Origin of the sequence: Spirosoma oryzae, assembly GCF_003002825.1 — a bacterium.
In the GTDB taxonomy this organism is placed as follows: domain Bacteria; phylum Bacteroidota; class Bacteroidia; order Cytophagales; family Spirosomataceae; genus Spirosoma; species Spirosoma oryzae.
On the sequence record NZ_PVTE01000033.1, the window covers coordinates 1 to 53,942 of the forward strand.

Below are 53,942 nucleotides of genomic sequence, written 5' to 3' on the forward strand. Positions count from 1 at the left end.
CGCTGGGAGAAGAAGGTCGCCAATTATAAAGCCTTGCTATTTCTGGCCTGTGCCCACATCGTTTGGAAACGCTCAATCATTTTCGGATAGGCTCTTATTGGCCCAATCGATAAGCTGATGGGCTGTCTGCGCCGGATCATCGACGGCAATGTCTATCTGACTGACCGTGACCGGATCGCGCTGTGACAGCCCGTGCAGATACGCTTTGTCATAGTAGCTAAGTGTCAGATCGGCAACGGTTGCATAGTCGTGCTGGGCAAGGGCATGGAGGGCTTCCTGCGTGGCTTTGCCGCCCAGCCGACGTCGGATGCGTTCGGTTGCTTCAACGAGTAGAGTATGGTCTATCCCCGTGTATTCCTGCACAAGCCGCTGAATTCGTACGGACTTCGGTACATCGACAAAGGCGACCGGTGCTGCCCGCATCTGTTGCCACAAGGACATTGGTATAAAGCAGGAGCCGACATTACGACTTTCGTCTTCCAGCCAGATACGCCGGTTTGGGTCTAGTTGTCGCCAATCCTGATAAAGCAGGTTTTCAAACTGCTCGTTCTTAGGCTGCGCTTTCTGGCCAATAGCGCCATACGAGGAGCCTTTGTGGTGGGCCAGTCCTTCCAGGTCGATAATCTGTTCCCCCTGCCGGGCTAGTTCGTGCAGGACGTCCGTCTTTCCGCTGCCCGTTTTTCCACCCAGAATGATAAGCTGCCGGGGTTGCGCGAAAGCTTCCAGGACCGCGTTGCGATACGCCTTGTAGCCACCCACCAGAGTCGACACGGTCAGGCCGGCCGTGTCGAGTAGCCAGGCGAAGGAGCCACTACGCATCCCGCCCCGCCAGCAATGCACGAGTACTTCTTTCTGCTGGGGATTCAGTCGGCGCGACTGCTTGACAAAGTCGGCCAGCTTGGGACCAACAAACCCCAGTCCTAACAGCACCGCCGAGTCTTTTCCTGCCTGCTTGTACTTCGTGCCGACCAATGCGCGTTCGTCGTTATCGAACAACGGAATGCTGACCGCCCCCGGAATGTGCGCATGCTCGTACTCGCCCGGCGACCGTACGTCGATGACGGGTAAGGTCCGGGCTTTTGCCAGGAAATCGTCGATGCTGAGTTTTTTGACCATCAGGCGAGTTCGCGGAGGTACATCTGAATGGTGTTTTCGAGACCGTAATACAAGGCGTCGCTGATGAGCGCGTGCCCAATCGATACTTCGTCAAGGTTCGGAACGCGTTCGTTGAAGAAGCGCAGGTTGTCGAGGCTCAGGTCGTGCCCGGCGTTCAGGCCAAGGCCCAACTCGTGTGCCCGCTGAGCCGCCCGAACGAAGGGTGCTACGGCTGCTTCTCGATCTGTAGCGAAAGCGGCAGCATACGGCTCGGTATACAACTCGATTCGATCGGTACCCACAGCTTTCGCGCCGTCGACCATCTTCTCATCGGCATCGACAAAGATCGACACGCGAATGCCATCTGCTTTGAACGTGTCGACCAGCCTGCGCAGGTGATCGGCATGGCGAACAGTATCCCAGCCGGCGTTGGAGGTAATGGCGTCGGGTGCGTCGGGGACAAGCGTCACCTGAGCTGGTTTCACCCGTTTGACGAGTTCGATAAACCGGTCGTCGGGATTACCTTCAATGTTAAACTCCGTCGTCACGACCGGGCTGAGGTCAAGCACGTCCTGGTAGCGAATGTGCCGCTCATCGGGGCGGGGGTGAACCGTGATTCCCTGCGCTCCGAAGCGTTCGCAGTCCAGTGCTACGCGCACAAGATCCGGGTTATTACCACCGCGAGCGTTCCGAATCGTGGCTATCTTATTGATATTAACGGATAAACGAGTCATCGACCAGTAAAGAGCGAAAGAGTGAATGAGCGAAAGAGCGTTCGTAAGACCGAAAGGCCCTACCAGTTTCGTAACTTTGCGGAAATAATGAAGGTTCAGATTGAAGACGGGCATTTGTACCGAATCGGTAATCGCTCATTCATTCAATCACTCATTCGCTCATTAAATTTATGTCTCTTAAGCAACAAATCGACGCCGATATCAAGCAGGCTATGCTGGCCAAGAATCAGGAAAAACTGCGGGCACTACGGGCCGTAAAATCCATGATTCTGCTCGAAGAAACCAAAGAGGGTCAAACCGGCGACCTCAAACCCGAGGACGAAACCCGCATTCTGACCAAAGCCGTAAAGCAGCGGAAAGACTCGGCCGATATTTACCGGCAGCAGAACCGCCCGGACCTGCTGAGCGTGGAAGAAGCGGAGATCGCTGTTATTGAGCAATACCTGCCCAACCAGCTGTCGGAAGAAGAATTGAACGCCAAACTACAGGCGATCATCACCCGCGTCGGTGCGTCGGCTCCGTCGGACATGGGTAAGGTGATGGGCGCTGCTACAAAAGAACTGGCAGGACAGGCCGATGGCAAGGCGATTTCAGCCGCCGTTAAAGCCCTCTTACAGTAATTGAATGGTTGAATGATGGAGTGATTGAATGGTTGAGCTGACACAACCCAACCATTCAATCACTCCATCATTCAACCACTCTATCATTCAATCATTTGACAACGCTCGATCTCTTAATGGCAATTCCCCTGGCTTGGGGGGTATTCAACGGCTACCGGAAAGGGTTGCTGGTTGAGGTCGTAGCGGTTGTTGCGTTTATCGTGGCCATGATTGTCGGGTTCAAATTCCTGGCATTTGGTATCGAACTGCTCAGCCCGTACATCAGTCGTGAACTGGCCCGGCGACTGCTGCCGTGGCTGGGCTTCTCCGTTATCTTTTTCCCAACCGTTTACATGGTCAATCAGATGGGCTTTGCGCTGCGTCGGTCGATCAAGTTTTCGATACTGGGTACGTTCGACAGCGTGGCCGGTGCCGCCGTGGGATTATTTACGTGGCTGTTTGGAATTAGTGTGATTCTGTGGCTGTTAAGCTACATGAACGTCAAATTGCCCGCGCGTCAGTCCGACGGTGCGCTACTCTACCCGTACGTCCGGCCGATTGCTCCGCTTGTCATGGACCGGGCCGCCGTATGGGTGCCGAAGGGCCTCGAAACCGGCAAAAAATGGCGTGAAGACACGAAATTTTAACTGGATGAATGACCGAGTGATAGCATGGCTGGGCAGGCTAACATTCGCTCAATCACTCATTCACAATTCACCCATTGACCAATGAAGCAGGATATTCGCAAACTGACCGTACCACAACTGACCGACTGGCTGAAACAGCAGGGTGAACAGGGGTTCCGAGCAAAACAGATTCATGAGTGGCTCTGGAAAAAATCGGCACAGTCGTTCGAGCAGATGACGAACCTGTCGGTGTCGACGCGTAACCTGCTGAATGAACAGTTCGAAATTCGGCCCTTGGCGGTGCATCAGGAGCAGCGCAGCAATGACGGTACGATCAAGTCGTCGTTCCGGCTCTATGATGGCAATCTGGTTGAGGGGGTGCTTATCCCGGCGCTGCGGCATGACGACCAGGATCGCATGACAGCCTGCGTATCGAGTCAGGTGGGCTGCTCACTGACTTGCAAGTTCTGCGCTACGGGGTATATGGACCGTAAGCGCAACCTCGATGCCGCTGAAATCTACGATCAGGTAGTCGCTATCGACCGGCAGGCTAAACAGCATTATGATGTGCCCCTGTCGAACATCGTATATATGGGCATGGGCGAACCGCTGCTGAACTATAAAAATGTACTGGAGTCGGTCGACCGAATTACCTCGCCGACGGGCCTGGGTATGTCGCCGAAGCGTATCACGGTGTCGACGGCGGGTATTGCCAAGATGATTCGGCAACTGGGCGACGATCAGGTGAAATTCAATCTGGCGCTGTCGCTGCACGCAGCCAACGATCAGAAGCGTGATACGATCATGCCCATTAACGAAAGCAACACGCTGGAAGCATTAGGTGATGCGCTGACTTATTTCTACCAGAAAACGGGTACCCGCATTACGTTTGAATACATCCTGTTTTACAACTTCAACGATACGTTGCAGGATGCACAGGAGTTGTGGCGGTTTACGAAGCGCGTGCCGGCAAAGGTGAATATCATCGAGTACAACCCCATCGCTGAAGCGAATTTCAAAAACACCGACCCACAAACGCTCGACAAGTTTGCCGGTTTTCTGGATAGCAAGGGTGTTATCGTGAACGTACGCCGGAGCCGTGGCAAAGATATCGATGCCGCCTGTGGGCAATTGGCCGGGAAAGAGAAAGACAAACAGAAACTGGTAATCTGAACAGTTTAGTAAACTGTAAGTACAAGAGCCGTAACACATTGCGTCAGTACTTAACATTACCGTAATATCGCTCTGCTTCGTTTGCCGTACTTTTGCGGCATCTAGGGCCGACTGCTTTTTCGTCGGCCTGATTCACGAAGCTCACCCACCCAATGTTTGGATTAGAAACGGACGTTTTTATCCTCCTCTCCATCAGTCTTTTTGCCGCCTGCGCGTTTGAGTTTGTCAACGGTTTTCACGACACGGCCAACGCGGTAGCTACTGTCATCTACACAAACTCGCTAAAACCAACCGTAGCCGTCGTCTGGTCGGGGATCTGCAACTTCGCTGGTGTATTGCTTGGCGGTATTGGCGTTGCCATGGGTATCGTCAATCTGTTGCCCGTCGAACTACTGGTCGACCAGAATATCTACCACAGTGTGGCGATGGTCATGGCTTTGCTGTTAAGCTCGATTATCTGGAATGTCGGCACCTGGTATTTTGGCCTGCCCAGCTCCAGCTCGCACACGCTGATCGGTTCGATTCTGGGCGTAGGACTGGCCTTCTCGACCATGCCCGAGAACAAGGAGGGCGTATCGGCCGTCAACTGGGACAAAGCCATCGAAACGGGGCAGGCTCTGCTACTATCGCCCCTGCTGGGTTTCAGCCTGGTTATCGTGCTGATGTTTATGATCCGTAAGGTCGTCCCCGACGAGACAAAAGATCAACTCTTCAAAGAGCCAAAGAAGAACACCGCCCCACCGTCCTGGATACGGGGTATCCTGATTGCGACCTGTTCGCTGGTTAGCTTCTTCCACGGCAGCAACGACGGTCAGAAAGGCGTAGGACTGATTATGTTGATCCTGATCGGTATCGTTCCGCTACAGTTCGCCGTCAACCCCAATATCGACCCGAAACTGCTACAGTCGAATATTGCGGGTATCGAGCAGACGATTGCTACACTGGACCCCAGTCAATTATCCGTTGTCAATCAGGAGCGGCTGGTGCAGACGAAAAAGGAGCTTGTTGATTTGAAGGCTATCGCTGCCGCCGGTATGACCCCCAACGCGCAGGTGCCAAAAACGAACCGGCTGAACGTTCGGCGCGATCTGCTGCTGATCAACAACAATATGAACAAGATTGCGGAGGACGAAGGGGCCAACCTGAGTGCCAACCAAATCAAGGTTCTGAAAGATAATCTCGGCGAACAGAAAGGAATTCGTCGCTTCACGGACTATGCTCCGCTGTGGGTAATTTTCATGGTGGCGCTGTCGCTGGGACTGGGTACCATGATCGGCTGGCGCCGGATCGTGGTAACCGTCGGTGAAAAGATCGGCAAGCAGCACCTGACCTATGCGCAGGGTGCATCGGCTGAGCTGGTTGCCGCGCTGATGATTGCCATCTCGTCGTGGCGGCATCTGCCGGTGAGTACTACCCACATTCTGTCGTCGGGTATTGCCGGTAGTATGGTAGCTAATAAAGGGGTTAAAAACCTACAGTTCGGCACTGTCCGCAACATCGCCCTCGCCTGGGTACTGACGCTTCCCGTCTCCATCCTGCTTTCGTTCACGCTCTACACCGTGTTCCGCTGGCTCATTTAAGTTTACAGTTTTCGATAGTCGGTTTACGGTTCTTGCAAGTCTCGGATTTCACACCGTAAACCGACCACCGAAAATAGTGAACCGTTCACTTTACCCACTCCGGCGCGTCCTGCTCGATGGCGTGGCGAACCTTGGCGACAATATCGTCGACCGTGTCGTCAGGACTGATCTGCAAGGGGGCTTTGAATCGGACTGTCAGCAGCGTATTGCGCTTTTTGAAACGTAGCCCTTTCTTATCGAAGGCACGGCGGAAGCCGTTTATCACTACAGGAATCACAATAGGGTCGAGGTTCTTGACCAGATGGCCGGTCCCTTTCCGGACCGGTGCGTACGATTTGGTGGTACCCTGCGGAAAACTGACCACCCAGCCGTGGGCGAGCGCCTGAGCAATCTTGTCGGTTGCCGACGTGTCGACTTCCCGTTTTACATCCCGCCCATCAGCCCGCCACGATCGTTCGATGGTCAGCGCACCCGCCTGCGACAGAATACGCGGTAATAACCCCTTGTTCATCGTTTCGGCCGCAGCTACATAGTACTGCCGGGCACGCGGCCCCAGTAGGTACATGGGCGGCAGCAGCGTATTCTTGAACCCCCACTTTACGGCGCAGAAAATCTGGAAGAACGCAATGACGTCAGCAAAGTACGTCTGATGGTTCGACAGAAAGAGTACGTTGTTAACTGGCAGATTTTCCAGATGCTCGGTTCCCTCGATTTGAATCCGGTTAACGATGGTGTAGCGACTGTAGGTAAGCCAGCCGACGATACCGATAATCATCCGGCGCAGCAACAGCGAGTTGCCAAACGGATCGCATTCAAACAAACCAAGTACGTCCAGCGGCATCAGGAAGCTGGGTAGGTAACTGAATTTCGTCGGTTTGATGTAGTTCATAGACCGGTTTGCGTCGAAGTCTAGTAGTAAAGATAAAAAGTTGGGTAATGTTTTCGGGAAAGCAACAAGAGCCCAACCCGCAAATAAACAGATTGCCACAGCAGTATGCAACCGATCGTTGCCGGCCGTGCGACAAATGAATCTGTGGTGAAATACTCGGAAAAATATTTTCGAGGCTCCATTAATCTTTCCGGAAATACCGCTGTCAAACCGGCAGATTCAACAAAATGGCAACGCCTATTACGACACTCTACACATTCAGTTTCCATTCACTACACTCTTTAGTAAACATCATGAAACGAATTGTGCTTGCGGGTATCGCTGCGTTGGGTATGTTGTTCGGATCGTCGTCGGCACAGGCGCAGGTGCAGGTCGGTATCCGGGGCGGGGCCAACTGGGGCTTCACCTCGAATCCCGGTTACATGGGCGCGCTGATGTCGTCGTTCCACCCATCGCCCGGCCCGACGGGCGCTGTCTTCCTCGACATTCCCCTTGGCGACGTTGTTTCGTTTCGCCCGGAAATCGCCTACGTTCAGAAAGGCTTTCTCGTTAAGCAGGGGACCGAGCTAAACATTGGTGGTTTTGCCCTGCCAATCGGTGCCCGCATCGCCTACCAGTCGCAGTACCTGGAAGTGCCGCTGTTGCTGAAAGTAAACCTGACGCAGGGAGCCGTTCAGCCTTATTTTATCGCCGGTCCGTCAGTAGGTTACGCTATGGATGGTCGCGTTCGGACGCGAGCTACGGCCCTGATTACAACCCGGCCGTTTGACGTTGACGTCGACTACGGCGGAGCGTTGAACCGCTGGGATATTGGCGCGACGGGCGGACTAGGTGTGGCTATGGATGCCGGCCCCGGTAAGTTCTTTATCGAAGGACGATACACCTATGGCTTCAGCCGGCAGATTCAGGTGCCCGTCGTCAACGTAAACATTCGGAATCAGGGCGTGGCCTTATCCCTAGGCTATTCATTCCCGATTGGTTACTGATTTGCTTGCCCGTTACCTATACCATTCATACACGCACGTTTTTTGTTGAATCAACCTGATCGGATAAGGCGGTACTGGCTCAGTACCGCCTTTCTTTTTTCGGGGCAACAAACAGGTTAAAATTGGCCAAAAGTCAGTCATATGTGAACGTAGGCCGTGTGCTTTTTGTATTTTTACCATTCTTTACTATTGAACTTGTCCTGAATTTCCGGACTACAACATGGCACAGTTTACTGATTTTGTTCACGTGACGGCTTCTGAGCCCCATCGTATTCGTACCCGTCAGATTCTCAAAGCCCATCCCGAAATCAAGCAGATGATTGGCCAGAAGAACCCCCGTACGTTCTGGGTCATTCTGGGCTGTGTCGCGCTGATGACCGGTATCGCCTGGCTGGTTCGCGATCAGTCGTGGTGGGTTGTTATCGCAGCCGCCTGGTTTATCGGGGCGTTCCCGGCGCATACCCTGTTCGTCTGTATTCACGAAGCGGCTCACAACCTGATTTTTCGTAGGCCAACGGCCAACGCCTGGGCGGCCATTTTCGCCAACCTGCCGACGGTACTACCGACGGCGCTGTCATTCAAAAATTTTCATATCAAGCACCACGCGTTTCAGGGTGTCCACGAACTGGACGCCGATCTGCCCGATTGGTACGAAGCGAAACTGATCAATAACTACGCGATCGGTAAGGCGCTATGGATGCTGTTTTTTCCCGTTTTTCAGGCTGTCCGTACGATTCGTTGCCGCGAACTGGCCGTGATCGATAAGTGGGTTGCTACGAACATCGTCGTGCAAGTAGCGTTCGACGTGCTGATCGTTGTCCTGTTCGGCTGGAAGGCACTGGCCTTTATGCTGCTTTGCCTGTTTTTCTCGGTAGGCCTGCATCCGCTGGGGGCTCGCTGGATTCAGGAGCATTACCTGACATTGGACCCTCATCAGGAAACATACAGCTATTACGGCGTGCTGAATACACCGAACCTGAACGTTGGTTTTCACAACGAGCACCACGATTTTCCGTCGATCCCCTGGAACCGCCTGCCTGCTATTCGCCAGTCGGCCCCGGAGTATTACGACACGCTGAAATACCACACGTCATACGTGAAACTGTTCTTCCGATTCCTGTTCGATCAGGAGATCTCGCTCTATTCGCGCATCGTTCGCAAGGAACGCGGCAAGGTAACGCTGGCCGATCAGTCGAAGCCGGATATGGAGATGGCCCAGGCACAGTAACACGTATCTTTCAGTATAGAAAAGGGAGTCACGCAAATGGCTCCCTTTTTGTATTCTGTTGAAAAGTGAGCACGGAAAATCTTCGGCGTACAACCATTTTCTGGCGTACCTTTGCCTAAATAACTGGCTGCCTGTCAGTCATGCTGATAAGCCGTCAGTCTGTTCATGAATTGAATAAACCAAGCGAATGACAACCGCAACGACAACCACCCGCGACACCCAGATTTTTGACCTCATCGCGCAGGAAAAGCACCGGCAGGAGTCGGGCATCGAACTGATTGCTTCCGAAAACTTTGTATCACCCCAGGTGATGGAAGCGGCCGGCAGTGTGCTGACCAACAAATATGCTGAAGGACTGCCGGGCAAGCGCTATTACGGCGGCTGCGAAGTGGTCGATCAGGTTGAGCAGATTGCCATCAACCGGGCGAAGGAGCTGTTTGGAGCGGGTTGGGTAAACGTACAGCCGCACTCGGGCGCACAGGCGAACACAGCTGTGTTTCTGGCCTGCCTGCAACCCGGCGACACGATTTTAGGCTTCGATCTGTCGCACGGTGGTCACCTGACGCACGGTTCGCCGGTAAACATTTCGGGTAAGTATTTCCGGCCTACTTTTTACGGCGTTGAGCGCGAAACGGGTGTTATCAACTACGACGTGGTTGAAGAAACGGCGAAGCGGGAGCGGCCCAAAATGCTGATTTGTGGTGCATCGGCCTACAGCCGCGACTGGGACTATGCCCGGCTACGCGCTATTGCCGATGAGGTTGGGGCTATCCTGCTGGCCGACGTGTCGCACCCGGCTGGTCTGATCGCTAAAGGGCTGTTGAACGATCCGCTGGCGCACGCCCATATCGTGACGACGACAACGCACAAAACGCTGCGTGGTACACGGGGCGGTATGATCATGATGCGTCAGGATTTCGAAAATCCGTTCGGTATCAAAACGCCGAAGGGCGAAACCCGCCTGATGTCGTCGCTGCTCGATTCGGGTGTATTCCCCGGCACGCAGGGCGGTCCGCTGGAGCACATCATCGCGGCAAAAGCAGTTGCCTTCGGAGAAGCGCTGAGCGACGATTTCCGCGACTATGCTGTTCGGGTACAGGCCAACGCGCAGGCCATGGCGAATGCCTTCCTGAGCCGTGGCTATCAGATCATTTCGGGGGGTACCGATAACCACCTGATGCTGATCGACCTGCGTTCGAAAGGACTGACGGGTAAACTGGCCGAAAACACGCTTATTAAGGCAGACATCACCATCAACAAAAACATGGTACCGTTCGACGATAAGTCGCCGATGGTTACGTCGGGGATGCGGGTTGGTACGGCGGCTATGACAACGCGCGGTCTGAACGAATCGGACATGGAGCAAATTGTCGTATATATCGACCGTGTGCTCATGAATCACGACGATGCAGCCACGTTGTCCACCGTTAAAGAAGAAATCAACGAGTGGATGAAAGCATTTCCGCTCTTTAAAAGTTAACTGTGAATGATTGATTGATCGAGTGACTGAATTAGCTGACGTGCAGATTACACTGCTTACCGAGCTTTAATCATTCGATCAACCAATCATTCACTCATTCCTCAAATCGATGCCACTTGACCAATTGACAGATTCAGAAGTCGAATCGGAAGGTAAGGAAATGTCATTCCTTGACCATCTGGAAGAACTTCGCTGGCACATCATCCGGGCGGCCGGAGCCATTCTGGTATTCACGATTATCGCGTTTATCTTCATTCAGGAGATCTTTGAAAACATATTGCTTGGACCTGCAAAACCTAGTTTCTGGACATATCAACAGATGTGTAAACTAGCTGATTACACTGGGTACAGCGATCTATGTGTCAAGAATCTTGATTTTAAGTTACAGGCACTTGGTTTAGCCGACAATTTCACGATGTCGATGACGTCGTCGTTTTTTATCGGCTTATGCTTTGCCTTTCCGTATGCGTTTTGGGAAATCTGGCGCTTTATAAAGCCAGGGCTAAAGCAGTCGGAAAAGCGGGCGGCTCGTGGGGGTGTTTTCTATGTGTCAATGTTGTTTGCTATCGGTTTGTTGTTCGGTTATTTTATTGTAACACCACTGGCTGTCAACTTTTTAGCTAATTATAAGTTGTCGCCCCAGATTCAGAACAACATTGACATCACGTCGTATATCTCTACGATCGTAACGCTAGCGCTGGGTTGTGCGCTGATTTTCCAGATGCCGATCATCGCGTTTGTGCTGTCGAAGGTGGGTGTCGTGACGCCCAAGTTTATGCGCGAATACCGGAAGCATGCCTGGATCGTTATTCTGATCGTGGCAGGGGTTATTACGCCATCGCCCGATTTGTACAGTCAGATTCTGGTAGCATTACCACTAGCGCTGCTGTATGAAGTCAGTATTTTGGTGTCGGGTCGGGTAGAAAAAGCCCGTTTGCAGGAACTGCGCGATCTGGCTCAGTAAGTCGAATTAATTAAAACGCCGGCTGCCACTTGAAACGGGTAGCCGGCGTTCTCTTGTTTACACATGATGACCTACGATTTCAAACGATACCACGTCCGCTCGATCAACGCGGCTACCGATGCCGAACGGGCGACTATCAATCAGGAGTTGAAAGACCTCTACCAAAGCCTGCCTGACGACGAAAAAGAGTCGTTTAACAAGCAACTACAGACATTCCTGGCCAGAGAAATGGGCCGACTCAAAGACAACTATGATTCGGTAAAACCGGCGCTGGGAGAAAATTGATTGTAGAAGAAGAAAGAGGATAGACGAAAGAAAAAAGATTGTTCGCTGAAACGTCTTTCTTCTTTCATCTATCCTCTTTTTGCGGATGTCTTTATTCTTTTCTCTTTCTTCTTGTGTCTTACACAAGCTACAACCGCTTCATCATGATGTAATCTTCCATGAGGAAGCCATTACCAATGTCGATATCTTCTTCGCCGACGACCTCAAAGCCCATTTTTTCGTAGAACGACACCGCCTTGTTCTGGCGGTTAACGTTTAATTGCAGGGCAATATTCTCCGCTTTTTCGGCCTGTTTCGCCACGTAGTCGATCATCATCCGACCGACACCCTGCCCCTGGGAAGCAGGTAGCAGGTAGATTTTGTGAATCTTGGTGACGGGCTTATCATTGACATTCAGCTCGTACGAGACGTAGCCCAGCGGCTCGCCTGTGTCGCTTTGCGCCAATAAAAACACATGCCCTTTCTGCTCGATTTGTTCAGCTAGCGCGTCAGGACTGTACATCCAGTTGAGCATGTAGGCAATCTGCTCCGTCGACAGAATGCTGCCAAACGTCGTCGGCCAGGTTTGCTGCGCGATCTGTTCGACCTGTACATAATGGGTGGGCGTAACCGGAATAAGGTGGGGCATATAGAATGGATGATTAACTGACAAACGGTGGCAACTACTATCTCAGATAGCCCCGCGCGCTTTCAGTTCGAGATATCGGTTGATCGTGTTGGCCGTCAGATTTTGCGGAGCCGTCAAAATCGTCTGAATACCGTATTGCTGTAATTCGCGGACAATCTGTTTCTTCTCAAAAGCAAATTTCTCCGCAATGGTTTTCTGATAGACCTGCTCCGTGTCCTGCGCGGGTTGATCGATGAGCGTGCGCAGCGCCGTATTCTCGAAGAAAATAACCAGTAACAAATGATCTTTCGCCAGTCGACGCAGGTAGGGTAGCTGCCGCCGTAGCCCGTTGACCGTCTCGAAATTGGTGAACAATAGCAGTAAGCTGCGCTGCCGGATATGCGTCTTTATGCTGGCGTACAGCGTTTCATAATCTGATTCCTGAAAGCGGGTTTTCTGCCGGTACAGTACGTCGAGAATACGGCCAATCTGCCCCGCTCGGCGGTCGGCGGGTACAAACTGACCGATCTGACTGGAAAAGGTTAGTACCCCGGCGCGGTCCTGTTTGTACAGGGCCACATTACTCAGCACCAGACTGGCATTGATGGCGTAGTCGAGCAGGGTAAGTCCATCGAATGGTGATTGCATGGGGCGACCCTTATCGATCAGACAATAGACCGGCTGTGAACGTTCGTCCTGAAACGCATTAACGACCAGGGCAGTGCCTTGCTCGTCAGTGCGTCGGGCGGTGGCTCGCCAGTTGATGGTGCGCACGTCGTCGCCGGTTGCGTAGGGGCGGAGTTGCTCAAACTCCATGCTGTGCCCCACCCGTCGGATGCGTTTGATACCAGCCTCACTCAGTCGGTTAGTCGCTGCCAGTAGTTCGTACTGCCGCATTTGTAGAAACGACGGATAAACGGCGACCAGCTTACCCACTTCAAACTGATACCGACGCTTGAGGAACCCAAGTGGTGTCATGACGAACACATTGACAGCACCGAAGCTGTATTCGCCCCGGCGTGTCGGCCGTAACTCATACCGAATCGCCTTGGTTTCGTGAGCGCTCAGCCGATCGCGGAAGAGCACGTCGCGTCGCTGAAACTGAAACGGAATTTCGTCGATCACTTCTACGTCCGTGCGGAACGGGTATTGGTTTTCCAGATAGATCGTTAGTGGGTTCTCGTCGCCGTTGCTAAGCCGGTCGGGTACATCGCGCCGGGCGAAAAAGGCCGTTTGTTTACCCGGTGTCGGGCGAAACAGCAGCCAGCCATCGATACCGACGAGCAGCAGAAACACGCCAAACGTGATCTGTACCAGCGGCAGCAGCAGCGGAAATACCCAGGCCACGACGAATGCCATAACGAAAGCAATCAGCAGGAACCACAACCGTAAAGCAACGAATAGCGGACGAATCATCGGGGCACCTCGATTTTCTGAACCAGTTGCGTAATCACATCGTCGGCAGTGCTACCCTCCATCTCTCGTTCGGGGGTAAGCAGCACACGATGGCGAAGCACCGGCACCGCCAGTTCCTGAATGTCTTCGGGCGTGATGAAGTCGCGGCCGCGAATGGTTGCGAGGGCTTTGGCACTGTTGAGCAGCGCGACCGATGCGCGTGGGGATGCTCCCAGATACAGAGCCTTGCTGTTGCGTGTTGCCTGTACGATGCCTGCTATGTAGCCAAACAGGTTTTCTTCCACGTGTACCTGATGCACCTGTGCCCGCAACGTCGCGAGTTGTTCCGCCGTCAGGACAGCCTGTATGGCGTCAAGCGTGTCGGTCAGGTTTCTGCGCTGATGATGGCCCTGCAGGATAGCCACTTCGTCGGCCGCATCGGGATAACCGACAACAATTTTGAACAGAAAACGATCGAGCTGGGCTTCCGGCAGGCGATACGTACCTTCCTGCTCGATCGGGTTTTGTGTGGCCAGTACCATAAACGGCTCGTCGAGTTTATAGGTCGTACCGTCGCTGGTGATCTGCCGTTCTTCCATTACCTCGAACAGAGCGGCCTGCGTCTTGGCGGGTGCTCGGTTGATTTCGTCGATCAGGACTAGGTTCGCGAAGATAGGCCCTTGCCGGAAGGCGAAATCACCAGTCTTGGGGACGAATATATTTGTGCCCAGTACATCGGCGGGCATCAGATCGGGTGTAAACTGAATACGACTAAACTGTACCGATAGCGTTTTCGCCAGTAGTTTCGCCATCAGCGTTTTTGCTACCCCCGGCACCCCTTCGATCAGCACGTGGCCGTCGGCAAGTAAGGCTGTCAGCAAGAGGTCGATGGTTGGCTGCTGACCGACAATGACGCGGCCGATCTCGGTACGAATCGACTCGATGGCTGTATGAATAGGGGTAAGGTCAGTGCGGGACTCGAAAGATTCCATCAGGACTGGATTATATAGATGCGTAAAACTGCTCCATGGCCCGATTCAGGCGAAGCAGATCAAATTCAGATAGCGAAATACTGCGTTGGGCGTCGCGCAGTAGGCGTGTGAGGTCGGCCACTTCGTCGGCAGGAAGGCCGCTTTTGTGGCTTAATCGGTCAGTAAAGTCCCGGTCGAGCGACGAGGTGTTCAGGCCGTATCGTTCGCGCAGATCAGCCAGAAAATACTGCACCCGCTGCCGGGCCAGGTTATCATGGTCACCCTGCTGGAAGTAAAGCTGACCGATCGTTTCGACAAACTCAAGCGACGTGTTGCGAGGTGGTTCAACCACGGGAATCACGCGCTGCGTGCGTTTGCCGGCAAATACCACGTAGAGCAGCAACCCGATAACGACGATATAATAGGCCCAGTTCAGCGCGGGCTGCGACCAGATATACCGGAAAATAGACTGTTGCTCTTTGCCAAAGCGGCCCTGCTTCTGGTACTCATCCCAGTACGTTGGCGCGGTCGGCAGATACGATAACGCCTTGAACGCGTTATCGGACGATTTCGGCGCGAGTACGTAATAATTTGTAAACGCCAGCGGGAGGTTATGAATCAGAAACTGTCCCCGGCCGTAACGCACCTGAATGTACGTTGGCTCCCGCCGAGCGTTGCGCATTAGCACTGTAATGGGAGCGGGGCGAATAATGCGTAGAAAATTACGGCCGTCGTCATGCCGGAATACATACCCACCGGGGCGTCGTAAACCCGGATTGACAAAATTCTGTACCAGCGTCGTGTCTGCTTTTTTGGGTGGCTGTTCGTCGGCGCTGAACCCCAAGAGCCGCCCCAGCGAATCAGGAAACCGGTAGGCTGACGCCAGCACGGTGTTCCCTCGCTCGACATAGCGCAGTAGCTCCCGCTGATCGTTTTTGTCGAGTGTAACATCGTGGGCAATCAGTACGTAATTGCTGCGGGCCGGCAGCTTCATTTCGGTCAGGAAGTTGTATACCGGCAACCGCACGGTTGGTACGGTGGGCTGTTGCAGGGTTCCGGGTAGTAGCTCATAGAGCGCCTGTGTGCCGAACGGAATCTTATCGTCGTTCTGGTAGGTCGGATTCCAGTCGATGGGTTTCGGCCGGTAGTAATCGAACAGTACGTAGCCCACGACCGTCAGCACCAGTAACAGGGTGTATTTGTTGGGTTTACGCACGAACTACGATTGAGGTTGATGGGCGTTGAGCGATTGGAAGGTACGAAACGCCGATTGAATCTGCCCGAACTGGTCGCCGTTAATCGGAGCATTGCCGTACCAGACATAATCGAACTGTTGGGTAAGCTGGTCAAAGCCCCGTTGATGGGGTGTTCCGGCCAGTTCGTAGACATACTGCCGGTTGGTTTTTTCACGCTGATAGCGAATCAGCTGGGCGTCGGCCAGTCGCTTCAGGGTTTGCAGATACAGCAGCCGCACGGCCAGTCGGTAATGCTGATTATCGATTGCCTGATTGATAGCGGCACCGAAGTCCAGACCGTGAATGTCTTCGGGGCTGCTTTCGTAGTCAAGCCGTTCCGACTGTGCTTTGGCGGGGAACAGAAAGTCGAGATAATTGGCCTTCCGTAACAGATAGACGACAAATCCGACCAGGGCTAGCATGACGACATACTGACCGTAGTCGTTATACGCCTTGCTGCTGAACAGCCGCAGCAGTTGCCGCCAGTAGTAGTCAATAAAACGGGCCAGCGAATTGTCGGGCGGTGGCGGTTCGTTGTCGTACTGGTAGTCCCGGCTGGTTTGCAGATCGCGGAGTTGGTCCGCCGATGGCCGACGTACGGTTACGGTACGTCGATCATCGGTCGCCGGACGCGACTGTCCGTAGGATATGGCTACGCCAACGAACAGCAGAAGCCCGAGTAAACTGGTAAGCAGCTGATTAAAACTCACCCTCATCCGTTGCGCGGGGTTTTGTCGGCGTGGTGCCGATGGTATTGATGGCTGAATACAGACTGACATTCTCGTTCTGCTCAACCAGATTGCCATACTGAAACGCAACGGCCAGATAGAGCACTGAATTGATGAGTGCCCGACCAATCAGGGCAATTGTATTGGCGATGATAAACCAGAGCGGTAGTCCGTTGCCCGGCAACAGTTTGGCCGCTGACAGAAAACCGAACAGGCCACTGGGCAGGGTAAAGACCAGCCCAATGATGACGACGATGAGCAGCATGACGAGCAGGTAGCCAAACGTCGACCACCAGTTGTCGCGCATCAGCGCAAAACAACGGCTCCAGGTAGTACCGAAGCTGCTTTTTTCAAAGTAGGTAACGGCGAAGCCCGTCGACAGAACAACGCCAATGTACAAACCCGGTATCAGGAGAACGATGAAGCCGATCGATGTGATGATCGACATCAGCAGCGTGAAACCAATCATGCGGCCAATCTGCGGCTGTAAATCTTCCCAAAGATCGGCTACGGCTACCGATTGCCCGTTTTCCGTTCGGTGTACGTGCGCGTAGGTCGTCAGAATAACAGCGACGTTGGTCAGGATGCTAAAAAAAAGCGTGAGCCAATAAGCTGGTGAAAACAGGCGACCCATCAGCATCAGGCCTGCATACGGATTGCCAGGGTCTGCCTGTGCGTCGGAGGTTGCCTGGAGTATGTTCGTCATGGTAACCGAAGATGCGATAGCTGTAGCGATCGCCACCGGCCCTACGATATACAGCAGCGCCATCAGCAGACTGCGGAAATGCAGGCCGATGTATTGAAAGACGGCGTTTATTTTCTCGCCAAAATCACGTTTTCTGTACAGGCTATTCATGGTTGCAAACGACGGTTGAGGATGATGGGATAAACGATGAAATACCAGCCAATAAAAGCGGCCGACAGCCCGATAATACCGATGCTGACGACCGGTGGCAATGTCAGCCGGGTAACGAAACTTTCCAGGAAGCCGGCGGTGACGAAAATGGGAATCAGGCCGACTGCAATTTTGATCCCTTGTTTCATTCCCCGTTTAAACGACACCAGTCGGCTATAGGTACCGGGGAACAGCAGGCTGTTTCCGACAGTGAGACCTGCGCTGCCCGCAATGACGATCGCCGATATTTCCAGGGTGCCGTGAATCCAAATTTTCAGAATCGATTCCAGCAGCAAGCCGCGCTCGTGGAAAAACTCCTGAAACGCTCCCAGCATAACGCCGTTATAGAACAGCATGGCAACCGTACCGAAGGACGCCAGCAGACCGAAAATAAACGTCCGGAAGGCAACGTAGATGTTGTTGAGCGTAATCTGGAAAAACATCTCTCCCTGGTCGCTTTCGCCGTACACGCCCAGTGGGTTGCCCTTCTTGATATTCTCCAGGGTCATGTTCACGTAGCCGTCGCCCAAGATGAGCCGGATGAATGTGTCGTCGTGTGCGGCCGATACCCAACCCAGCAGACCTGCCAGCAGAAAAATGCCAGCGGCTACGGCCAGCAGCGGGTGCGTTTGCCGGAAAAGCAGCGGTAGTTCATACTGCCAGAAATGCACGAACCGGTTTACATCGCTGCGTTTGCTTTGCATCAGGCCCCGATGCACCCGACCCGTCAGTTCGTTGAGGTACTGCGTGACGCGGGCGTTGGGGTAAAACGTGCGGGCATAGGCCAGATCGTCCGTCAGTTCGATGAACCGCTCCGTCAGTTGATCGGGGTCGGTCGTAGGCGTCTGCTCGATGGTCTGCCACTTGTCGGTATTCTGTTTGATAAACCGGGCTTCGCGCATGAGCGGCTGTTGTGCGTTAACGAATGATAGTGAGTCGGAAAAATTGCGCGTTTTTGTGCAGTTAAGCAAGTTGAGCCGCCTATTTTTGTTTTACCTCGTCGGTCCGGTCGCCACCGTACCGATGATGGTTTACTTATCCGTTGTCCATGTCTGTTCTCGTTCACACCTCGCAGCACGTCACGCTCGAATACCAGCCCGCCAGTGTCGGCGATCGTATGTTGGCCACGCTGGTCGATTACGGTGTATTCATCGGCTGGGCTATCATACTTGGTCTGCTAAGCAGGGGCCTTAACAGTTCGTCGTTCGTTTCTCCCCTTATTTTGGGGCTATTTTATCTGGGACCGATCGTCTTTTATGACCTGCTTTGCGAATATCTGCTCAATGGTCAAAGTATCGGTAAGATCGCGCTGAACATCCGGGTCGTCATGCTCGACGGCTCACAACCGGGGCTGGGTGCTTACCTGCTGCGGTGGGTGCTACGCATTGTTGAGTCAGGCACGTTCTTCTTCGGGATCATCCCCATCGTCACGGTGGCGGCCAACGGCAAAGGGCAGCGGCTCGGTGATATCGCTGCCGGAACGACAGTCGTTAAGGTAAAACCCAGTGTATCGCTCGATGATGTATTGACACAGCCGACGCAGGAGAACTATCAGGTTATGTTTCAGGAAGTCCGCCAGCTCACCGATCACGACATCAGTGTCGTACAGGACGTACTTCGCCGGGGCGACGACTGGGCCGTCAGTCAGGCGGCTGAGCGTGTCAAGGAAGTAACGGGCAGTATCACTACGCTGGGCGACCGGGCATTTCTATACCAGATCATCACCGATTATCAGTTTATTACCAGTAAATAAGACACCCCACGGCAGCGGCTGACCGTACCAACTCCTCCCCGTTAGGGAGGGACTCTGTATATCCATTTTCTAGCCCCTCCCTGGCGGGGAGGGGTTGGGGTTAACCCAAACCAGTATGCTTGATTCCATAAAATCACTGGCCCGGCAGTATGCGGGCGATATCATCAACACCCGCCGGCATTTACACGCCCATCCTGAACTGTCATTTCTGGAACATAATACGGCCCGTTACGTCGCCGATCAGTTGAAAGCCATTGGCATTACTCCGCAGGAAGGCGTTGCCAATACGGGTCTGGTTGCGCTGATCGAAGGCACGAAGAGTGGTAGCAATACCGGTTCCCGCGTAGTCGGTTTACGGGCTGACATGGACGCCTTGCCCATTCTGGAAGCCAACGACGTTCCCTACAAATCGACAGTCGACGGGGTAATGCATGCCTGCGGTCACGATGTACACACGGCCAGTCTGCTCGGCGTAGCGCGGATTCTGCACGTGTTACGCGATCAGTTCGACGGTACCGTAAAGCTGGTATTTCAGCCGGGCGAAGAGAAGGCACCCGGTGGGGCGTCGCTCATGATTAAAGAAGGGGTGCTGGAAAATCCGGCTCCGGTAAGTATGATCGGTCAACACGTGGCACCGAACGTTCCGGTGGGTAAAATCGGCTTCCGCGAGGGTATGTACATGGCGAGTACCGACGAATTGTACCTTACTGTGCGCGGCAAAGGCGGTCACGCAGCCATGCCCGATAACCTGGTCGATCCGGTGCTGATCGCGTCGCATATCATTGTGGCGTTGCAGCAGGTCATCAGCCGTAACCGCCCGCCGGCAAGTCCATCGGTACTGTCGTTCGGACGCTTCATTGCCGACGGCGTAACCAATGTCATCCCTAACGAAGTGACGATTCAGGGTACGTTCCGCTGCATGAACGAAGAGTGGCGGGCCGAGGGAAAACGACGCATGGTCAAGCTGGCCGAAGGAATTGCCGAAGCGATGGGCGGAAGCTGTGAGTTTACCATCATGGACGGCTACCCGTTTCTGAAAAATCACCCTGAACTGACCCGGCGCGTGCGGGCGCAGGCCACGGAATACATGGGGCCTGAAAACATTGTCGATCTTGACCTGTGGATGGCTGGCGAAGACTTTGCCTTTTACTCACAGGTTGTCGATTCGTGTTTCTACCGGCTCGGAACCCGCAACGAAGCGCGGGGGATCGTGTCGGGTGTGCACACGCCAACCTTCGACGTCGATGAGTCAGCCCTGGAAATCGGTGCGGGGCTGATGAGCTGGCTGGCCGTACAGGAACTGTCGGTGTAGCTGGTGACTGGAAACGAAAACGTAACGAAGCCTTTACACACAGGCGGGGTGGTGTAATATTGACGTAATAATGCCGACCGAGTTTTGCGGATTATTACGATCAAACTGTCTTTATGAAGTACCACTATCTGTCTGGTGTGCTGGCGATGACTCTGACCGCTGCCCTAACGATCACTGCCTGCTCTGACGTTGACAATCCAACCATAACCGCCGTAGTCAACTATCCGGCAGTAGCTGATGCCGTCAATCCCGGCACGGCTACACCGGCTGTGCTGACTACGGTCAATGGCGTTCCCATCAACAACGGCGGTTTTGGATCGTCAATCGTCGCAGATCCAGCTGATGCCAGTGTGTTTTACATGCTGACCGACCGGGGGCCAAACATCGATGGTACGACGGCAAACTCGAAAGTATTTGCTGTGCCTTCGTTTACGCCACAGATTGGTAAGTTCCGACTCCGTAACGGGCAACTGACGCTCGAACGGATTATCGAGTTGAAGAATAGCGACGGCGTCAAGATAACAGGTCTCCCGAACCCGGTCAATCAGGGGGGGACGGGCGAAACGGCGTACGACGTATCAGGTAAGGTACTGTCGACGAGTGTCGATGGGCTGGATTCGGAAGGACTGGCGATCGCGTCCGACGGAACGTTCTGGATTAGTGATGAATACGGTCCGCACATCGTTCACGTCGACGCCAACGGCCGGACGATCGAGCGAATCAATCCATTTGGCAGTGGTACGGGCGGGCGGAAAATTCCGCTGGTGTTCGCGACCCGTCGGCCCAACCGGGGAATGGAAGGACTAACGTTGACGCCGGATGGCAAAACGCTGGTCGGCATCATGCAGTTTCCGCTCTACAACCCGTCGTCGGCCGCTATCTCAGGTTCACTCGTGACGCGTATCCTGACGTTCGATATTGCTACTGGTGCTACCCAGCAGTTCGTTTACCTCATCGAACGGGCCAACCTACAGGCGATCAGTGAAATCACGGCGATCACAAACACGACTTTTCTGGTCATCGAGCGCGACGGTGAATACGGCACGGAAGCTACCAAAAGCACGGTCTTCAAACGGGTGTACAAAATCGACCTAAGCGGAGCCACCGACATTTCCGACCCGAACAACAGCGCGAACGGTAAGCTGTACGGCGGTAAAACCGTCGAGGAACTGAAAACAGCCGCTGCATTACAGACCAATGGAATTACACCCGTCACGAAAACGCTGGTGCTCGACCTGATGACGGACGTCTCACCCGTGTATCCGCACGACAAAGCCGAAGGTATTTACCTGATCAATCCGAGTCTGTTAGCCGTATCCAACGACGACGATTTTGGCGTAACGGGTACCGGTACGTACACGAGCAAAAAACTGCCCGACGGCAGCGTCGATAAAAACCGGGTATACTTCGTTCCGTTGAAAACACCCGTGCGGTAAGATAAGCTGGCACTCCGCTCTGAATGGTCTGTTTCCTCGCGAAGCAGGCCATCTTTTTTTGCTAGTCATCGACGTATTGCGTTAAGGGAAAGCAGGTTACAGGAGGCTATCGCTGTCAGCAAACGGCTTTCCATACGCTTAATCGGCTTTATTCGAGTCCGGCCATAAATCCTTCTGCGAATCAGTCAATTCAGTCATGGATTGTTATACATTTGTGGATTCGTACGACGTTATAAAATCAGTTTATTATTCATTATTCCTATGAACAGAAGAGACGCCCTTATGCGGGTAGCAGTGCTGGCCGGTGCCACGCTGACCATGCCCGCACTGGCCGATACCCTGGAAGCGTCGGCCGCCCGGCGTACCCTGACAGGCAAGCCGGTGTTTTTGACGGCCGACCAGGATGCTACGGTAGCTGAGCTGGCCGAAACGATCCTGCCGGCGACCAAGACGCCCGGTGCCAAAGCCGCTAAAGTCAACGAGATTATCGACGTGATACTGAAAGACTGCTACGTACCAGCCGATCAGCAACGCTTTATCGAAGGCTTGGCGCAAACCAACAAACTGAGTCAGGACGCGTACGGAAAAGCGTTTGTGCAACTCGACCCTGAGCAACGAATTGAGATCGTTAAAAAGCTGGAAGCCGACGCCAAGCGGCAACTGGAGGAAATGAAAGCAGGGCGGACGGCTACCACAGCCGGCGCGCAGGCCGATGCGCAGGCACCGAAAGCGGCTACCAAGCGGTACTCGCCATTCTTCACGATTCTGAAAGACCTGACCCTGACGGGTTATTTTACATCGGAAATCGGCGCAACGCAGGCGCTCGAATACGTGGCTGTGCCGGGTCGTTACGATGGCTGCGTACCGCTGAAGCCGGGTCAGAAAGCCTGGGCTATTTAAGAGTTGTAAAGCTATAGAGTTGGATAGTTGTAAAGTTGCGGTTCCCCGCTGGGACTGGCGCGTCAAGTTCTGGCAGTAGCCAACTTTATAACTATCCAACTATACGACTTTACAACTGTCGAATATCCAATAACTTTTCAACTTACAAAAAGATGAACCTCAATATAGACGCCCAGAAAGACATGACCTACGACGCTATCGTTGTAGGCTCGGGCATCTCGGGGGGCTGGGCCGCCAAAGAACTTACCCAGAAAGGATTGCGCGTACTGATGCTGGAGCGCGGCCGCGACGTAAAACACATTGAAGGCTACCCAACGGCTACCAACAACCCCTGGGATTTCCCTCACCGGGGTCGTATCACGACGCAGGCTGCCGAAGAATACTGGGCAAACATGCGGACGGGCTATACGGCCAACGAAGAGTGGCGGCACTTCTTCGAAAACGATTCGCAGAACCCGTACATCGAAAAACGTAAAGTCGACTGGATTCGCGGCTACCACGTTGGTGGTCGTTCGCTGATGTGGGGTCGTCAGAGCTACCGCTGGAATCCGGAAGATTTCATGGCTAACGCCAAAGAAGGTATCGCTGTCGACTGGCCGATTCGCTATGAAACGCTGGCACCCTGGTACAACTACGTTGAAGGGTTCGCTGGTATTTCGGGCGCTAAGGATGGACTCGACGTGCTGCCTGATGGTAACTACCTGCCCCCCATGCAGATGAACTGCGTGGAAAAGGAAGTGAAAGCCCGTATCGAGAAGAAATTCGGCAAACGGCACGTCATCATGGGCCGGACAGCTCACCTGACTGCCCCTAAGCAGCAGCACTACGATCTGGGCCGGGCAGCCTGCCAGTTCCGGAATCAGTGTATGCGTGGTTGCCCATACGGCGCGTATTTCAGCACGCAGTCGGCAACGTTGCCCGCAGCGATGAAGACGGGTAAGTTGACGCTTCGTCCGGATTCGATCGTGTCGGAAGTGATTTACGATGAGAAAAAAGGCAAAGCAACCGGCGTGCGGGTGGTCGATCAGAACACCAAGCAGGTGCGCGAGTACTTTGCCCGGATCATCTTCCTTAACGCATCGGCGTTCCCCAGCACATCGATCCTGATGAACTCGAAGTCGAGCCGCTTCCCCAACGGAATGGGTAACGACTCCGATCAGCTGGGCCGGAACATCATGGACCACCACCTTGCCGTCGGTGCGTCGGGTTCGTGGGAAGGTATGGAAGATCAGTACTACTACGGTCGTCGGGCCAACGGTATCTACATTCCCCGGTATCGCAACTGGGCTGGTGATAAGCGTGACTACGTGCGTGGCTTTGGCTACCAGGGTGGTGCCGGCCGTGAAGGCTGGAACCGGGGCAACGGTATGGAAGGCTTCGGCGCTGCTTTCAAAGACAGCCTGAGCCAGCCCGGCAGCTGGGGTATCAGCATCGGTGGCTTCGGCGAGATGCTGCCCGATCCGAACAACCGCATGACCCTGTCGCCCGACCAGAAAGACAAGTGGGGCCTACCGCTGATCGTATTCGACGCTGCCTATGGCGAGAACGAGAAAAAGATGCGGAAAGACATGATGAACGACGCCGTGGAAATGCTCGAAGCGGCTGGTGCCAAGAATGTCCATGGCTACAACGACGAGTCGAAAAACCCCGGTATCGGTATCCACGAGATGGGTACGGCCCGGATGGGTAAAGATCCCAAAACGTCGGTGCTGAACGCGAACAACCAGCTTCACGCAGTTAAAAACGTATTCAACACGGATGGTGCCTGTATGACATCGGCCTCGTGCGTGAACCCGTCACTGACGTATATGGCGCTGACTGCCCGTGCCGCTGACTTCGCCGTGAAAGAAATGAAAAAAGGTAATTTATAGTCCGGCCAGCAATGGTCGATATTCTGTTGAGTGTAAAGCAGCCGGTCCGTTGACCGGCTGCTTTTTTTAATGTCAAAAAAATAGTCAAATACAGCTCGTACGCGCCCATATGACGAAAAGGGCGAAAAAAATAGATTAAAATTTGCAAACATACACTATGACAGCCTGTTATAAATCCGATTGTTGATCTGAACAACAGACAACAAAAAACTCAACGAAAAAATGAAAAAGGTAATGATGATGGGATTCATGCTGGTAGCCGGCCTGACCCTGAGTGCGAAAGCACAAACGACGAACTCAACGGGAACCGGGATGACTACCGGAACCACGAACATGGGTACTACGACTGGTATGCAGTCGACACCATCGACCCAGACGGGTACGTATACGAACGGTCAGAACACGACGACAAACACAGGCACGTACCAAACCCAGCCGCCAACGACAACGGGCTCAGGCACGATGAACACCGGCACCATGAATACGAATACCGGTACGACCACAACGATGCCGCAAACAAACGGTACAATGAACAGTGGTAGCAGTACCATGAACAATGGTACGTATTCAACTGGTACCGGCACTATGCAGAGCGGCTCGACCATGAACGGCAGCGATTCGATGAACAACACGGACCGTAGTGGCAAAGGCACAACCGGAAACAAAAGCCGCCGGACCCGTTCACGCGACAACTCGATGATGAACAGCGGTACGTCGACATCAACCATGCCCCGTTCGACCACGAACCGGTAAGCATTAGCGATTAACTTCTGAGAACGGGAAAGTAACTTTGTTGCTTTCCCATTTTTTATGTCTGTACCCGAGCCGCTCTTTTCGCTGAACAACCTATCTGTAAAACGCGGTGCCGAACCCGTTCTGACTAATGTATCGCTCACGATCGACCGTGGTCAGTGCTGGGCGATCGTCGGGCCGATAGGCAGCGGTAAAACGACGCTCGTACAAGTACTGGCCGGGCAGCTGCCGGCCATGCGCGATCAACTACCGCAACGCACGCAGGCGACGCTGGTATCGTTTCGGGAAGAGTCGCATCAGTTTTCGTACACGCGCCATTTTTATCAGCAGCGTTATCAGGCTACGCTGGTCGATAATCAGGATGGAAAACCCGCCTTGACGGTACGGGGTTATCTGGCCGCCGTCTGGTCGGACGAAGCCCTTGCGCTTGTACAGCGAATGGGGATCGAGCCGCTGCTCGACGTGGAATTTCTCAAACTGTCAAACGGTCAGACGCGAAAAGCCCGCATTGCGAAAGTGTTGCTACAGCACCCCGCCATGCTGCTGCTCGACAATCCATTCGTAGGGCTCGACGCCCGCTTCCGCGCGGAACTGATTGAGTGGTTGGGGGAACTGGTACAGGCCGGTCAGCCGCTGATGCTCGTAGCCGACGAAACTGCCCTGCCTGCTTTCGTTACCCATGTCGTAAAACTTGATAAAGGGCAGGTCGCCTGGATTGGTCCTCGTACTGAGTTTGTACCAGCGGTCATCAACGGATCAGACTGGGTTGTTCCCGCTTTGCAGACACCGCCACAACCCGCCGATTTTACCGACGCATTTCGATTGACTGATGTAACGGTCCGATACGGGGACAAGAAGCTCCTCGACGCCGTCAACTGGACAGTGCGAGCGGGAGAACGCTGGGCGCTGCTGGGTCATAACGGAGCGGGGAAATCAATTCTGCTTAGCGTGTTATACGGCGATCATCCACAGGCCTACGCTAATCAGGTGTACGTGTTCGATCACAGACGCGGTAAGCCCGGTACAAGCATCTGGGACGTCAAACGGCGCATCGGCTTCGTGTCGCCTGAACTGCACCTGTACTTTCCCCGACACCTGACGGCCCGGCAGGTTGGCCTGACAGGACTGACGGATACGCTCGTCGTACCCGCGCGCGTATCGGCCGAGGCTCAGCATGACCTTGGTACGCTACTACGTTACTTCGGCGTTGACCACCTTGCCAACCGCGCTTTCGGGACGCTGTCGACGGGTGAACAGCGGCTGACGCTATTGATCCGGGCGCTGCTGAAAAACGCGGCTATGCTCATACTGGATGAGCCGTTTCAGGCCCTCGACGCCCGTCAGGTTGTACTGGCGCGCAATCTGCTCGACAGCCTGCCCCACAAAACGATTGTATTTGTTACGCACGATCCCGCCGAACTCCCTGCATCCATCAATCACCGCGTCGACATCTGCAACGGACAGTTATCGGAACCCAGCCATATCGTTACCTGACCGGGTCGTTACCTGACCGGGTCGTTCAGTCAATCGGTTTACAAATTATACCCATTGGCACAATTTATGGACCAATAGAGCCTCGAACGGTTACTAACCCGATGACCTGGTCAGCGCCTATCAGTGAGCGTAGTACTTAGCAAACGGTCAACCGACAAAACACCTATGCACTGCCTGATCGGCTGGCATGACTTTCGTCCTGTGGATGGATAGCTTATCTGTTGCCGTATAAAGAGCCTCCGGGGCGGTGAATAGATGGTATAAGTAATAGATAAGTATCTGTATATGAGAACGATGCATAAGCTGATTGGGCTAGGGACGATCTGGTGTATATAGGCTCAGATCATAGGTCATGCGCCGGCTTGATTATCGAGAAGCGAAACGGTAGTACAGGCCGACTGGTCATACCGTAGTGTTTCTGGCAAATGATGAGAATTGGCCTGGAAGGCTGCGGTCCTGATGAAGGTATGCATTATGATAAATAGGCTGTGACGGCTTTGATTAACCCCTGTCGAAACTGAAGTCTTCAGACGAGGCACACCTGACAGTCACTGTTCTTGCCTGCCTGACACCTAACAACAAGCTAATGAATGGAATGATACGTAACATGACAAAGCAACGATATGGACTAAGCCTGTGGTTACTGTTGATCGCGTTATCGGCCGTGGCGCAGACGGATTCGTTGTTGTTGCAGGCAGATCGTATGCTAGCCTGGAAAGCGTACGGACGGGCTATCGATACGTACACACAGCTATTGACCAATGGAGTCGCGTTGTCACCCGCGCAAAAGTTACAGGCTCAAACGCAACTCGCTCAGGCGTATCGACAGATCGGCGACGGTGCCAAAGCCGAACGATTGTACCGTCAGCTGCTGGACAGTGGTGTGAATACCGATAACCGGCAGGTGCTGTACTATGCGCAGACGCTGGCCAGTAACGGTAAGTTTCAGGAAGCCCAGCAGCAGTACGAACGTTACTTACAATTGAAGGACAAGGCACCGACTCGGAAGGCATTGCCCGTAGTAGGGATCGGCGCAGACGAACGGCGGGGCTCGATAGCGTACCAGATTGAGTACCTGGCGCTCGATACACCCGGAGAAGAATTTAGCCCGGCCTTTTTCCAGAACGGACTGGTGTATGTGTCGGGTACGAAAGGCGGCACAACGGTGAAAGGAAAAGGGGGCGGAGCGGGGTTTCTGGATCTGGTGTATGCACCTGACCGGAACAACTTGCGGGCGACCACGATCATCAGTAGCAACGGGGTCGAGACATCTGTACCGAAAGAGCGCGTGACACGCGAGCGGATGCTGGGGAGCGATGCGTATACCCGACCCACTGCCAACGACTCCCGGACGGTGCCCGGTTTCGACGGTGGTATCACCATTGCCAGTGGCTTGGGCTACGGTGGGAAACCCGTCAATGAAGTCCGCCGGTTCGATAATACGATCAACAGCCGTTACCAGGAGGGGCCGGCCACGTTTAGCGCCGATGGATCGCGGATTATTTTTACCCGTAATGTCGAGTCGGTTAGGGGGGGGCAAACGGATAGCACGGCCGTCGCCCGGCTGAAATTGTACACGGCTACGCAGCGAAACGGTGCCTGGGTCGATGTACAGGAAATGCCCTTCAACAGTGATCGCTATTCGGTGGGTCACCCGTCGCTGAGCTACGACGGACAACGGCTGTATTTTGTCTCGGATATGCCGGGCGGTTCCGGCGGGACGGACTTGTACGTAGCGCGTTACGTCAACGGTCGCTGGGGGCAGCCGGAAAACCTGGGCGAGACAATCAACAGCGTCGGCAATGAACTGTTTCCGTTTGTCGATCCAGCGGGGAATCTATACTTCGCATCGGATGGGATAAAAGGTCTGGGCGGGCTGGATATTTTCTTCGCTACGTTTACCAATGGGGTTCCCAATAAGGGTATCGAACACCTCGACGCGCCGATCAATTCGCCACAGGATGATTTCGGCCTGATTACGGATGCGACCCGGTCGGGCGGCTATTTCAGTTCGAACCGACGAGATGGTAATGACGATATTCTTCGGTTTGTCCGGCAAAGTTCACTGTACGAATGTCGCGACCTGACCGTACGCATCTACGACATCAATACCAATGCGTCGCTTGATAGTGCATCGGTCGTCATACGGTCGCGCAAGGAAGGCCGGGCCGATCAGACAATGCGCTCCGACAGCAATGGCGTTATCCGGTTGTGTCTTGAGCGTGATAGCGATTTTATGTTCGAAGTCGGACGAGACAGCTATACCAGTAGCACGGTTGGTTTCAGTACCCGCTATCTGACCGACGATCAGCCTTCCCGCCTGGAGATTGGTTTGGCTAGGCCAGCGCCGGTCGTCGACACGATCAGTGCCGACGCCGTAGTCATAACTAAGCCGGTCGTAGTACGCGTCAATCGAATATACGGTACCATACTGGGCGAGAAAGATCAAAAGCCTATTGCGGGCGTACGCGTGCAGTTGCGCAACGAATGTGACAAGCGTATACGAGAATCAATCACTAATGCTGATGGGCATTATTCGTTTGAATTGGCAGCCGGCTGTGATTATACGCTGACGGCCTCGAAGCGGACGTTCGGAACCAATACCAGCAAAATTAGGCGGTTGCCCAGGAAAGCAAAACCACGTGAACTGTCAGCTAACCTGCAAATGCTGAGTGTGGGTGATGTCATCACGATGGACAACATTTATTACGCCCCCGATCAGTTTACACTTAGCGATGACGCTAGTCGCGAAATTGACCGACTGGTGAAGATCATGCAGAAATACCCGTCGCTGATTATCGAGATCCGGTCTCATACGGATAGCCGGGGCGATGCGGGACGTAACAAGATCTTATCAACACAGCGGGCTAATTCGGTGGCCAACTACCTGAACTCGCGTGGCATTAGCCGGCGTCGGATACTGGCGCGTGGCATGGGCGAGTCGGCTCCGGTCAACAATTGCGTCGACGGAGTGATTTGTACGGAAGCTGAACACCAGCGAAATCGCCGGACAGAATTCCGGGTGGTTGAGATCAAGTAGTCAGGGCAATGGATTCCGGGAAACATAAACCACCGATGGGGAATCGTCAGGACAGCAGTAGATCCGGTTTGTTTCGACGATGTGCGTTCCCGAAACGGCCACGTATAGCCGGTTCTTCGAATCCAGGAGCAATGACGTAATGATATGTTTGTACGGAAAGGCCACCAATCGGGAATTTCCATTCTCTGCTTGGCGATTAATATCCGACGGGTTGACGTAGGCACTACCGATATTGTTGGGAATGGGCGTAGTATTCTCTTTTACCGTATAGACGGTTCCTCCCGGTGCTGTGACGCTGTTGATCTGCCGTTGTAACTCCACGGAATTTATGTCCTGTTTCCATGTTTTTCCGCCGTCGGCCGTATAGTAAGCAAACCGGCCACTGACAGTTTTGACGGTCGGTGTGCCACCTCGATTAGTCAATCGCCACAATGTGTCTCGTCGAAGGTATAAGCCCTGCGGGCCTACATGGTCAGACCGAATACGTTCCCACGATCTGCCGGCATCGCTGGTCTTGTAGATGTTGAATAGGGTAGCGACGAAAAGAACGCTGTCTACACTGCCGGCTACGTCCATGGCTTGTCCCCCCGCCGGTGCTTCAAGACGTATCCAATTGGGGTCCTCCGGCATAATCGCGGACCGGTCTGTTTTCGTGCAGGCTGCTACGAGTAGACCGACAATCACCATAAGGAAAAATGATTTCATGCTAGTTAGTGTGATTAATCAGCCACTCATATTGCTGAAGATAAGTAATAAGTACACCTGTATGTAAAACAACGGTATTCGGAAGGTTATAATTGTTCGTAACTAATTACCTATGAAACTTACTTTTGCGAACGGGCTACGGCGTCTGACTGCATATTGAGACTGTATGGTTACGTTTCCGAACGCAAAAATTAATCTGGGGCTGCTGATCACCGAGAAGCGTCCCGACGGCTTTCATAATCTACAATCGTGTTTCTATCCTGTCGGCTGGTCCGATGCGCTTGAGCTGATACCAGCTTCCGAGACGGCGTTCAGCAGTACGGGCTTACCCATTCCCGGCGAGCCCATGCAGAACCTGTGTGTGAAAGCGTATGACTTGCTCCGGCGTGATTTCGACATGCCGCCGGTACATATTCACCTGCAAAAAAACGTACCGATCGGGGCAGGTTTGGGTGGCGGATCGGCCGATGCTGCCTTTACACTCCGGCTGCTCAACGACCGTTTTGCATTGAGTCTATCCGTCGACCAGCTTGAAAACTACGCCCGTCAGCTAGGCAGCGATTGTGCCTTTTTCGTGCAGAATCGACCGGTGTACTGTATCGAGAAAGGCGATGTTTTTCGGGAGATCGACCTGTCGTTATCAGGTTATTATATCGTGCTGGTTTACCCCAATCTGGCTATTTCAACCGCCGAAGCGTATGCCCGTATAAGGCCGCAACAACCCGAACATCCGCTGGCTGATCTGTTGCTGCAACCCATTACGACCTGGCGCAACACGGTTCATAATAATTTTGAAGCGAGTCTGTTTCCCACCTATCCAGTTCTGGCGTCTGTCAAGGAGCAGCTGTACGAAGCCGGTGCAGTGTACGCCAGCATGAGCGGTTCCGGTTCGACTCTCTACGGGATTTTCGATGCGCCCCCAGCCGACCTAAACCAATTCGCCCAATACCGCGTTTGGCAGGGTAAGCTTTAACCCATTTTTGCCTGTCATTGCGCTGGTTCGGTCTGACCGCCGTCCGGCCGACAACTCAACCTTATATAATGAGTAACATGATCACGAAACGGCGTGAGCCGTTCCGCTTTATGGTCTGGTTAGGAATCGCCAGCAGCGTTATGCTGTTTACGATTCTGTTGAGTGCCTATGTCGTGCGACAGGCGGGTCCGGGCTGGGCGCAGATAAAGTTACCCACCGTTTTCCTCATTAGTACCGTCGTCATTATGCTGAGCAGCCTGACGATTCATAATGCCGGACAGGCCTTTCGCCACGAGCGATTTGGCAGTTATCGGACTAATCTCGGAACAACGCTGGTGCTGGGATTGCTGTTTATGATTCTACAGGCGTGGGGCTGGCGGCAGATGATTCGATCGGGGGTAACGCTTGATGCCAACCCGGCCGGGGGCTTCGTGTATATTCTATCGGGTATTCACCTGCTACATATTCTGGTCGGTCTGATTCTGCTGGGTATTGCCCTGACCGAAGCGCTGCGTCGACGGCTTTACGTCGACGCGTTTGTCTACAGCGTGAATCCGCCGAACCAGTTGAAAATCCGCCTGCTGACCCTATACTGGCATTTCGTCGATATTCTCTGGATCGGCCTATTCCTGTTTCTGCTCATTCACCACGGTATCGACCTGCCCCTGTCGCTGTAAGCGCCGTACCGGTTACTCGTCGTCGTTGGCCCGAGAAATCTATTCCGGCAGTAGTGTTGGCGCAGCGCCTTCTTCCGTTATTTGTTTGTGTATTTAGTTTTTAATTGATTCATGAAGAAAAACAAGCTTTGGCTGGGACTGTGTCTGCTAAGCCTGACGGCATCTGCACAAACGCCCCCGGCTTCGACTCCATCAACCAAGTACGATGCGTTAACGCTGTTCAATCCGCTGTTTAACATGCAGCCGGGTACTGAATTTCGGGCTGGTAGTGGCGCACCGGGACCTCGATACTGGCAGAACCGGGCCGATTACCAAATCGGCGTTACGCTCGACGAAGCGCAGAAAACGATCTCGGGTGAGGTAACGATTACCTACAAAAACAACTCGCCGGAATCGCTCAACTATCTCTGGCTGCAACTGGATCAAAATGCGTTTGCCGATACCTCACGAGCAACCAAAACGACACCGATAACGGGTGGTCGCTTCGGTAATCAGGGGTTTGCCGGCGGTGTGTCGCTGAAGAGTGTGCAGATCGAGCAGGGCAAGAATAAGTTTGCGGCCGTTCCCTACACGGTTACCGATACACGAATGCAGGTACGGCTGTCTGAGCCGGTCAAGCCCGGTGGCGATGTGATAAAGGTGAAAATTGCGTACTCGTTCGCTATTCCCGAATACGGCTCCGACCGAATGGGGCAGTTGACACGGAAAGACGGTATCATCTACGAAATCGCGCAGTGGTACCCACGGATGTGCGTGTACGATGACGTGCAGGGCTGGAACGTATTACCTTATCTGGGCGCTGGTGAGTTTTACCTCGACTACGGCGACTACGAATATGCCGTTACAGTGCCCTGGGATCATATCGTGACCGGCTCCGGCGAATTGCTCAATCCGAACGATGTACTGACGAGTGAGGAAGTAAAGCGGTTGGCACAAGCGTCTCGCAGCGACAAAACGGTCATCATTCGGGGTAAGAACGAAGTAACGAACGCCAACACACGGCCCAAGCAGTCGGGTACACTGACGTGGCGCTTTCGTTGCCAGAACACTCGTGACGTAGCCTGGGCTTCGTCGAAAGCGTTTGTCTGGGATGCGGCTCGTATCAACCTACCCAGCGGCAAAACGGCGCTTGCCCAGTCTGTATACCCTGCGGAAAGCGCAACCGATGATTCGTGGAATCGCTCGACAGAATATGTAAAAGGCTGCATTGAGTTTTATTCGAAGTACCTGTACGAGTACTCGTATCCTGTGGCAACCAACGTAGCGGGCGTCGTCGGTGGTATGGAGTATCCCGGTATCGTGTTCTGCGATCACAAAGACAAGAAAGGCTCGCTCTGGAACGTAACGGACCACGAATTTGGCCATAACTGGTTCCCAATGATCGTGGGTAGTAACGAACGGAAGTTTCCGTGGATGGACGAAGGTTTCAACACGTTCATCAACACCCTGTCGACGGCAAACTTCAACAACGGTGAGTACAACAACGAGCGTGGTACCATGCACGATGTGGCACCAGCCCTGTTTTACCCGTCGGAGCCCATCATGACGATTCCTGATGTGCAACAGCCTCGTGCCCTGGGTATTCTGGCGTATTACAAGCCTGGAATGGGACTGAAACTGCTACGCGAATCTATTCTCGGGCCAGAGCGGTTTGACTACGCATTCAGGAAATACGTGGATCGCTGGGCGTTCAAACACCCCATGCCGCAGGATTTCTTCCGTAGTATGGAAAATGCAGCGGGTGAAGATCTGGGCTGGTTCTGGAGAGGCTGGTTCTACGAAACCTGGAAACTGGATCAGGCCGTGAAAGAAGTGCGCTACGTCGATGGATCGGCCAGCAAAGGCGCACTGATTTCGATCGAGAACCTTGACCGACTGGCTATGCCGGTAACCGTTGAGGTTACCGAAGAAAACGGCAAGAAAGGTCGTGTTAACCTGCCGGTTGAAATCTGGCAGCGGGGAGCCACCTGGACGTTCCGCTATGACTCGACATCGCCTGTGAAGTCAGTCGTGCTTGACCCGGACGAAAAACTGCCCGACGTCAACGAGAAAAACAATACCTGGACCGGTAACGCACAATAGGCTGGTTCTACACAAAAAAGGGGTACCTGTCAACAGGTGCCCCTTTTTTGTGTAGGCTTGTTATTACGCTTCGATCAGCATGGCACCATAGGAGTAACCCCCGCCGAAGACCGTGATAACGATGTGTTCGCCTTTTTTGAAGGTGTCCCAATTTTCGGAAAGTGCAATGCCGCAGCCTGCACAACCCGTATTACCGTACCGCTGAATATTGGAGATCAGCTTTTCTTCCGGTAGACCAAGCGTGTTCATCACGTTCCGTGAAATACGTAGGTTTGCCTGGTGAGGCAGCACATAATCGACATCTGCCAGTGTCAGACCGCACCGGTCCAGCACTTGCAGGCTAGCCTTGGGCATGTATTGACAGGCGTTAATGAATACGTCGCGACCAGACGGCATCACGACACCGCCGTCGATTGGTTTCAACACAACCGCCGTTGTTGCTTTTGCCGTGTGGGCCGCGCCCCCCGTCAACAGGGCTTTGATCTCAAAATCACTGTCGCTCTGCCTTTCTTTGGTGATCAGCAGGGCGGCTGCACCGTCGCCCCACAGGTGGCCCGATACGGTATCCCGGTCGTTATTGTACGCTGTGTTGTGTTCGCTGACAATGACCAGGGCTCTTGTCGCTTTGTTCAGGGCAAAATAGCCTTCGACAACTTCGATTGCGTTGATGAGCGACGAACAGGCCGTCGAGATGGATACCACGGGGATATCAGCGATGCCGAGTTCATGCTGGGCTTCGTGGGCTAGCGAAACGATCGTGTCGTACGGGGTATACGTGGCTCCGACGATCAGATCAATGGTCGACAGATCGGTTTTTGCCTGCAACGCCCGAACAACGTCGAGCGTCATCGTATTGGTATTTTCTTCCGGAGCGGCTTTCCGACGTTCTTCGATACCGGTTCGCTCGATAATCCACTCGCTGGACAGTCCGTTGAGTTCGGTGAAGTGTTCGTTACTGATTACCTGCGTTGGCAGATAATGACTGACTGCGTGAATGTACATTCTAGCCAAAATAGGTAAAGCAAAAGCAACCTGATGGGTTTCCAGTCCGAAAGTTAAATCCTTCCGGGAAAGTATGGTATTGCCCATTAGAACAATACTATACTATGTTTGTTTTGTGCTTATTTAACGTTAAAAAGTTATAATTCGGACCTATCTCCTCGCTAAAATCAGCTTATAGAATTGCCGTAGTTTCTGCGCTTCGTGTTCCCAGTTATACCAAGTTTCAACGGCTCGCCGACCGCGTTCACCCATGGCTTTTGCTTCAGCGGGATGGTCGACCAGATACTGTAGCGTCTGCGCCAGTTGTGCAGGGTCGGTAGGGTCGATGCAGAAGCCGCAATCGTGCTTTTCCACAATCGCCTGATACAGGGGAAAGTTTGCGGTAATGACCGGCAGGCCAAGCGCCATATACTCAAATAGTTTGGTCGGGTACGATTCCGTATAATCACCGACCGGTTTAAGCAGCGCCAATCCTGCTGTAGCATGAGCTGCCAGCGGTAACGCGTCAGCCTGTGCGGTATAGCCGTACAGCCGTAGCTTATCCCGCACGCCATTGAAACCGGGTAGCGCATGCATGGTCTCATCATTGAACGTGCGCCTGCCAAACAGATGCATCGTGAATTTGGGAACAGATTTGCTAAACAGGGCCAGCGCATCAACTAAAACATCGAAGGCACGCTCGAAGCTAATCAGACCGATGTAAAAGAACTCCGGTGCGACTCGATCAGGCATGTATGGACGGCGGAACGTATCCAGAAAAGCCAGTGACGGATAGTTGTAACTGACGAGGGCGGGTAGCCGGAGGTGCCTGTACGTATCGAGATAGCCATGTTCGGTGAAAATAAGGTGGAAATGTTGCTGGGCCATCGCGTCGAACCGCATAAACTGACGCACCAGCCAACGTCCCTGCAACCGTATTTTCTGATCGAGCTTGCGGTACAGGTTTTCGTGCACTTCGTAAATGACCGGAATGTCCAATATTCGCTGAATGAGCCGGGCAACGGGTAGCAGCTCCGGGTCGTAGACATGCAGCAGCGACGGGCGTAGCCAAAGTGCGCAAACCAACACGAGCGGATGAACCAGCAGAAAGCGGATGGGTAGTCGCTGGTAGTAGGGGAGCCAGATCGTGCGGGCGTTTGCCGGACCCTGAACGTTCAGCATCACAGGAAGCAAAGCTATCAGTTCGTAATCAGCAGTCAGGCTTGGGATAACCCGGTTGACCAGCCGGGGATCGGTAGGTGGGTGAGCTGTGCTGACGTGAAGAACGCGAATTTTCTTCATGAAACAGGCCTACCGATTGAAACCGTAACTGCGTAGTTCGGCATCGATTTTCTGATTCCAGAATGCCTGTGCTGCCTGATTGATACCATGCTGTGTTTCACGGTCGTACTGCTTCTGTAATTCGTTCATATCCCGAAACGATTCGATAAACTGGTATTGAATCTCGCTGTTGTAATCGGTTAGTGTAAGCCTTTCGGGCGTCAGTTTGCGTTTGAAGCGTTCAGTAATCAGCCGGGCGATATCGAAATGCCGCTGCTCGTGATTGAGCGAGTAGTCGTTCAGCGCCAGGTCCCGCACCCAGGATGAGCTTTTCAGCATGTACGTTTTGATGAGCAGATTCGCCGTAATCGTGCCATTTTCAACAGAACTGCGGCCTTCGTACGAAAAGCTGGTAAAGACTTCTGCTGCATAATGACTCCCCGAGCGGGGGCGGGCTTGGAAATCTGACCAGCTAAGTGGCCGATCCGGGTTGTAGTGAACGGTATCGTCGGTCGTTACACGGGAATCATCGGTAAACACTAGACGCAGTTTGGTTGCCAGTCTTTCGTCACGGTCAATCTCCCGTTTCATGTACTCGTTCAAGCTTCGTAGCGACGCCGTTATGGTCTGGCGAATTGTTTGCTCGACTACCGTTGTTTGCTCCACCGGCCGCGTATACCGGGCACCCCCCTGATAGGTTGTCAGGCGGCTGCTGACCTCTGAATCATCGTCATTCTTCCCGATCAAATCAAACGCAATGGTGGCGGTGAATTGCCCGGAGACCTTATTTCCTATCGCCGATTCGGTTAGCTTGAACTGAACGAGCCGCATGGCGATCGGCCGCAGTTTCCGGTCGTTTCGGAGTGATCGAACCACAAACTCACGAATACCCCCCGTCAGGCCGCCCGCCAGTTCGACCGATTGCGCTGACTGATCGGGTGCCATAACCAGTCGTATCGCGGCATTGCGCTCCGTGCGTTGATCAGTAACCGTACTGATGTAGAAGCCCGCTGGATTGATTGGCAATGCGGTTGGCTGTAGTCGAATCGGATTAGGAGTCGCGCCGGAGAAGAACGTACTGAGCAGCCAGAGAACAGAAAGAAGCGGTCGTGTCATAGCCGGGCTACAAACAAAAAATGCCCACCGAATTTACCATCCGATGGGCATTTTTGCAAGGAGTCAACGACTAGTCGATCAGCATGGCTTTACCGCTAAGAACGTCGCTTTCAACCGTTTTGAATTTGACGTCGCGCTTCACCGAACCGTCGGCATACTGTACACTAACGCGGGCGTTGCGGTCGACTTTCATAACGCGGGTCGGCTCCTGACGGGGAGGCATCGGCGGAGCGCCAGCGCCCATCGCATCGTTCTCAGCCATGCGACGTGCGTACTCTTCCGGACCCGTTGCTAGGTGATCGTCGTCGAAATCCTCCTGATTCGTGTGCAATTCCGGTTGCGGAGCCGGACGTGGGTTCGCCGGTGCCTGACGAATCTCTTCCTGAATGTCGGCTTCCTGCTGGGCCGGAATGTCGGCTTTGGTGAGGAAACTGATCGTATCGAAGTTCACTTTATTCAGGAACCGTTTGAACAGTTCGACCGATTCGAACTTGTAGACCAGCAAGGGGTCTTTCTGCTCGAATACGGCGTTCTGCACCGATTGTTTCAGGTCGTCCATCTCGCGCAGGTGCTCTTTCCATTCCTGGTCGATCACCGACAGCGTTACGGCTTTTTCCATCTCCGTCACCAGATCGCGGCCACCGTTCTCGACGGCTTTGCGCAGGTCAGATACGATCTGTAGTTCGTGCATACCGTCGGTGAACGGAACGACGATATTACGGATCATGTGGCCCTGCTCGTTCAATACCTGTGTCAGTACGGGTAGCGCTTTATCGGCAATGGCCTGATTTTTCTCCTGATACTGAGCTTCTGCCTGGTCGTACAGACTCCGCGTTATGTCAGGCTTTTTCATGCGGTTGAAGTCGCTCTCGGTCAGGTTTATTTCCAGACCGAGCGTCGTCAGCAACTGCAACTTGATCGCTTCGTAGTTGTCTTCCCCGTTGTTGATGGTCTCTTCGATCACATCGTACATCGTGTTGGCGATGTCAAGGGGCAACCGGTCTCCGAAGAGCGCGTTGCGACGGCGCTTGTAAATCGCTTCACGCTGGTAGTTCATCACGTCGTCGTATTCCAGCAGCCGCTTCCGAATGCCGAAGTTGTTTTCCTCGACTTTCTTCTGCGCCCGCTCGATCGACTTGGTGATCATCGAGTGCTGAATGACTTCACCTTCTTCCAGACCCATGCGGTCCATAACCTTTGCAATCCGGTCGGAACCGAACAAGCGCATCAGGCTGTCTTCAAGCGATACAAAGAACTGCGACGTACCGGGGTCGCCCTGACGACCGGCCCGACCACGCAATTGCCGGTCGACCCGCCGTGATTCGTGCCGTTCGGTACCGATGATGGCCAGGCCACCCGCAGCTTTCGACTCCGGTGTCAGCTTGATATCCGTACCCCGGCCGGCCATATTCGTCGCGATCGTCACCGTCCCCGGCTGACCCGCCGACGAAACGATTTCGGCTTCGCGCTGGTGGTACTTCGCGTTCAGGACCTGGTGCTGAACCTTACGAAGGGTCAGCAGGCGGCTCAGCAATTCCGAGTTTTCTACCGACGTCGTACCAACCAGTACGGGCCGGCCTTTATCAACCAGCGACGTGATCTCATCGACTACGGCGTTGTATTTCTCACGTACCGAACGGTATACCTTGTCTTCCTCGTCTTTCCGGCTGATCGACCGATTGGTCGGGATAACCACGACGTCCATTTTGTAGATCTGCCAGAATTCCGATGCTTCCGTTTCCGCAGTACCGGTCATACCCGCCCGCTTATGGTACATCCGGAAATAGTTCTGTAGCGTAACCGTCGCGTAGGTCTGCGTGGCGTCTTCAACTTTAACGTTCTCCTTCGCTTCAACGGCCTGGTGCAAACCATCCGACCACCGACGACCTTCCATGATACGGCCCGTCTGCTCATCCACGATCTTCACCTTTCCGTCCATGATGACGTATTCGGTATCGCGCTCAAACAAACAGTAGGCTTTCAGTAACTGGTTGACCGTGTTGATCCGCTGCGTTTTTACCGCATAATCACGAACGACTGCTTCTTTGTGCAGAATTTTTTCCGGCTCACTGAGATCACCGCTCTTGTCGATGCTGTTCAGGTCGATCGACAAATCGGGTAGGATAAAGAAGTTCGGATCTTCCCCCGAGCCCGTGATGTAGTCGATGCCTTTCTCTGTCAGATCGATGCTATTGTTGCGCTCATCGATTGTGAAGTAGAGGGGCGAATCTGCTTCGGGCATCAGCTTCTGGTTTTCGGCCAGATAAACAGATTCTGTCTTTTGCAGCAGCGCCTTGTTACCCGTTTCGCTGAGGTATTTAATCAGTGGCTTGTGCTTGGGCAGACCCCGGTATGCGCGGAACAGTGAGAGCCCGCCTTCCTTTTCATCGCCCGCTGCAATCTTCTTCTTCGCGTCGTTGAGGTAGTCGTATACCAGTTTCCGTTGTGCTTCGACTACGCGTGCTACGCGAGGCTTTAGCTCAATGTAATCCTGCTCATCGCCACGCGGAACCGGACCACTGATAATAAGCGGTGTCCGGGCGTCATCGATCAGGACGGAGTCGACCTCATCGACCATGGCGTAATGGTGCTTCCGCTGCACAAGTTCACCCGTTTCGCGGGCCATATTGTCGCGCAGATAGTCGAAACCGAATTCGTTGTTCGTGCCGTACGTGATGTCGGCCAGATAGGCCTGTTTCCGTTGTGGCGAGTTGGGCTGGTGCTTATCGATACAATCGACGCGCATACCATGAAACTCGAACAGCGGAGCCATCCACTCCGAGTCACGCTTGGCAAGGTAGTCGTTGACCGTTACGATATGAACACCCCGGCCGGCCAGCCCATTCAGAAAAGCGGGGAACGTCGCCACCAGCGTTTTACCTTCACCAGTCGCCATCTCGGCAATCTTACCCTGGTGCAGCACAACACCACCGATGATCTGAACATCGTAGTGCACCATATCCCACTTAATCGGGCTACCGGCTGCATCCCACTGGTTGGCCCAGTGCGCCAGCTCACCATCGATCACGACGTTTCGCTTGCGCGACGCAATTTCCCGGTCGAAGTCGTTGGCCGTAACCGTTAGCTGCTCGTTGGTGGAATACCGGCGTGCCGTTTCTTTCACTACGGCAAAGGCGCGGGGCAAAATCGCCATCAATACCTGTTCCAGTTCGGTATTTCGGTCGGCTTCGAGTTTGTCGATCTGATTAAACAGCCGTTCTTTCTCGTTTACATCGACTTCTGGGTGAGCAGCCTGCTCAGTAAGGTCGGCCAGTTGGTTGTCAATACCAGCCAGTTCATCAGCAATCTGCGCTTTCAGATCGGCTGATAGCTGACGCAGCTCGTCATTAGAAAGGTCTTTGAGCCGGACAAATTCGGCATTGACCTTCTCAACGTAGGGGAGTAGTTCTTTGATGTCCCGCTGCGACTTAGTACCAAAGAATTTGGCGATCAGGTTGATCATCTAGTTTGAGTCGTTAGTCAAAAAGTCAGTTTCCAGTACGACTATGTCGTACACTCCAGAACACGTAAAAGAGCAGATAAGAGCCTTTTACAGCGTCTGATTGTCAATTAATTTTCACGCAAAAGTAGTGGATTAAGCCCGTACTACCGCAAAATCACCTGCCAGCCGCTCATACCTTATCGTATGACTAGCACGTTTCGAGTGTAATGCATTACTTTTGCAAATCAATTTTAGGCCCAACGGCCACTGTTCATGTTCACTACAGACAAATTGTCATTCTCTACACTTTTTGTCCAATATCTCTGGATTGCGCTTACTTGCTTAGTACTTAGTTCGGTCACAAACGTATATGCGCAGCAGAAAGCGACCTCACGAGCCGATCAATTAACTGACGAGCAGGTTGAGGCATTTTATCGCCGGGCGGAGTCCAGCGGAATGAATGAGTTTCAGATTGAGCAGGCGGCTATGTCTCAGGGCTACACGCTTGACGATATTGCCAAGATGCGAAAGCGGATCAATACCATCCGTTCGCAAGGCAGCCGTCCGACCAGTCAAACCGGAATTAATGGTGGTGGACAGTCAGGGGCATCAACTGGACGAACCTTGCCAACTGATCTCTCACGACGCGATTCACTGGATGTTGCACGGCTACGTGATACCACAAAACGACTAAAGGTGTTTGGCGCATCGTTGTTCGAAAACGCCAGTCTGTCTTTTGAGCCAAATCTTCGTATTGCGACTCCGCGCAACTACGTTGTCGGACCTGACGACGAAATTAGCATTGATATTGCTGGGGCGGCATCGGACAATTTTCAACTAAAAGTCTCGCCGGAAGGAACGGTCAAGGTTCCGAACGTGACACCGATTTACGTAGCCGGTCTCAGTATAGAACAGGCTGAGCAGCGTATTATCGCCCGGCTTCGTAAAGCAGGGTACCAAGGGCTGGGTGTACCGGGAAGTGGTACAACGGCTAATGTGGCGCTGACGAATATCCGGAGTATCCGGGTTACGCTCGTCGGCGAAGTTGTCCGGCCTGGTACGTATACGATCTCGTCGCTTGGCTCAGCGTTCAATGCCCTCTATTTGGCTGGTGGTCCAAATCCGGAAACAGGATCATTCCGCAAAATCAGTGTGATTCGGGGCAACCGCGTTGTTCGCACTATCGATCTGTATGACTTTATCCTCCGGGCTGATCAGCGCGATAACATTCGGTTACAGGATCAGGACGTCATTCGCGTCGCCGATTATGATACGCATGTAACAATGACCGGCGAGGTTCGACGACCCGCTATTTTCGAGGTCTTACCCGGCGAAACGTTGAAAACGGTTCTGGGCTTTGCGGGCGGATTTTCGGACGAAGCCTACCGAGCATCGATTACATTACGTCGGAATACCACACGTGAGCGGCAGATCATCACCATCACGGAGGAGCAGATTGCGCAGTTTGTTCCCAAGCCAGGGGATCGATACGTAGTCGGTAAGATTTTGGAACGGTATGAAAATCGTGTACAGATTGCCGGCGCAGTTATGCGGCCAGGTGATTATGCACTTGAACCTGGTTTGGAAACTGTAAAGCAACTCATCCGCCGGGCCGATGGTCTTCAGAAAGATGCGTTCATGAACCGCGCCATTATTATTCGTGAACGGCCGGATCTGGATATCGAAAGTATTTCTTTTGATCTGGGCAAACTGATGCGGGGAGAGGAGAACGATATACCGCTTCTTCGTCAGGACAGCGTTTCCATTCTGTCAATCCGTGATTTACGGGAACGTTATTACGTCACGATCGAAGGCGCCATCAACAAACCGGATACGATCAATTTTATCAGCAACATGGGCATTGGTGATTTGATCGCTCAAGCTGGTGGTTTTCAAGAAGGTGCCAAGCCGAATTTAATCGAAGTAGCGCGTCGTATACGTAGCGATTCAGCGGGTGTTCGCAATGTCACGTTAGAAAAATATCAGTTTGCTATTGATCCGAACTTAAGAATCATTCCCGGTAGTCCGGCGGCAACCTTCAAGCTGGAACCGTTTGACATCGTTTACGTTCGAACGTCAGCGAATTATGAAGCGCAGCGGCAGGTCAATATATATGGTGAAGTCATGCAACCCGGTAATTATGCTATTGTGACACGACGTGAGCGAATCTCCGATCTGATTCGGCGGGCAGGCGGTCTGAGACTAGAAGCTTATCTGTCAGGAGCACAATATATTCGTAATGGTGAAATAATCGGTAACGACCTGCAAGCCATATTAAGCGATAGCACAGCTGAGAGTAATTTACTTCTCAAAGGGGGGGACACTTTATATATTCCTCGTCGCTCTGAAACTGTGGATATACAAGGTGCGGTACTAAACCCATCGGTCACCAGCTACAAAAGTAGTTACGACTTTAACGATTATATAAGCGAAGCAGGGGGCGTAACAGATAACGCTCGTAGGGGTAAAGCATACGTTATTTATCCGAATGGGAGAAAGGATCGTACACAACATTTTCTCTTTTTCCAATCAAGGCCAAAAGTTGAGCCGGGTTCTACAGTTGTAGTTCCATTCAAGCCATTTGATCAAAATAAGATAAGCCCAGCTGAACGGATAGGTATACTATCTTTATTTACAACCGTGTCGATTGCATTAGCTAACCTATTACTTCGGTAATATGTCTGTGACTGAAAACTATCAGCCTAAACAAGAAGACATAATTGAAATTCGTGTGTCGGACATTGCCTATTTTTTTCGAGAGAATCGCCTAAGAATAATCATTAGCGGCATGATTGGCCTTATTATTGGCGCTATATACGCTTTTTCTAAGCCAAACGTATATACGGCACATGTTTCTGTTATGCCGGAAATACAATCAAGAGGTTCAGGTGGTATGAGTGGACTGGGGTCGCTAGCTGGATTGGCGGGGATAAATTTGGATAATATAAGTCAGGATGCTATTCGCCCTGACATATACCCTACAATATTACAAGGTGTACCGTTTGGATTACAATTAATGCAGCAACCAGTATATTCAGCTCAACTCAACAAGCAGCTACCACTAGAATCTTACATAAATGAGATGGGTAAAGGGCGATGGAGTGGGTTTTTGGGCGATAAAAATAAACCTCATATTGAAAAAAATATAAAAAAACCTGTAGAAGCTCAAATAGTCGAATTGACAAAAGAACAGAATGATTTAGTGAAGAATATCCTGGCCGACGTAGTTACAACATATGATAAAAAGACGGGTATTCTAACTATATCTGCTACAGAACGGGAGGCAACAGTCGCGGCTGCTGTCGCTCAACGCTCACTAGAATATTTAACGGGTTATATTACCAGCTATCGTACAGAAAAGTCGAATCGTCAAGTCAGGTTTCTCGAACAACAGGTTGCAGAAGCAAAAAAGCGATATCAAACTTCCGAGTATACGTTGTCAAATTATCGAGACAATAATCGTAGTATTTATACGAATACCGCTAAAATAGAAGAGCAACGTTTACAAGCTGATTATTTATTGACGCAGTCAGTATTCAATGAGTTATCGAAGCAACTCGAGCAAGCTAAAATCAAAGTTCAAGAAGAAACTCCCGTCTTTAAAACACTTGAACCGCCAATTGTACCTCTTAAGAAAAGTGGCCCCAAACGCACTGTTACAATGCTTTCCTTTGCAATATGTAGTGTTATAATAGTATTGGGTGTCAAACTAATGAAAACCTTTGTACAATATAACTTGTCAAAGCAAGTATGAAGAAAGCATTAATTTGTGGAGTATCGGGGCAGGATGGAGCATACCTGGCTAAACTACTTCTAGAAAAAGGGTATGAAGTTTATGGTGGCTCACGAGACGCACAGATGTCTTCGTTCAAGAATTTAGTATCATTGGGTATTCGTGATCACATCAAGCTTGTATCAATTAATATAAACGATTTTCGGTCAGTACTACAAACGGTCTTGAAAATTAAACCAGACGAGTTGTATAATCTGGCAGGCCAGAGCTCAGTAAGTCTGTCTTTTGATCAACCCGTTGAAACGCTAGAAAGTATTAGTGCTGGCACGCTCAATCTACTTGAAGCAATACGTTTCAGCGAACTACCAATTCGTTTTTACAATGCAGGTTCAAGCGAATGCTTTGGAGATACGGGGACTACAGCCGCTGACGAAAATACACCATTCCATCCCAGGAGTCCGTATGGAGTGGCGAAAGCAGCTGCGTTTTGGCAAGTAGCAAACTATCGGGAAGCTTATCAATTGTATGCCAGTACAGGAATTTTATTCAATCATGAATCCCCCTTAAGACCTAAGCGATTTGTAACACAGAAAATAGTTTCGACTGCTTGTGCTTTAGCTAATGGTAATAGTGAATCACTTACACTGGGAAATATTGAAATAGCTCGTGATTGGGGATGGGCACCTGATTATGTCGAAGCTATGTGGCTAATGCTTCAACAGAGTAATCCTGAAGATTACGTGATTGCGACAGGGCAAACGCACCAACTAAAAGATTTTATTAAAGTGGTTTTTGAGACAGTTGGTTTAAAATGGGAAGAGCATGTTCGTATAGACACGTCTCTTTTTCGTCCTACTGACATAGCGATTGGATATGCAAATCCATCTAAAGCACGAACACAATTAGGATGGCTAGCAAATTACAAAATGGAAGATATTGCTAGACAAATGGTGAAGGAGTGGCGAGTGTAATATATAATTTTCTGTAATATGTGGAAAGTAATAGCAAATATTGGATGGATATTTTTCGATAGGGTCTTCCGTTTGATTGTTGGGGTGCTTGTGAGTGTTTGGGTTGCTCGCTATCTGGGTCCTAGCGAATTTGGTATTCTAAATTACGCTATGCTTTTCCCAACTGTTTTGATGTCATTGGCTGGTTTCGGTTTGACTAATATATTGTTAATAGATTTTGTAGCAGCTAATAATGATCTTGAAAAACAGCATCGTTTAACTCAACTGGGATTATTTATCAAGCTGATGTTTGGTTCCTTAGCTTACGTAATTAGTTGTAGTCTTAACTATATTTTAAATAAAGATAATCCAGTACTATTTCAACTAATTAATTTAACTGGAGTTATTTTGATACTACAAAGCTCGGATATAATAGATACTTATTTTCAGTCCCAAACAAAAGCTAAATTATCAATTGTAGTTAAGTTAATTGCTTTCGGATTAGCCTCTTTGTTACGTATATACGCACTAAAAAATGATAAAAAAATAAACTTTCTAGTTGTTATCAATATAATTGAATCGTTGTTGGTATATGTGCTTTCTCTAATGGTGTATCAACAAAAAATTAGTTCATTATTCTCAAATATTAGCCAGGCTGTTAATTTAAAACTAATTAAACAGATGATACAGACAGCATGGCCAATAATGATTACTGAGTTCTTTGTATTTGTATACATGAGGGTAGATCAGTTTATGATAGAAGAGTTGTCAACCAACCGTGAGTTAGGACTGTATGGCGCGGCATTACGCTTGTCGGAAGCATGGTACTTTATAGCAGGAGCTATCACTACATCATTTTATCCTAAAATAGCGGAGTATTGGTTAATAAACAGAGAGAAGTTTTATAACCAATATCAATCGCTACTTAATATCTTAACATATATGAGTATAGGGCTATCCATTTTTGTTAGTGTTTCTGCAAATAGGCTGATAGAGGTATTGTATGGTCCTGATTTTCAACAAGCAGGCTCTATATTAAGCGTGCATATTTGGGCTGGCGTTTTTGTCTTCATAGGTGTCGGTACTAACAATCTTATGATAGTAAACAATTTGCAAAAATTTGTTCTCATTAAAACGATTACTGGGGCTCTTCTAAATGTTCTATTGAACTTTTGGCTTATTCCTTTATATGGTGCTATGGGAGCATCTATCGCAACGTTTATTTCTTACGGATTTCAGGCATATTTACTGAACTACTTTTTAAAGGAAGCTCGACCCATATTTAACTTGCAATCGCAATCATTTATTAATTTTATTACTTTAAAACGGCCAATAATGGCTAAATTTAATTTCAAACAACTATAATAAGAGTTTAATATGCTTTTTAGACAACTTTCATTTCTCTACGCGCTTCAATTTTATTTTTTTAAAGTTGTACGTCGCTTTGTAAATGAATATTCGCATGTATCATATTCACAGATGGGCGAAGATGTACTTATTCAAAATGTACTCAAAAAAGTCAATAATGGCTTTTACGTGGAAATAGGTAGTAACGAGCCGATTCAACATTCTAACACGTTTGGTTATTATTTACAAGGGTGGCGTGGAATTACGGTTGATGCTAATCCGAAAATGGTAGAATTACATAAAAAAATCAGGCCGAAAGATATAGCAATATGGACGGCTATTTCTGATAAAGAAGAAGAAGTAGTATTCTACGAATTTGATATGGATGAAATAAGTACAATAAACGAGAATTTTTATTTGAAAGAGAAGGATAAGCAGAAGATAGTTAGACAAACTACTATAAAAACTCGTACTCTTGATTCTATACTTGATGAATACCTGCCAAAGCAAACAAACATTGACCTGCTTTCAATTGATGTAGAAGGCCATGATTTTCAGGTCCTGCAATCAATCAATTTAGATAAGTATAGGCCAAAACTAGTTGTAATTGAAATGCATGGTTTTGAACTTTCGAATCCATTGAATAGTAAAATATATGTCTGGATGATTAAGAAGAATTATCATCTAATAGGTTATGCAATATGGAACGGATATTTTGTTGCTAACGAGTTTTTGTATGACTAGATAGACAAACAAATGGACGAAGAATTTAATACACCAGTTCTGCTAATTCTGTTTAATCGTCCCGGGCATGCTCGGCGAGTGTTGAATCGTATTAGAGAAAGAAAAGTACGTAATTTATATGTGGCTGTTGACGGACCGAGAATAAACAATATAGATGACAAAAATAATGTGGAAGAATGTATTAAACTGTCGGACGAAATAGATTGGCCATGCGTAGTAACAAAATTAGTCCGAGAACGAAACTTAGGCTGTAGATCGGCAGTTAGTTCAGCAATTGACTGGTTTTTTAGTAAAGTAGAAGAAGGTATAATACTTGAGGATGATTGCTTGCCAGATTTGTCTTTCTTCGCTTTTTGTCATGAATTACTTGGGGTATATGTCAATGAGCCCAAAGTCATGCATATAGCCGGAGCAAATATTTATAAAAAGCAGGTATGGTCAGATAGTACGTATTTTTTCTCTAATATACCGCATATTTGGGGATGGGCAACTTGGCGGAGAGCTTGGAAACTCTATGATGTAAACATGCATGATTATCATCAGTTTAGAGATTCAGGCATAATAGAAAAGATAGTGAATAATCCCCAATCAGTAAAGTACTGGTACAATGAATTCAATGGTACATATCTAGGTAAGATAGATACTTGGGACTATCAGTGGGTATACACTATATGGAAAAATCAAGGTTTGTGCATAATACCAAACCAAAATCTAATTACCAATATTGGATTCGATGAACATGGTACACACACAGTGGTTGATTCAGACATTGCAAATCTACCGACTGTAGCGATAAATGTTAAAACAATAAAACATCCTGAAATACTTGAGATTAACAAAGATGCGGTAAAATATGCTTTTGCAAATCTTTACCAACTGCCTTCTTGGTGGAAGACTAAAATTTCTAATTTAAAAAGACGTCTTTTTTAGAAATAATACAGGCAATATTTTGTTTGTATAAAAATGACACAGCTATGTTATGTAAAATATGTTCGGCAGAAAGCAAATTTTATTTGCTGACTAAAGTGTTGGGTAAGTATGATGTAAAATATTATAAATGCTCATCTTGTCAGCACATACAAACAGAGGAGCCATATTGGTTAGATGAGTCATATTCTAACGCAATAACTAAGTTAGATATTGGTTTAATTACGCGTAACGAGTTAATGACACCAGTTGTAAAGGCTGTGATAAGCAAGTGGTATGATCCAAATGCGCTTTTTATAGATTATGGGGGTGGGTATGGCATGCTAGTTCGAATGATGCGTGATCGAGGTTTTAATTTTTACCGGCAAGATATTTATTGTGATAATTTGTATGCAGAAAATTTCGATATCACCGATGTTTCTCCATTTAAAGCTGAGTTGCTAACTGCGTTTGAAGTTTTTGAACATCTAAAGAATCCAGTCGAAGAGATACAGAAAATGTTAGCATTGAGCGATAACATACTTTTTACAACATCAGTACAGCCAAACAGCAATGTTACACCTGAGTCTTGGTGGTATTTTATTCCAGAAACTGGTCAACATGTTGCTTTGTACAGCCGTGATTCATTACAGTATTTAGCTGATAAGTTTAACCTTAACTATTATTGGAATGAGCATAATGTTCATTTGTTTACCAACAAAAAGATTAATTCAAAACTTTTTAGGCTAATCACCAGCCCTCGCTTTGTACGTTGGTATAATAAATTTATTAGTAAACGAGAAGCTCTGCTTGATAAAGATTTTATATTAATTAGAAATAAACTAAATGCGAATATAGTAGTAAAGAGTATTTAGTATACAAATCCTATAATAAAGTTTTAATGAAAGTTTTTTTCGATCATCAGACATTTTCTATTCAAAAATTTGGCGGTATATCACGCTATAATGTTGAGTTGATAAGTGGAGTAAATAAGGGTATCAATGATACAGCCTATTTACCAATATTGCTATCTGATAATGTATATCTTAACAAACTAAATCAGTATAATGTGAATCTGCTACCAAAAAATAATTTTTATAAAAAGGCGCAGATAGTTTATAAGATCAACAAATTATATAGTGTTGCTCATTTAGTTAAGAAAGGATTTGACTTGTTTCATCCAACATATTATGATCCCTATTTTCTGCCATATCTTAAAGGGAAACCTTTTGTATTAACAATTCATGACATGATTCATGAACGTTTTGTTGAGCAGTTTCCAGAGCTTGATAATAAAAATTCAGCTATAGAGAAAAAACAAGTGTTAGCTGAAAAAGCAGATAGGATTATTACTGTGTCTAACAGTACTAAACTTGACGTTGTAAACATGTTAGGAGTGAAGCCTGAAAAAGTTCATGTTATATACTCAGCTGGATCTTTTAATCCTGTATGGACTACTACTAAAGGGCGTTTTGTTGAGGAGCCATATTTATTATTTGTTGGTCGCCGGGAACGATACAAGAATTTTGAGGGATTGTTAAATGCGATTCGCCATATTCTAGAAAAATATAAAATAAAGTTAGTGTGTGCGGGAGGGGGTGAATTTACAGCACAGGAAAATAAAATAATTGATTCATTTAGATTAAGTCAATTAGTAAATCAAATTTCAATTAACGATAAGCTATTATCAATATTATATAATCAGGCTATAGCCTTTATTTTTCCATCATTATATGAAGGTTTTGGTATTCCTGTTTTAGAAGCGTTTGCAAGTGATTGTCCATGTATTGTCAGTAACCAAAGTTCACTGCCTGAAGTAGGAGGTGATGCTGTTGTATATATAAATCCTTTTTCACGTGAATCTATAGTCGACGCTGTAGAAAAAATTATATGTAGCTCACAACTTAGGCAGGATCTTATAGAAAAAGGTCGAGTGCAGTTGGCTAAATTCTCGTGGGACAAAACTGTAAAAGAGACTGTTGATCTGTATCGCACTTTACTATAAACCAGGTTAAGTGTAAAAGTGTGTAGTTATGAGAGAAAGGTTATATTATCTAGATGTAGTTCGTGGCATAGCAGCAGTAGTGGTTGCATGTTTGTATCACTATGTGCATTTCTCAAGTATGATACAACCGAACTCCAGTGGGAGTGTTCCTCCATTTTTTGCTATACAACCCTTTAACTTTCTTTTTTCTAGAGGAGAGTTGATGGTAGATGTTTTTTTTGTTCTATCAGGAATTGTTTTTTCCTATACCTATCAGGAACCTTTACAAAAAAGTCAAGTTGATCAATTCGATTTCTTTGTAAAAAGATTTTCCAGATTATATCCAGTTCATTTTTTAACTCTAATAATTACCACATGTATTATATCATTATTTTATTATAATTTTAAGACTTATCCTATTTATTCCAATAATGACCTGTATCATTTCTTTTTAAACCTTCTTTTTCTACAAAGAGGATACGCTGATTTTGGCTATTCTTTCAATGGACCCTCCTGGTCTTTATCTGTAGAAGTGCTAATGTATGTTCTTTTCTTTGTTCAAATGAGATATTTTAGACACTATATATTAATATCAATTATCTTGGCCTGCTTAGGATTGCTCATATTCCGTTTTGCGCCAGTTTATTTTCCCTTTTTATTTAATATAGACGTCAGTAGGGGATTAATGGGCTTCTTTAGTGGAAGTTTACTTTATAATGTTTTTTTGAAGAATTACGATGTATTCAAAAAAAAGCAAATTTTTTTAGTTTTACTGTTTTTGTCTTATTTTTTTTATCTAGTATACTTGCATAATTTCATAGCTGTACCACTGAATATACAAGTTATCGTTATTATGGTCATATGTGTACCAATACTTCATCATAATGATTGGATTCGTACTCATTCTAATGTGCGTATACTAGTTTCATTGGGTGATATTTCATTGGCTGTTTACATGATTCACGTGCCAATACAAATGATTATCATTTTTTATTATAGATTTACACATGACGTAATACCGTTCGATAGTGCCATATTTCTTATGACTTATAGCTTATCTGTGATACTGTCAGGATACTTACTGCATTACTATTTTGAAAAGCCTGGGCAAATTTGGTTACGACGAGCGTTTGTATTTAATAAATAGTACTTAATAAATATTAATCTCCTGTTTCCAATATTATTGTAGGAAAACGTTGACAATGTAGAATGGTTTAATCTTTATAACGTGTTTTAGATTTGTTATAGCTTCGTGAATTAGTCTGCGAAGAAAGCAACTTCTTTCTTTCGGAAGAAACAACGAATACGTTTTCGATCTGCCTGCAAAAAATCAACTTCATTCATCACCGCAGTCTGAAGCTATTCCAGATCGATAAAAACTCGATTCTTCAGTGATCGCTTTAGTTGACTCCATACCAGCTCGACGGCATTGAGCACGGGACTGTAAGCGGGCAACCGGTCCAGATGAATGCGGCCAGGTCGGCTGTGGAGCCAGTCTTTGACTGCTTGAGACCGGTGAATAGCCGCCCCATCCCAGATTACCAGCATGTTTTGACGGCGATACTGCCAGTAAAGCTTGCTCAAGAACCAGCAGATATCCTCACTGGTAAATGGCTGATCCTGCCCCGCCAGATACAACCGACCCGTTGGAGAAACAGCAGCAATCAGGCTGAGATGGGCCCGTCCCGCTTGTTCCAACAGCAGCGGTGTTTGACCACGGGGTGCCCAGCTGCGGGCTACAAAGGGCAAAAGATAGCAAGCTGATTCGTCTACATACAGAACCATACGTCCCTCAGTCTGCGCTTTTTTGGAGCGCGGGTAGTCGCTCAGCTTGCCAGTTGGCTACAGCTTGTGGATCTTGCTGGTGGGCTTGCCGAGCTGGTTTCTGGCGGCTCCAGCCCACTTTCTTAAGCAGTCGTCCAACTTGGGAAGGGTCATAGCTGATGCCGAAGAGTTTGATAATCACCTCATTAATGCGTGGCCGGGTCCAGACTTGGCCCGAAAAGCCGTGCTGCTCAGCGCCCTTGGCCAGTTCTCTCGTCAATTGATCGAGTTGCTCCGCTGTCAGTCGGGATGGGGCTCCGGTTCGTTTACCAGTCGTCAGGCCCGCATCGCCTTGCTCACGGTGGGTTTTCAGGGTTTGGCTGACCCATCCCTCGGTCAAGCCAAAGGCCCGGGCAATGTCAGCTTGTTTCCAGCTCGCCTGTTTGAGTTCGACGCACCGCCGGCGTAGCGCTTCGTAGTCTGCCTGTTTGTATGTAGCCACTAAACACAGGATAAAAGTGGAATCAGGTCATTGATGGGACGTTGATTCAGGCAGCGATCCCGTAACTCATCCAGGCCGTGTCGAAATAAACTATACACCTGACGACTGATAGAATCAACTACCCGACTAGGAATGAGTATGCCTTTATCGAGGAGCCAGAGGCCCGTTTCAATCGCCCAAATCAGACTCATCGACAAGATAAACAACAAAGTCCGTAGACACTGGTGTTGCTGCACTCGGCATTCCTCCAAATCGAATCCCCGCGATCTGTACGCTCTAAACAAGGTTTCGATCCCCAACGCTGAGCGTAGAGACGGGCGATGTGGGACAAATAGGTCAGGGAGTAAACAATCAGAAAGTCCCCATCTGCCAATTGTTTGCCAGCCAGATATAGATTGGCTTTGTATAGACGACGAGGTTTGCGGAACAGCCGCCATTGCGGATAATCAAACAAAACTGATACCCGTTGGCGTTTTCCTTATGGCGTCAGTATCTGAGCGTTTGCTCGAATCCGAATGACCGGAATCAGCCCACATGTGCGAAATTCGGGGCCAATAAATTCGCGGTCAGCCGTAATATAGATTCTCTGTTTGTCACTTATTTGTAGTCATTTAGTGCACATCCTGGGTGATTGACCTCCCCCCAAATACTGGACCGCTCAGCGATTGAGGATCGGACGGTCATTTGTTCTCTTTTCACTGCCCTTTCCGACCTCATCAGGCGTTA

The 53,942-nt window shown here is 50.3% G+C and carries 46 protein-coding genes; 29 read left to right on the forward strand and 17 right to left on the reverse strand.

Translation table 11 applies throughout. From position 1 onward, the window contains the following. Nucleotides 1-72: 72 nt before the first annotated feature. Nucleotides 73-1,116 carry a tRNA 2-selenouridine(34) synthase MnmH gene (gene mnmH / locus CLV58_RS24630; RefSeq protein ID WP_106140502.1) on the reverse strand — a complete coding sequence of 348 codons (1,044 nt, stop codon included), beginning with the start codon at nucleotides 1,114-1,116 and terminating at the stop codon, nucleotides 73-75. Then, nucleotides 1,116-1,829: a pyridoxine 5'-phosphate synthase gene (locus tag CLV58_RS24635; RefSeq protein WP_106140544.1), complete on the reverse strand. Its 714-nt coding sequence runs from the start codon at nucleotides 1,827-1,829 to the stop codon at nucleotides 1,116-1,118. Before CLV58_RS24635 ends, mnmH begins: the two co-directional genes overlap by 1 nt. 170 nt (nucleotides 1,830-1,999) lie before the next feature. On the opposite strand from CLV58_RS24635, the gene CLV58_RS24640 reads away from it, so the two are divergent. From CLV58_RS24640 to CLV58_RS24655, 4 genes are all read left to right on the forward strand, one after another. Then, nucleotides 2,000-2,449 carry a GatB/YqeY domain-containing protein gene (locus tag CLV58_RS24640; RefSeq protein WP_106140503.1) on the forward strand — a complete coding sequence of 150 codons (450 nt, stop codon included), beginning with the start codon at nucleotides 2,000-2,002 and terminating at the stop codon, nucleotides 2,447-2,449. Nucleotides 2,450-2,565: 116 nt separating this feature from the next. Next, a complete protein-coding gene (locus CLV58_RS24645) occupies nucleotides 2,566-3,075 on the forward strand; it encodes a CvpA family protein (protein WP_106140504.1) in 510 nt (169 codons plus the stop codon). Nucleotides 3,076-3,156: 81 nt separating this feature from the next. Then, nucleotides 3,157-4,227 (forward strand): dual-specificity RNA methyltransferase RlmN, encoded by a 1,071-nt coding sequence (rlmN, locus tag CLV58_RS24650; RefSeq protein WP_106140505.1) that lies wholly within the window; start codon nucleotides 3,157-3,159, stop codon nucleotides 4,225-4,227. A gap of 152 nt (nucleotides 4,228-4,379) precedes the next feature. Further along, nucleotides 4,380-5,807, forward strand: coding sequence for an inorganic phosphate transporter (locus CLV58_RS24655; protein WP_106140506.1), 1,428 nt, complete (start codon nucleotides 4,380-4,382; stop codon nucleotides 5,805-5,807). 85 nt (nucleotides 5,808-5,892) lie between these two features. Here the strand turns inward: CLV58_RS24655 and CLV58_RS24660 are convergent, their stop codons facing one another. Next, nucleotides 5,893-6,696 carry a lysophospholipid acyltransferase family protein gene (locus CLV58_RS24660; protein ID WP_106140507.1) on the reverse strand — a complete coding sequence of 268 codons (804 nt, stop codon included), beginning with the start codon at nucleotides 6,694-6,696 and terminating at the stop codon, nucleotides 5,893-5,895. Between the two features lie 293 nt (nucleotides 6,697-6,989). Between CLV58_RS24660 and CLV58_RS24665 the strand changes: the two genes are divergently transcribed. The 5 genes from CLV58_RS24665 to CLV58_RS24685 all read left to right on the forward strand — a co-directional run bounded on the left by CLV58_RS24665 (nucleotide 6,990) and on the right by CLV58_RS24685 (nucleotide 11,639). Then, nucleotides 6,990-7,682, forward strand: coding sequence for a porin family protein (locus CLV58_RS24665; protein WP_106140508.1), 693 nt, complete (start codon nucleotides 6,990-6,992; stop codon nucleotides 7,680-7,682). 220 nt (nucleotides 7,683-7,902) lie between these two features. After that, nucleotides 7,903-8,910 (forward strand): fatty acid desaturase, encoded by a 1,008-nt coding sequence (locus tag CLV58_RS24670; RefSeq protein ID WP_106140509.1) that lies wholly within the window; start codon nucleotides 7,903-7,905, stop codon nucleotides 8,908-8,910. A gap of 187 nt (nucleotides 8,911-9,097) precedes the next feature. Continuing rightward, the gene (locus CLV58_RS24675) at nucleotides 9,098-10,390 is read left to right on the forward strand and encodes a serine hydroxymethyltransferase (protein WP_106140510.1); all 1,293 of its coding nucleotides are present in this window, start codon (nucleotides 9,098-9,100) and stop codon (nucleotides 10,388-10,390) included. Between the two features lie 109 nt (nucleotides 10,391-10,499). Continuing rightward, nucleotides 10,500-11,354, forward strand: a complete 855-nt coding sequence (tatC, locus tag CLV58_RS24680; protein WP_106140511.1) for a twin-arginine translocase subunit TatC — start codon at nucleotides 10,500-10,502, stop codon at nucleotides 11,352-11,354. A gap of 63 nt (nucleotides 11,355-11,417) precedes the next feature. Further along, entirely contained in the window at nucleotides 11,418-11,639 is a 222-nt protein-coding gene (locus tag CLV58_RS24685) for a hypothetical protein (RefSeq protein ID WP_106140512.1), read from the forward strand. Between the two features lie 127 nt (nucleotides 11,640-11,766). Here the strand turns inward: CLV58_RS24685 and CLV58_RS24690 are convergent, their stop codons facing one another. From CLV58_RS24690 to CLV58_RS24720, 7 genes are read right to left on the reverse strand one after another with little or no spacing between them, the layout of a single operon-like run. Next, nucleotides 11,767-12,267: a GNAT family N-acetyltransferase gene (locus CLV58_RS24690; RefSeq protein WP_106140513.1), complete on the reverse strand. Its 501-nt coding sequence runs from the start codon at nucleotides 12,265-12,267 to the stop codon at nucleotides 11,767-11,769. 42 nt (nucleotides 12,268-12,309) lie between these two features. Continuing rightward, entirely contained in the window at nucleotides 12,310-13,662 is a 1,353-nt protein-coding gene (locus CLV58_RS24695; protein WP_106140514.1) for a DUF58 domain-containing protein, read from the reverse strand. After that, nucleotides 13,659-14,633 (reverse strand): AAA family ATPase, encoded by a 975-nt coding sequence (locus CLV58_RS24700; RefSeq protein ID WP_106140515.1) that lies wholly within the window; start codon nucleotides 14,631-14,633, stop codon nucleotides 13,659-13,661. The genes CLV58_RS24695 and CLV58_RS24700 overlap by 4 nt, the downstream gene beginning before the upstream one ends. Nucleotides 14,634-14,643: 10 nt before the next feature. Next, entirely contained in the window at nucleotides 14,644-15,828 is a 1,185-nt protein-coding gene (locus CLV58_RS24705; RefSeq protein ID WP_106140516.1) for a DUF4350 domain-containing protein, read from the reverse strand. A gap of 3 nt (nucleotides 15,829-15,831) precedes the next feature. Beyond that, on the reverse strand, nucleotides 15,832-16,563 hold the full coding sequence (locus CLV58_RS24710) for a DUF4129 domain-containing protein (protein WP_211300903.1): 732 nt from the start codon (nucleotides 16,561-16,563) through the stop codon (nucleotides 15,832-15,834). Beyond that, nucleotides 16,547-17,431: a hypothetical protein gene (locus CLV58_RS24715; RefSeq protein ID WP_106140518.1), complete on the reverse strand. Its 885-nt coding sequence runs from the start codon at nucleotides 17,429-17,431 to the stop codon at nucleotides 16,547-16,549. The genes CLV58_RS24710 and CLV58_RS24715 overlap by 17 nt, the downstream gene beginning before the upstream one ends. Next, the gene (locus tag CLV58_RS24720; protein WP_106140519.1) at nucleotides 17,428-18,372 is read right to left on the reverse strand and encodes a stage II sporulation protein M; all 945 of its coding nucleotides are present in this window, start codon (nucleotides 18,370-18,372) and stop codon (nucleotides 17,428-17,430) included. The genes CLV58_RS24715 and CLV58_RS24720 overlap by 4 nt, the downstream gene beginning before the upstream one ends. 146 nt (nucleotides 18,373-18,518) lie before the next feature. Between CLV58_RS24720 and CLV58_RS24725 the strand changes: the two genes are divergently transcribed. The 8 genes from CLV58_RS24725 to CLV58_RS24760 all read left to right on the forward strand — a co-directional run bounded on the left by CLV58_RS24725 (nucleotide 18,519) and on the right by CLV58_RS24760 (nucleotide 30,029). Further along, the gene (locus tag CLV58_RS24725; protein ID WP_106140520.1) at nucleotides 18,519-19,223 is read left to right on the forward strand and encodes an RDD family protein; all 705 of its coding nucleotides are present in this window, start codon (nucleotides 18,519-18,521) and stop codon (nucleotides 19,221-19,223) included. A 115-nt stretch (nucleotides 19,224-19,338) separates the two neighbouring features. Further along, complete coding sequence (locus CLV58_RS24730; RefSeq protein WP_106140521.1) at nucleotides 19,339-20,535, forward strand: M20 metallopeptidase family protein; 1,197 nt, start codon at nucleotides 19,339-19,341, stop codon at nucleotides 20,533-20,535. A gap of 113 nt (nucleotides 20,536-20,648) precedes the next feature. Continuing rightward, a complete protein-coding gene (locus CLV58_RS24735) occupies nucleotides 20,649-21,971 on the forward strand; it encodes an esterase-like activity of phytase family protein (RefSeq protein WP_245882456.1) in 1,323 nt (440 codons plus the stop codon). A gap of 261 nt (nucleotides 21,972-22,232) precedes the next feature. Further along, a complete protein-coding gene (locus tag CLV58_RS24740; protein ID WP_245882457.1) occupies nucleotides 22,233-22,871 on the forward strand; it encodes a gluconate 2-dehydrogenase subunit 3 family protein in 639 nt (212 codons plus the stop codon). A 152-nt stretch (nucleotides 22,872-23,023) separates the two neighbouring features. Then, nucleotides 23,024-24,742, forward strand: a complete 1,719-nt coding sequence (locus CLV58_RS24745; RefSeq protein WP_106140523.1) for a GMC oxidoreductase — start codon at nucleotides 23,024-23,026, stop codon at nucleotides 24,740-24,742. A gap of 222 nt (nucleotides 24,743-24,964) precedes the next feature. Further along, nucleotides 24,965-25,495 carry a hypothetical protein gene (locus CLV58_RS24750; protein WP_106140524.1) on the forward strand — a complete coding sequence of 177 codons (531 nt, stop codon included), beginning with the start codon at nucleotides 24,965-24,967 and terminating at the stop codon, nucleotides 25,493-25,495. 57 nt (nucleotides 25,496-25,552) lie between these two features. Continuing rightward, nucleotides 25,553-26,989, forward strand: coding sequence for an ATP-binding cassette domain-containing protein (locus CLV58_RS24755; protein WP_106140525.1), 1,437 nt, complete (start codon nucleotides 25,553-25,555; stop codon nucleotides 26,987-26,989). A 607-nt stretch (nucleotides 26,990-27,596) separates the two neighbouring features. Beyond that, nucleotides 27,597-30,029 carry an OmpA family protein gene (locus CLV58_RS24760; RefSeq protein ID WP_106140526.1) on the forward strand — a complete coding sequence of 811 codons (2,433 nt, stop codon included), beginning with the start codon at nucleotides 27,597-27,599 and terminating at the stop codon, nucleotides 30,027-30,029. On the opposite strand, the gene CLV58_RS24765 is transcribed toward CLV58_RS24760, so the two are convergent. Next, a complete protein-coding gene (locus CLV58_RS24765) occupies nucleotides 30,030-30,734 on the reverse strand; it encodes a WD40/YVTN/BNR-like repeat-containing protein (RefSeq protein ID WP_146141537.1) in 705 nt (234 codons plus the stop codon). 166 nt (nucleotides 30,735-30,900) lie between these two features. Here CLV58_RS24765 and ispE point away from each other — a divergent pair, with 166 nt between their 5' ends. The 3 genes from ispE to CLV58_RS24780 all read left to right on the forward strand — a co-directional run bounded on the left by ispE (nucleotide 30,901) and on the right by CLV58_RS24780 (nucleotide 34,466). Further along, nucleotides 30,901-31,707, forward strand: coding sequence for a 4-(cytidine 5'-diphospho)-2-C-methyl-D-erythritol kinase (gene ispE, locus CLV58_RS24770; RefSeq protein ID WP_106140528.1), 807 nt, complete (start codon nucleotides 30,901-30,903; stop codon nucleotides 31,705-31,707). Nucleotides 31,708-31,775: 68 nt separating this feature from the next. After that, nucleotides 31,776-32,384 (forward strand): cytochrome c oxidase subunit 3, encoded by a 609-nt coding sequence (locus CLV58_RS24775; RefSeq protein ID WP_106140529.1) that lies wholly within the window; start codon nucleotides 31,776-31,778, stop codon nucleotides 32,382-32,384. Between the two features lie 111 nt (nucleotides 32,385-32,495). Next, nucleotides 32,496-34,466, forward strand: coding sequence for a M1 family metallopeptidase (locus CLV58_RS24780; protein ID WP_106140530.1), 1,971 nt, complete (start codon nucleotides 32,496-32,498; stop codon nucleotides 34,464-34,466). A gap of 63 nt (nucleotides 34,467-34,529) precedes the next feature. On the opposite strand, the gene CLV58_RS24785 is transcribed toward CLV58_RS24780, so the two are convergent. From CLV58_RS24785 to secA, 4 genes are all read right to left on the reverse strand, one after another. Further along, nucleotides 34,530-35,468 (reverse strand): 3-oxoacyl-ACP synthase III family protein, encoded by a 939-nt coding sequence (locus tag CLV58_RS24785; RefSeq protein WP_106140531.1) that lies wholly within the window; start codon nucleotides 35,466-35,468, stop codon nucleotides 34,530-34,532. Nucleotides 35,469-35,618: 150 nt separating this feature from the next. Next, entirely contained in the window at nucleotides 35,619-36,749 is a 1,131-nt protein-coding gene (locus CLV58_RS24790) for a glycosyltransferase (RefSeq protein ID WP_106140532.1), read from the reverse strand. Between the two features lie 9 nt (nucleotides 36,750-36,758). Further along, on the reverse strand, nucleotides 36,759-37,844 hold the full coding sequence (locus CLV58_RS24795) for a DUF922 domain-containing protein (protein WP_106140533.1): 1,086 nt from the start codon (nucleotides 37,842-37,844) through the stop codon (nucleotides 36,759-36,761). Between the two features lie 70 nt (nucleotides 37,845-37,914). Next, nucleotides 37,915-41,307 carry a preprotein translocase subunit SecA gene (gene secA / locus CLV58_RS24800; protein WP_106140534.1) on the reverse strand — a complete coding sequence of 1,131 codons (3,393 nt, stop codon included), beginning with the start codon at nucleotides 41,305-41,307 and terminating at the stop codon, nucleotides 37,915-37,917. 252 nt (nucleotides 41,308-41,559) lie between these two features. On the opposite strand from secA, the gene CLV58_RS24805 reads away from it, so the two are divergent. The 9 genes from CLV58_RS24805 to CLV58_RS29290 all read left to right on the forward strand — a co-directional run bounded on the left by CLV58_RS24805 (nucleotide 41,560) and on the right by CLV58_RS29290 (nucleotide 52,097). After that, complete coding sequence (locus CLV58_RS24805) at nucleotides 41,560-43,962, forward strand: SLBB domain-containing protein (RefSeq protein ID WP_106140535.1); 2,403 nt, start codon at nucleotides 41,560-41,562, stop codon at nucleotides 43,960-43,962. Nucleotide 43,963: 1 nt separating this feature from the next. Further along, nucleotides 43,964-45,040: a GumC domain-containing protein gene (locus tag CLV58_RS24810; protein ID WP_106140536.1), complete on the forward strand. Its 1,077-nt coding sequence runs from the start codon at nucleotides 43,964-43,966 to the stop codon at nucleotides 45,038-45,040. Beyond that, the gene (locus tag CLV58_RS24815; protein ID WP_106140537.1) at nucleotides 45,037-45,990 is read left to right on the forward strand and encodes a GDP-mannose 4,6-dehydratase; all 954 of its coding nucleotides are present in this window, start codon (nucleotides 45,037-45,039) and stop codon (nucleotides 45,988-45,990) included. Before CLV58_RS24810 ends, CLV58_RS24815 begins: the two co-directional genes overlap by 4 nt. Nucleotides 45,991-46,008: 18 nt before the next feature. After that, on the forward strand, nucleotides 46,009-47,334 hold the full coding sequence (locus tag CLV58_RS24820) for a flippase (protein WP_106140538.1): 1,326 nt from the start codon (nucleotides 46,009-46,011) through the stop codon (nucleotides 47,332-47,334). A gap of 114 nt (nucleotides 47,335-47,448) precedes the next feature. Then, entirely contained in the window at nucleotides 47,449-48,060 is a 612-nt protein-coding gene (locus CLV58_RS24825; protein WP_170108794.1) for an FkbM family methyltransferase, read from the forward strand. A gap of 12 nt (nucleotides 48,061-48,072) precedes the next feature. Further along, complete coding sequence (locus CLV58_RS24830) at nucleotides 48,073-48,990, forward strand: nucleotide-diphospho-sugar transferase (RefSeq protein ID WP_106140540.1); 918 nt, start codon at nucleotides 48,073-48,075, stop codon at nucleotides 48,988-48,990. 23 nt (nucleotides 48,991-49,013) lie between these two features. Beyond that, the gene (locus tag CLV58_RS24835) at nucleotides 49,014-49,841 is read left to right on the forward strand and encodes a class I SAM-dependent methyltransferase (RefSeq protein ID WP_146141538.1); all 828 of its coding nucleotides are present in this window, start codon (nucleotides 49,014-49,016) and stop codon (nucleotides 49,839-49,841) included. Nucleotides 49,842-49,867: 26 nt separating this feature from the next. Further along, the gene (locus CLV58_RS24840; protein WP_106140542.1) at nucleotides 49,868-50,971 is read left to right on the forward strand and encodes a glycosyltransferase family 4 protein; all 1,104 of its coding nucleotides are present in this window, start codon (nucleotides 49,868-49,870) and stop codon (nucleotides 50,969-50,971) included. A gap of 28 nt (nucleotides 50,972-50,999) precedes the next feature. Then, nucleotides 51,000-52,097, forward strand: coding sequence for an acyltransferase family protein (locus CLV58_RS29290; RefSeq protein ID WP_106140543.1), 1,098 nt, complete (start codon nucleotides 51,000-51,002; stop codon nucleotides 52,095-52,097). A gap of 212 nt (nucleotides 52,098-52,309) precedes the next feature. Here CLV58_RS29290 and CLV58_RS28860 read toward each other — a convergent pair whose 3' ends face one another. Then, nucleotides 52,310-52,735, reverse strand: a complete 426-nt coding sequence (locus CLV58_RS28860) for an IS630 family transposase (protein ID WP_245882458.1) — start codon at nucleotides 52,733-52,735, stop codon at nucleotides 52,310-52,312. A gap of 7 nt (nucleotides 52,736-52,742) precedes the next feature. After that, entirely contained in the window at nucleotides 52,743-53,216 is a 474-nt protein-coding gene (locus CLV58_RS28865; protein WP_245882459.1) for a helix-turn-helix domain-containing protein, read from the reverse strand. Between the last annotated feature and the right edge of the window lie 726 nt (nucleotides 53,217-53,942).

What these genes read in the sequence shown, in the direction of transcription:
- CLV58_RS24710 (WP_211300903.1), bottom strand. Translation starts at nt 16,563, where the DNA reads ATGAGGGTGAGTTTTAATCAGCTGCTTACCAGTTTACTCGGGCTTCTG.
- CLV58_RS24730 (WP_106140521.1), top strand. Translation starts at nt 19,339, where the DNA reads ATGCTTGATTCCATAAAATCACTGGCCCGGCAGTATGCGGGCGATATC.
- CLV58_RS24750 (WP_106140524.1), top strand. Translation starts at nt 24,965, where the DNA reads ATGAAAAAGGTAATGATGATGGGATTCATGCTGGTAGCCGGCCTGACC.
- CLV58_RS24785 (WP_106140531.1), bottom strand. Translation starts at nt 35,468, where the DNA reads ATGTACATTCACGCAGTCAGTCATTATCTGCCAACGCAGGTAATCAGT.
- CLV58_RS24755 (WP_106140525.1), top strand. Translation starts at nt 25,553, where the DNA reads ATGTCTGTACCCGAGCCGCTCTTTTCGCTGAACAACCTATCTGTAAAA.
- CLV58_RS24735 (WP_245882456.1), top strand. Translation starts at nt 20,649, where the DNA reads ATGAAGTACCACTATCTGTCTGGTGTGCTGGCGATGACTCTGACCGCT.
- CLV58_RS24820 (WP_106140538.1), top strand. Translation starts at nt 46,009, where the DNA reads ATGTGGAAAGTAATAGCAAATATTGGATGGATATTTTTCGATAGGGTC.
- CLV58_RS24645 (WP_106140504.1), top strand. Translation starts at nt 2,566, where the DNA reads ATGGCAATTCCCCTGGCTTGGGGGGTATTCAACGGCTACCGGAAAGGG.
- CLV58_RS24745 (WP_106140523.1), top strand. Translation starts at nt 23,024, where the DNA reads ATGAACCTCAATATAGACGCCCAGAAAGACATGACCTACGACGCTATC.
- CLV58_RS24810 (WP_106140536.1), top strand. Translation starts at nt 43,964, where the DNA reads ATGTCTGTGACTGAAAACTATCAGCCTAAACAAGAAGACATAATTGAA.
- CLV58_RS24660 (WP_106140507.1), bottom strand. Translation starts at nt 6,696, where the DNA reads ATGAACTACATCAAACCGACGAAATTCAGTTACCTACCCAGCTTCCTG.
- CLV58_RS24715 (WP_106140518.1), bottom strand. Translation starts at nt 17,431, where the DNA reads ATGAATAGCCTGTACAGAAAACGTGATTTTGGCGAGAAAATAAACGCC.
- tatC (WP_106140511.1), top strand. Translation starts at nt 10,500, where the DNA reads ATGCCACTTGACCAATTGACAGATTCAGAAGTCGAATCGGAAGGTAAG.
- ispE (WP_106140528.1), top strand. Translation starts at nt 30,901, where the DNA reads ATGGTTACGTTTCCGAACGCAAAAATTAATCTGGGGCTGCTGATCACC.
- CLV58_RS24685 (WP_106140512.1), top strand. Translation starts at nt 11,418, where the DNA reads ATGATGACCTACGATTTCAAACGATACCACGTCCGCTCGATCAACGCG.
- CLV58_RS24670 (WP_106140509.1), top strand. Translation starts at nt 7,903, where the DNA reads ATGGCACAGTTTACTGATTTTGTTCACGTGACGGCTTCTGAGCCCCAT.
- CLV58_RS24805 (WP_106140535.1), top strand. Translation starts at nt 41,560, where the DNA reads ATGTTCACTACAGACAAATTGTCATTCTCTACACTTTTTGTCCAATAT.
- CLV58_RS29290 (WP_106140543.1), top strand. Translation starts at nt 51,000, where the DNA reads ATGAGAGAAAGGTTATATTATCTAGATGTAGTTCGTGGCATAGCAGCA.
- CLV58_RS24780 (WP_106140530.1), top strand. Translation starts at nt 32,496, where the DNA reads ATGAAGAAAAACAAGCTTTGGCTGGGACTGTGTCTGCTAAGCCTGACG.
- CLV58_RS24795 (WP_106140533.1), bottom strand. Translation starts at nt 37,844, where the DNA reads ATGACACGACCGCTTCTTTCTGTTCTCTGGCTGCTCAGTACGTTCTTC.
- CLV58_RS24690 (WP_106140513.1), bottom strand. Translation starts at nt 12,267, where the DNA reads ATGCCCCACCTTATTCCGGTTACGCCCACCCATTATGTACAGGTCGAA.
- CLV58_RS24740 (WP_245882457.1), top strand. Translation starts at nt 22,233, where the DNA reads ATGAACAGAAGAGACGCCCTTATGCGGGTAGCAGTGCTGGCCGGTGCC.
- CLV58_RS24775 (WP_106140529.1), top strand. Translation starts at nt 31,776, where the DNA reads ATGAGTAACATGATCACGAAACGGCGTGAGCCGTTCCGCTTTATGGTC.
- CLV58_RS24830 (WP_106140540.1), top strand. Translation starts at nt 48,073, where the DNA reads ATGGACGAAGAATTTAATACACCAGTTCTGCTAATTCTGTTTAATCGT.
- CLV58_RS24655 (WP_106140506.1), top strand. Translation starts at nt 4,380, where the DNA reads ATGTTTGGATTAGAAACGGACGTTTTTATCCTCCTCTCCATCAGTCTT.
- CLV58_RS24815 (WP_106140537.1), top strand. Translation starts at nt 45,037, where the DNA reads ATGAAGAAAGCATTAATTTGTGGAGTATCGGGGCAGGATGGAGCATAC.
- CLV58_RS24760 (WP_106140526.1), top strand. Translation starts at nt 27,597, where the DNA reads ATGACAAAGCAACGATATGGACTAAGCCTGTGGTTACTGTTGATCGCG.
- CLV58_RS24720 (WP_106140519.1), bottom strand. Translation starts at nt 18,372, where the DNA reads ATGCGCGAAGCCCGGTTTATCAAACAGAATACCGACAAGTGGCAGACC.
- mnmH (WP_106140502.1), bottom strand. Translation starts at nt 1,116, where the DNA reads ATGGTCAAAAAACTCAGCATCGACGATTTCCTGGCAAAAGCCCGGACC.
- CLV58_RS24695 (WP_106140514.1), bottom strand. Translation starts at nt 13,662, where the DNA reads ATGATTCGTCCGCTATTCGTTGCTTTACGGTTGTGGTTCCTGCTGATT.
- rlmN (WP_106140505.1), top strand. Translation starts at nt 3,157, where the DNA reads ATGAAGCAGGATATTCGCAAACTGACCGTACCACAACTGACCGACTGG.
- CLV58_RS28860 (WP_245882458.1), bottom strand. Translation starts at nt 52,735, where the DNA reads ATGGTTCTGTATGTAGACGAATCAGCTTGCTATCTTTTGCCCTTTGTA.
- CLV58_RS24790 (WP_106140532.1), bottom strand. Translation starts at nt 36,749, where the DNA reads ATGAAGAAAATTCGCGTTCTTCACGTCAGCACAGCTCACCCACCTACC.
- CLV58_RS24635 (WP_106140544.1), bottom strand. Translation starts at nt 1,829, where the DNA reads ATGACTCGTTTATCCGTTAATATCAATAAGATAGCCACGATTCGGAAC.
- CLV58_RS24700 (WP_106140515.1), bottom strand. Translation starts at nt 14,633, where the DNA reads ATGGAATCTTTCGAGTCCCGCACTGACCTTACCCCTATTCATACAGCC.
- CLV58_RS24640 (WP_106140503.1), top strand. Translation starts at nt 2,000, where the DNA reads ATGTCTCTTAAGCAACAAATCGACGCCGATATCAAGCAGGCTATGCTG.
- secA (WP_106140534.1), bottom strand. Translation starts at nt 41,307, where the DNA reads ATGATCAACCTGATCGCCAAATTCTTTGGTACTAAGTCGCAGCGGGAC.
- CLV58_RS24765 (WP_146141537.1), bottom strand. Translation starts at nt 30,734, where the DNA reads ATGAAATCATTTTTCCTTATGGTGATTGTCGGTCTACTCGTAGCAGCC.
- CLV58_RS24725 (WP_106140520.1), top strand. Translation starts at nt 18,519, where the DNA reads ATGTCTGTTCTCGTTCACACCTCGCAGCACGTCACGCTCGAATACCAG.
- CLV58_RS24840 (WP_106140542.1), top strand. Translation starts at nt 49,868, where the DNA reads ATGAAAGTTTTTTTCGATCATCAGACATTTTCTATTCAAAAATTTGGC.
- CLV58_RS24825 (WP_170108794.1), top strand. Translation starts at nt 47,449, where the DNA reads ATGGGCGAAGATGTACTTATTCAAAATGTACTCAAAAAAGTCAATAAT.
- CLV58_RS24675 (WP_106140510.1), top strand. Translation starts at nt 9,098, where the DNA reads ATGACAACCGCAACGACAACCACCCGCGACACCCAGATTTTTGACCTC.
- CLV58_RS24665 (WP_106140508.1), top strand. Translation starts at nt 6,990, where the DNA reads ATGAAACGAATTGTGCTTGCGGGTATCGCTGCGTTGGGTATGTTGTTC.